This is a genomic window from Ruminococcus sp. AF31-8BH (genome assembly GCF_003460605.1).
GTDB classification, from domain to species: Bacteria; Bacillota; Clostridia; order Lachnospirales; family Lachnospiraceae; genus Blautia_A; species Blautia_A acetigignens.
Map to the genome: position 1 here is coordinate 173015 of NZ_QTVN01000002.1, position 53371 is coordinate 226385.

75 protein-coding genes and 3 tRNA genes (2 of these 78 cut by a window edge) are annotated in these 53371 nt (G+C 39.8%); 70 read left to right on the forward strand and 8 right to left on the reverse strand.

Going from position 1 to position 53371, the window contains the following annotated elements; genetic code table 11:
• From DWZ38_RS21960 to DWZ38_RS03160, 5 genes are all read left to right on the forward strand, one after another.
• A protein-coding gene (locus DWZ38_RS21960; RefSeq protein WP_147342965.1) for a hypothetical protein crosses the window boundary here: on the forward strand, positions 1-48 show its end. The gene continues 165 nt to the left of window position 1, outside the view; only the last 48 of its 213 coding nucleotides appear in the window; its start codon lies beyond the left edge, outside the window; its stop codon occupies positions 46-48.
• A 1-nt stretch (position 49) separates the two neighbouring features.
• On the forward strand, positions 50-2980 hold the full coding sequence (locus tag DWZ38_RS03145) for a TIR domain-containing protein (RefSeq protein ID WP_178105258.1): 2931 nt from the start codon (positions 50-52) through the stop codon (positions 2978-2980).
• A 138-nt stretch (positions 2981-3118) separates the two neighbouring features.
• On the forward strand, positions 3119-4375 hold the full coding sequence (locus DWZ38_RS03150) for a DNA polymerase IV (RefSeq protein WP_347518670.1): 1257 nt from the start codon (positions 3119-3121) through the stop codon (positions 4373-4375).
• A gap of 6 nt (positions 4376-4381) precedes the next feature.
• Entirely contained in the window at positions 4382-5236 is an 855-nt protein-coding gene (locus DWZ38_RS03155; protein WP_021926972.1) for a YitT family protein, read from the forward strand.
• 19 nt (positions 5237-5255) lie between these two features.
• Positions 5256-6740 carry a L,D-transpeptidase family protein gene (locus DWZ38_RS03160; RefSeq protein WP_117849914.1) on the forward strand — a complete coding sequence of 495 codons (1485 nt, stop codon included), beginning with the start codon at positions 5256-5258 and terminating at the stop codon, positions 6738-6740.
• A 69-nt stretch (positions 6741-6809) separates the two neighbouring features.
• Here the strand turns inward: DWZ38_RS03160 and DWZ38_RS03165 are convergent, their stop codons facing one another.
• Complete coding sequence (locus DWZ38_RS03165; RefSeq protein ID WP_173767483.1) at positions 6810-7247, reverse strand: AraC family transcriptional regulator; 438 nt, start codon at positions 7245-7247, stop codon at positions 6810-6812.
• On the opposite strand from DWZ38_RS03165, the gene DWZ38_RS22070 reads away from it, so the two are divergent.
• From DWZ38_RS22070 to DWZ38_RS03200, 8 genes are all read left to right on the forward strand, one after another.
• Positions 7203-7631 (forward strand): hypothetical protein, encoded by a 429-nt coding sequence (locus tag DWZ38_RS22070; RefSeq protein ID WP_178105259.1) that lies wholly within the window; start codon positions 7203-7205, stop codon positions 7629-7631. The genes DWZ38_RS03165 and DWZ38_RS22070 overlap by 45 nt on opposite strands.
• Before the next feature lie 172 nt (positions 7632-7803).
• Entirely contained in the window at positions 7804-8085 is a 282-nt protein-coding gene (locus tag DWZ38_RS03170; protein ID WP_021926969.1) for a nucleotidyltransferase domain-containing protein, read from the forward strand.
• A complete protein-coding gene (locus DWZ38_RS03175; RefSeq protein WP_021926968.1) occupies positions 8057-8455 on the forward strand; it encodes an HI0074 family nucleotidyltransferase substrate-binding subunit in 399 nt (132 codons plus the stop codon). Before DWZ38_RS03170 ends, DWZ38_RS03175 begins: the two co-directional genes overlap by 29 nt.
• 61 nt (positions 8456-8516) lie before the next feature.
• On the forward strand, positions 8517-8789 hold the full coding sequence (locus DWZ38_RS03180) for an MATE family efflux transporter (RefSeq protein WP_021926967.1): 273 nt from the start codon (positions 8517-8519) through the stop codon (positions 8787-8789).
• A 180-nt stretch (positions 8790-8969) separates the two neighbouring features.
• Positions 8970-9320 (forward strand): GntR family transcriptional regulator, encoded by a 351-nt coding sequence (locus DWZ38_RS03185; RefSeq protein WP_021926966.1) that lies wholly within the window; start codon positions 8970-8972, stop codon positions 9318-9320.
• 78 nt (positions 9321-9398) lie between these two features.
• Positions 9399-10109 carry an ABC transporter ATP-binding protein gene (locus DWZ38_RS03190; protein ID WP_117849920.1) on the forward strand — a complete coding sequence of 237 codons (711 nt, stop codon included), beginning with the start codon at positions 9399-9401 and terminating at the stop codon, positions 10107-10109.
• Complete coding sequence (locus tag DWZ38_RS03195) at positions 10103-10843, forward strand: hypothetical protein (protein WP_117849922.1); 741 nt, start codon at positions 10103-10105, stop codon at positions 10841-10843. The genes DWZ38_RS03190 and DWZ38_RS03195 overlap by 7 nt, the downstream gene beginning before the upstream one ends.
• A 308-nt stretch (positions 10844-11151) precedes the next feature.
• Positions 11152-11817, forward strand: coding sequence for a DUF4417 domain-containing protein (locus DWZ38_RS03200; RefSeq protein ID WP_178105260.1), 666 nt, complete (start codon positions 11152-11154; stop codon positions 11815-11817).
• 275 nt (positions 11818-12092) lie between these two features.
• On the opposite strand, the gene DWZ38_RS22440 is transcribed toward DWZ38_RS03200, so the two are convergent.
• From DWZ38_RS22440 to DWZ38_RS03210, 3 genes are all read right to left on the reverse strand, one after another.
• Entirely contained in the window at positions 12093-12311 is a 219-nt protein-coding gene (locus tag DWZ38_RS22440; RefSeq protein ID WP_207661311.1) for a hypothetical protein, read from the reverse strand.
• Positions 12312-12865: 554 nt separating this feature from the next.
• Entirely contained in the window at positions 12866-13246 is a 381-nt protein-coding gene (locus DWZ38_RS03205) for a hypothetical protein (RefSeq protein ID WP_117849927.1), read from the reverse strand.
• An 11-nt stretch (positions 13247-13257) separates the two neighbouring features.
• Positions 13258-13536 carry a hypothetical protein gene (locus tag DWZ38_RS03210; RefSeq protein ID WP_117849930.1) on the reverse strand — a complete coding sequence of 93 codons (279 nt, stop codon included), beginning with the start codon at positions 13534-13536 and terminating at the stop codon, positions 13258-13260.
• Positions 13537-13905: 369 nt separating this feature from the next.
• On the opposite strand from DWZ38_RS03210, the gene DWZ38_RS03215 reads away from it, so the two are divergent.
• The 5 genes from DWZ38_RS03215 to DWZ38_RS03235 all read left to right on the forward strand — a co-directional run bounded on the left by DWZ38_RS03215 (position 13906) and on the right by DWZ38_RS03235 (position 17227).
• Positions 13906-14157: a helix-turn-helix transcriptional regulator gene (locus DWZ38_RS03215; RefSeq protein WP_117849932.1), complete on the forward strand. Its 252-nt coding sequence runs from the start codon at positions 13906-13908 to the stop codon at positions 14155-14157.
• Positions 14158-14225: 68 nt separating this feature from the next.
• Complete coding sequence (locus tag DWZ38_RS03220; protein ID WP_117849935.1) at positions 14226-14441, forward strand: hypothetical protein; 216 nt, start codon at positions 14226-14228, stop codon at positions 14439-14441.
• A gap of 15 nt (positions 14442-14456) precedes the next feature.
• A complete protein-coding gene (locus DWZ38_RS03225) occupies positions 14457-14744 on the forward strand; it encodes a hypothetical protein (RefSeq protein ID WP_117849937.1) in 288 nt (95 codons plus the stop codon).
• A gap of 723 nt (positions 14745-15467) precedes the next feature.
• Positions 15468-16058, forward strand: a complete 591-nt coding sequence (locus DWZ38_RS03230) for a hypothetical protein (protein WP_117849939.1) — start codon at positions 15468-15470, stop codon at positions 16056-16058.
• A gap of 425 nt (positions 16059-16483) precedes the next feature.
• Positions 16484-17227 (forward strand): phage antirepressor KilAC domain-containing protein, encoded by a 744-nt coding sequence (locus DWZ38_RS03235; RefSeq protein ID WP_117849941.1) that lies wholly within the window; start codon positions 16484-16486, stop codon positions 17225-17227.
• A gap of 13 nt (positions 17228-17240) precedes the next feature.
• On the opposite strand, the gene DWZ38_RS03240 is transcribed toward DWZ38_RS03235, so the two are convergent.
• Complete coding sequence (locus DWZ38_RS03240) at positions 17241-17474, reverse strand: helix-turn-helix domain-containing protein (protein WP_117849944.1); 234 nt, start codon at positions 17472-17474, stop codon at positions 17241-17243.
• 137 nt (positions 17475-17611) lie between these two features.
• On the opposite strand from DWZ38_RS03240, the gene DWZ38_RS03245 reads away from it, so the two are divergent.
• The 49 genes from DWZ38_RS03245 to DWZ38_RS22655 all read left to right on the forward strand — a co-directional run bounded on the left by DWZ38_RS03245 (position 17612) and on the right by DWZ38_RS22655 (position 49674).
• Positions 17612-18202 carry a recombinase family protein gene (locus tag DWZ38_RS03245; RefSeq protein ID WP_117849946.1) on the forward strand — a complete coding sequence of 197 codons (591 nt, stop codon included), beginning with the start codon at positions 17612-17614 and terminating at the stop codon, positions 18200-18202.
• The gene (locus DWZ38_RS03250) at positions 18195-18662 is read left to right on the forward strand and encodes a hypothetical protein (RefSeq protein ID WP_117849948.1); all 468 of its coding nucleotides are present in this window, start codon (positions 18195-18197) and stop codon (positions 18660-18662) included. The genes DWZ38_RS03245 and DWZ38_RS03250 overlap by 8 nt, the downstream gene beginning before the upstream one ends.
• A gap of 11 nt (positions 18663-18673) precedes the next feature.
• Positions 18674-18799 carry a hypothetical protein gene (locus tag DWZ38_RS23070; RefSeq protein WP_278308847.1) on the forward strand — a complete coding sequence of 42 codons (126 nt, stop codon included), beginning with the start codon at positions 18674-18676 and terminating at the stop codon, positions 18797-18799.
• 23 nt (positions 18800-18822) lie between these two features.
• Positions 18823-19224, forward strand: a complete 402-nt coding sequence (locus DWZ38_RS03255; protein WP_147342966.1) for a hypothetical protein — start codon at positions 18823-18825, stop codon at positions 19222-19224.
• On the forward strand, positions 19221-19586 hold the full coding sequence (locus DWZ38_RS03260) for a hypothetical protein (RefSeq protein ID WP_117849953.1): 366 nt from the start codon (positions 19221-19223) through the stop codon (positions 19584-19586). Before DWZ38_RS03255 ends, DWZ38_RS03260 begins: the two co-directional genes overlap by 4 nt.
• Positions 19549-19947: a hypothetical protein gene (locus DWZ38_RS03265; protein WP_117849955.1), complete on the forward strand. Its 399-nt coding sequence runs from the start codon at positions 19549-19551 to the stop codon at positions 19945-19947. Before DWZ38_RS03260 ends, DWZ38_RS03265 begins: the two co-directional genes overlap by 38 nt.
• Positions 19934-20104, forward strand: coding sequence for a hypothetical protein (locus DWZ38_RS22075; RefSeq protein WP_178105262.1), 171 nt, complete (start codon positions 19934-19936; stop codon positions 20102-20104). The genes DWZ38_RS03265 and DWZ38_RS22075 overlap by 14 nt, the downstream gene beginning before the upstream one ends.
• A 220-nt stretch (positions 20105-20324) precedes the next feature.
• Positions 20325-20396, forward strand: a tRNA-Gln gene (locus DWZ38_RS03270).
• 213 nt (positions 20397-20609) lie between these two features.
• A tRNA-Ile gene (locus DWZ38_RS03275) sits at positions 20610-20682 on the forward strand.
• Between the two features lie 290 nt (positions 20683-20972).
• Positions 20973-21056, forward strand: a tRNA-Tyr gene (locus DWZ38_RS03280).
• Between the two features lie 349 nt (positions 21057-21405).
• Positions 21406-21645: a hypothetical protein gene (locus DWZ38_RS03285; RefSeq protein WP_117849958.1), complete on the forward strand. Its 240-nt coding sequence runs from the start codon at positions 21406-21408 to the stop codon at positions 21643-21645.
• Positions 21646-21655: 10 nt separating this feature from the next.
• A complete protein-coding gene (locus DWZ38_RS03290; RefSeq protein WP_117849960.1) occupies positions 21656-21967 on the forward strand; it encodes a hypothetical protein in 312 nt (103 codons plus the stop codon).
• 275 nt (positions 21968-22242) lie between these two features.
• On the forward strand, positions 22243-22440 hold the full coding sequence (locus tag DWZ38_RS03295) for a hypothetical protein (protein WP_117849963.1): 198 nt from the start codon (positions 22243-22245) through the stop codon (positions 22438-22440).
• A complete protein-coding gene (locus DWZ38_RS03300; RefSeq protein WP_117849966.1) occupies positions 22430-22663 on the forward strand; it encodes a hypothetical protein in 234 nt (77 codons plus the stop codon). Before DWZ38_RS03295 ends, DWZ38_RS03300 begins: the two co-directional genes overlap by 11 nt.
• A complete protein-coding gene (locus DWZ38_RS03305) occupies positions 22660-23214 on the forward strand; it encodes a hypothetical protein (RefSeq protein WP_117849968.1) in 555 nt (184 codons plus the stop codon). Before DWZ38_RS03300 ends, DWZ38_RS03305 begins: the two co-directional genes overlap by 4 nt.
• A 320-nt stretch (positions 23215-23534) precedes the next feature.
• Complete coding sequence (locus DWZ38_RS22445; protein WP_117849971.1) at positions 23535-23801, forward strand: DUF5565 family protein; 267 nt, start codon at positions 23535-23537, stop codon at positions 23799-23801.
• Entirely contained in the window at positions 23798-23962 is a 165-nt protein-coding gene (locus tag DWZ38_RS22080; protein ID WP_178105263.1) for a hypothetical protein, read from the forward strand. Before DWZ38_RS22445 ends, DWZ38_RS22080 begins: the two co-directional genes overlap by 4 nt.
• Positions 23959-24912, forward strand: a complete 954-nt coding sequence (locus DWZ38_RS03315; protein ID WP_117849974.1) for a prohibitin family protein — start codon at positions 23959-23961, stop codon at positions 24910-24912. The genes DWZ38_RS22080 and DWZ38_RS03315 overlap by 4 nt, the downstream gene beginning before the upstream one ends.
• A gap of 75 nt (positions 24913-24987) precedes the next feature.
• Entirely contained in the window at positions 24988-26682 is a 1695-nt protein-coding gene (locus DWZ38_RS03320; RefSeq protein ID WP_243000133.1) for a hypothetical protein, read from the forward strand.
• 3 nt (positions 26683-26685) lie between these two features.
• Positions 26686-27108 carry a DUF1492 domain-containing protein gene (locus DWZ38_RS03325; RefSeq protein ID WP_117849977.1) on the forward strand — a complete coding sequence of 141 codons (423 nt, stop codon included), beginning with the start codon at positions 26686-26688 and terminating at the stop codon, positions 27106-27108.
• 118 nt (positions 27109-27226) lie between these two features.
• On the forward strand, positions 27227-28699 hold the full coding sequence (locus DWZ38_RS03330; protein WP_243000134.1) for a phage portal protein: 1473 nt from the start codon (positions 27227-27229) through the stop codon (positions 28697-28699).
• A gap of 165 nt (positions 28700-28864) precedes the next feature.
• Complete coding sequence (locus tag DWZ38_RS03335; RefSeq protein ID WP_117849982.1) at positions 28865-29512, forward strand: hypothetical protein; 648 nt, start codon at positions 28865-28867, stop codon at positions 29510-29512.
• An 18-nt stretch (positions 29513-29530) separates the two neighbouring features.
• Positions 29531-29875, forward strand: a complete 345-nt coding sequence (locus DWZ38_RS03340) for a hypothetical protein (RefSeq protein WP_117849984.1) — start codon at positions 29531-29533, stop codon at positions 29873-29875.
• A gap of 15 nt (positions 29876-29890) precedes the next feature.
• Positions 29891-30928: a major capsid protein gene (locus DWZ38_RS03345; RefSeq protein WP_117849987.1), complete on the forward strand. Its 1038-nt coding sequence runs from the start codon at positions 29891-29893 to the stop codon at positions 30926-30928.
• A gap of 208 nt (positions 30929-31136) precedes the next feature.
• Positions 31137-31457 carry a hypothetical protein gene (locus DWZ38_RS03350; RefSeq protein ID WP_117849989.1) on the forward strand — a complete coding sequence of 107 codons (321 nt, stop codon included), beginning with the start codon at positions 31137-31139 and terminating at the stop codon, positions 31455-31457.
• A gap of 107 nt (positions 31458-31564) precedes the next feature.
• A complete protein-coding gene (locus DWZ38_RS03355) occupies positions 31565-31876 on the forward strand; it encodes a hypothetical protein (RefSeq protein WP_117849991.1) in 312 nt (103 codons plus the stop codon).
• 32 nt (positions 31877-31908) lie between these two features.
• Positions 31909-32145, forward strand: a complete 237-nt coding sequence (locus tag DWZ38_RS03360) for a sigma factor-like helix-turn-helix DNA-binding protein (RefSeq protein WP_117849993.1) — start codon at positions 31909-31911, stop codon at positions 32143-32145.
• A gap of 93 nt (positions 32146-32238) precedes the next feature.
• Complete coding sequence (locus tag DWZ38_RS03365) at positions 32239-32727, forward strand: hypothetical protein (protein ID WP_117849996.1); 489 nt, start codon at positions 32239-32241, stop codon at positions 32725-32727.
• Positions 32724-32969: a hypothetical protein gene (locus DWZ38_RS03370; RefSeq protein ID WP_117849998.1), complete on the forward strand. Its 246-nt coding sequence runs from the start codon at positions 32724-32726 to the stop codon at positions 32967-32969. Before DWZ38_RS03365 ends, DWZ38_RS03370 begins: the two co-directional genes overlap by 4 nt.
• A gap of 96 nt (positions 32970-33065) precedes the next feature.
• On the forward strand, positions 33066-33875 hold the full coding sequence (locus tag DWZ38_RS03375; protein WP_243000135.1) for a hypothetical protein: 810 nt from the start codon (positions 33066-33068) through the stop codon (positions 33873-33875).
• A 78-nt stretch (positions 33876-33953) separates the two neighbouring features.
• Positions 33954-34379: a hypothetical protein gene (locus tag DWZ38_RS03380; protein ID WP_117850000.1), complete on the forward strand. Its 426-nt coding sequence runs from the start codon at positions 33954-33956 to the stop codon at positions 34377-34379.
• Positions 34379-35005, forward strand: a complete 627-nt coding sequence (locus DWZ38_RS03385) for a hypothetical protein (RefSeq protein ID WP_117850003.1) — start codon at positions 34379-34381, stop codon at positions 35003-35005. The genes DWZ38_RS03380 and DWZ38_RS03385 overlap by 1 nt, the downstream gene beginning before the upstream one ends.
• Before the next feature lie 77 nt (positions 35006-35082).
• On the forward strand, positions 35083-35469 hold the full coding sequence (locus DWZ38_RS03390) for a hypothetical protein (RefSeq protein WP_117850005.1): 387 nt from the start codon (positions 35083-35085) through the stop codon (positions 35467-35469).
• A complete protein-coding gene (locus DWZ38_RS03395; RefSeq protein WP_117850008.1) occupies positions 35466-35858 on the forward strand; it encodes a hypothetical protein in 393 nt (130 codons plus the stop codon). The genes DWZ38_RS03390 and DWZ38_RS03395 overlap by 4 nt, the downstream gene beginning before the upstream one ends.
• Entirely contained in the window at positions 35851-36366 is a 516-nt protein-coding gene (locus DWZ38_RS03400; protein WP_117850010.1) for a hypothetical protein, read from the forward strand. The genes DWZ38_RS03395 and DWZ38_RS03400 overlap by 8 nt, the downstream gene beginning before the upstream one ends.
• A 126-nt stretch (positions 36367-36492) precedes the next feature.
• The gene (locus DWZ38_RS03405) at positions 36493-36897 is read left to right on the forward strand and encodes a hypothetical protein (RefSeq protein ID WP_117850012.1); all 405 of its coding nucleotides are present in this window, start codon (positions 36493-36495) and stop codon (positions 36895-36897) included.
• Between the two features lie 52 nt (positions 36898-36949).
• On the forward strand, positions 36950-37162 hold the full coding sequence (locus DWZ38_RS03410; protein ID WP_117850015.1) for a holin: 213 nt from the start codon (positions 36950-36952) through the stop codon (positions 37160-37162).
• 75 nt (positions 37163-37237) lie between these two features.
• Positions 37238-37768: a hypothetical protein gene (locus tag DWZ38_RS03415; RefSeq protein ID WP_117850017.1), complete on the forward strand. Its 531-nt coding sequence runs from the start codon at positions 37238-37240 to the stop codon at positions 37766-37768.
• Positions 37769-37793: 25 nt separating this feature from the next.
• On the forward strand, positions 37794-38222 hold the full coding sequence (locus DWZ38_RS03420; protein WP_117850020.1) for a hypothetical protein: 429 nt from the start codon (positions 37794-37796) through the stop codon (positions 38220-38222).
• Between the two features lie 71 nt (positions 38223-38293).
• Positions 38294-38620 carry a hypothetical protein gene (locus DWZ38_RS03425; protein ID WP_117850022.1) on the forward strand — a complete coding sequence of 109 codons (327 nt, stop codon included), beginning with the start codon at positions 38294-38296 and terminating at the stop codon, positions 38618-38620.
• A 43-nt stretch (positions 38621-38663) separates the two neighbouring features.
• Positions 38664-43604, forward strand: coding sequence for a hypothetical protein (locus DWZ38_RS03430; RefSeq protein ID WP_117850025.1), 4941 nt, complete (start codon positions 38664-38666; stop codon positions 43602-43604).
• A gap of 164 nt (positions 43605-43768) precedes the next feature.
• On the forward strand, positions 43769-44458 hold the full coding sequence (locus tag DWZ38_RS22450) for an antA/AntB antirepressor family protein (protein ID WP_207661312.1): 690 nt from the start codon (positions 43769-43771) through the stop codon (positions 44456-44458).
• An 87-nt stretch (positions 44459-44545) separates the two neighbouring features.
• Positions 44546-44842 carry a hypothetical protein gene (locus DWZ38_RS03440; RefSeq protein WP_117850027.1) on the forward strand — a complete coding sequence of 99 codons (297 nt, stop codon included), beginning with the start codon at positions 44546-44548 and terminating at the stop codon, positions 44840-44842.
• Positions 44843-44973: 131 nt separating this feature from the next.
• Positions 44974-45762, forward strand: coding sequence for an HNH endonuclease (locus DWZ38_RS03445; protein WP_117850030.1), 789 nt, complete (start codon positions 44974-44976; stop codon positions 45760-45762).
• Position 45763: 1 nt separating this feature from the next.
• Positions 45764-46819, forward strand: a complete 1056-nt coding sequence (locus DWZ38_RS03450) for a hypothetical protein (RefSeq protein WP_117850032.1) — start codon at positions 45764-45766, stop codon at positions 46817-46819.
• Positions 46816-47448, forward strand: coding sequence for a DUF5052 family protein (locus DWZ38_RS03455; protein WP_117850035.1), 633 nt, complete (start codon positions 46816-46818; stop codon positions 47446-47448). Before DWZ38_RS03450 ends, DWZ38_RS03455 begins: the two co-directional genes overlap by 4 nt.
• Positions 47449-47555: 107 nt before the next feature.
• Entirely contained in the window at positions 47556-47888 is a 333-nt protein-coding gene (locus DWZ38_RS03460) for a hypothetical protein (RefSeq protein ID WP_117850037.1), read from the forward strand.
• A complete protein-coding gene (locus tag DWZ38_RS03465) occupies positions 47888-48103 on the forward strand; it encodes a hypothetical protein (RefSeq protein ID WP_117850039.1) in 216 nt (71 codons plus the stop codon). Before DWZ38_RS03460 ends, DWZ38_RS03465 begins: the two co-directional genes overlap by 1 nt.
• A 62-nt stretch (positions 48104-48165) precedes the next feature.
• Positions 48166-49674 (forward strand): zinc ribbon domain-containing protein, encoded by a 1509-nt coding sequence (locus tag DWZ38_RS22655; RefSeq protein ID WP_243000136.1) that lies wholly within the window; start codon positions 48166-48168, stop codon positions 49672-49674.
• Between the two features lie 78 nt (positions 49675-49752).
• Here the strand turns inward: DWZ38_RS22655 and DWZ38_RS03475 are convergent, their stop codons facing one another.
• Positions 49753-50574: an antA/AntB antirepressor family protein gene (locus DWZ38_RS03475; RefSeq protein WP_117850041.1), complete on the reverse strand. Its 822-nt coding sequence runs from the start codon at positions 50572-50574 to the stop codon at positions 49753-49755.
• A gap of 140 nt (positions 50575-50714) precedes the next feature.
• Positions 50715-51191 carry a hypothetical protein gene (locus DWZ38_RS03480; RefSeq protein WP_117850043.1) on the reverse strand — a complete coding sequence of 159 codons (477 nt, stop codon included), beginning with the start codon at positions 51189-51191 and terminating at the stop codon, positions 50715-50717.
• A 202-nt stretch (positions 51192-51393) separates the two neighbouring features.
• Here DWZ38_RS03480 and DWZ38_RS03485 point away from each other — a divergent pair, with 202 nt between their 5' ends.
• Positions 51394-51588 carry a hypothetical protein gene (locus tag DWZ38_RS03485; protein ID WP_117850046.1) on the forward strand — a complete coding sequence of 65 codons (195 nt, stop codon included), beginning with the start codon at positions 51394-51396 and terminating at the stop codon, positions 51586-51588.
• Between the two features lie 165 nt (positions 51589-51753).
• Here DWZ38_RS03485 and lepB read toward each other — a convergent pair whose 3' ends face one another.
• Positions 51754-52317 (reverse strand): signal peptidase I, encoded by a 564-nt coding sequence (gene lepB / locus DWZ38_RS03490; protein ID WP_117850049.1) that lies wholly within the window; start codon positions 52315-52317, stop codon positions 51754-51756.
• A 155-nt stretch (positions 52318-52472) separates the two neighbouring features.
• Here lepB and DWZ38_RS03495 point away from each other — a divergent pair, with 155 nt between their 5' ends.
• Both DWZ38_RS03495 and DWZ38_RS03500 read left to right on the forward strand, forming a co-directional pair.
• Complete coding sequence (locus DWZ38_RS03495) at positions 52473-52664, forward strand: hypothetical protein (RefSeq protein ID WP_117850051.1); 192 nt, start codon at positions 52473-52475, stop codon at positions 52662-52664.
• A 134-nt stretch (positions 52665-52798) separates the two neighbouring features.
• Positions 52799-53371 carry the 5' portion of an ORF6C domain-containing protein gene (locus DWZ38_RS03500; RefSeq protein ID WP_117850053.1) on the forward strand. Its footprint extends 189 nt past the window's final position, so 573 of the gene's 762 nt are visible here — the first part of the coding sequence; the start codon lies at positions 52799-52801; the stop codon falls past the right edge of the window.

Sequence of the window (53371 nt, forward strand, 5' to 3'; positions counted from 1 at the left end):
ACCATCGAGAAATCTGTATTTTTACGAAGCTATGAGAGGTGCGAATAAAATGGGAAACTGGAAATATACGGCCTTTATCAGCTACAGGCACGGCGGAAATGACGAGTTTGCGGCAAAGACCCTTCATAATATGCTGGAAAATTACCGTGTTCCGGCGAAGCTGGCAGCCAAGCTTGGACGAAAAAAGGTAGGCAGGATCTTCCGTGATGTGGACGAGCAGCCAAGCTCCAGCAGTCTGTACAACAATATTGAGGAGGCCCTTGGACAGTCTGAGTTTCTCATTGTGATCTGTACCCCAAGGCTTCAGGAATCCAAGTGGTGCATGCGTGAGATCGAGCTGTTCCAGAAGCTTCGGGGCAGTGATCATATTATTGCAGTGCTTGCAGAAGGGGAACCTGTGGACAGCTTTCCCTATGCCATCATCCATCCGGTGATCAACGGGCAGGAAGTTGAGGTAGAGCCTCTGGCTGCAGATGTGCGCGGCGAGACGCCGGCAAAGCAAAAGCACAAGATGAGAGTGGAGCAGCTGCGTATTGTGGCAGCCATGCTGCACTGCGAGTTCGACCAGCTCCGTCAAAGAGAACAGCAGCGCCAGCTCCAGCGAGGCATTGCAGCCGGCGGCGTCAGCTTTGCTGTTGTCTGTGCTTTCCTTGCCATGTCTGTAAGGGAGAACCAGAAGCTGCAGAAACAGGTGCAGAAGACCCAGTCTGCCCAGTCCTATCTGCTGGCAGAGTATTCGGATACCGCTTATTCTGCGGATAGCCTGAAGCTGGCAGCCATGCTTGCCATGGAAGGACTTCCGGAGGATTTAGGAGATGATCGTCCTTTTGAGGGCGCGGCTATGGCTTCCCTTACCAATGCTTTGCAGACCTACGATTACCAGAAGGGATACGCGGCGAGAAGCAATGTGAAGACCCAGACCATGGATGCGGTGCTGGTCAGCCCGTATGATGATTACATTGCCTATATTGACCTTGTAAGTTCCTCAGATTATACCCTTCATTTCTATGATATTGCCGCTGGAAAGGTTGTGGCAGATTTTCCGGTAAACCCGGATTACAACGGATACCGCAGCTGTAACTCCAAGGCTGCCTTTTTCGGGGATCACCGCTGCGCCATTGCCGGCAAAGAGGGACTCCAGGTCATTGACATGAACACGATGGAGGTGCTCTGGGAGGGCGCCTATGGCATGACTGTCAGCGCAAGTGCCGATGGTTCCAGAGTCAGTGTGTTTAATATAGAGGAAAACAGCCTGACCGTCTATACCGCAGATGGAACGCTGCTTTCTGAGTGCAGCTGGGAGAATGGGGAAGCCGTATTTTTCGGAATGAGTGATGACGGCAGGTATGCAGCCGTCGCAGAAGTTGTGGATGAGGATAACAACGAACAGAACAATCTTTATATTATTAATACCAATACTGGAAATACAGTGAAATATCTGGACGATGTGAAATATGAAAACTGTGTATTCAATGACAGCTCATGGTGCGGAAACAAGCTGTTTTTCACCTATGGAGGAGACGAGCTTTATGGATATGTGGATATGGATCAGAACCAGGTTCACAAAACCACAAGTAAGATCGAGACCGACATCTGTTATGCAGATTCCCGCCGGGGACTGATCTATTTCCGTGATGGAAACCAGCTGAACTGTGCTTCCATGGAAACCGGAGAGGTTGAGAAAACTTACAGTGCCGCCAGAAATATTGCAGATGTTGTCTATACAGGAGACGGCAAAAAAAATACGACCTTTGCTGTCAGCGACTCTGACGGAACCCTGGAATATGTGGATTTTACAAAGGATCCATACCGGATCGGAAGCCTTGCTGGAGACGGTAAGGAGTGTTCGGAAATCTGCATAGGAGATACCTATGCGGTAACCTATACCTACAACGATTATGAATTCCGTATTTATCAGAAAAATAACCGCAGTACCTCCCAAACCGCTTCCATGAAGAAGCGTTCCAACGAAAAGGTGGCACATCTGATCCGCCGTGAGAGGATGCTGGCCGTGAACTGTACAGACAACTCCTACATGGTAAATCTGTCCACCATGAACGGAGCTGAGTTTGACAACGAAGTTTCCTATATGAATGTTATCAATGATAATCTGGTCAGCTGTGACAATCTGGACGGAACCATCAGCGTCTATGATGGGGAAACCGGAGAACTGCTTACAGATCTTCCGGACGGAGTAGGCGGCAACCTTGAGACAGATGCTGCCTATATGGTAGAAGACGGTGTTATGAAAAAATACAGCTATGATAAGACAGATAAGTCCGCAGATGAGGTGGAGCCGGTTTATACAGAAGAAGTACCGGAAGACTGTATCATGGCATTTATTTCCAAGGACGGTTATCTGGTAGAAGAAAGAAACGACGGCGGTGATACCAGTACGCTGGTGGTTCTGGATCCGGATCGAAAGGAAGTTCTGTCTGTGGAAGAAACGGGCGCAAGCAGCAGTGGGGAAGCAGATTACGTGCTGTACCAGCCTGCCGGAGAGACCGATTATGTTCTCTACAATTTCGCGGAGAAAAAAGAGATTGCCCGAATGGATCTTGGGGAATTTTCCTGGATGGAGTGTGTAAACGGCGGATATGCCTTCCTTTGCAGCAGTGATAAGGGGGCTTATGTGGTAGATACCTCCACAGGAGAAGTGATCCTGACCATTTCTGAGGCCAATACCTTGTATACCTTTGATGCACCGGAAGGGCAGCCTTATTTCACAGCTCTTTACCTTTCTGACAACGGAGAGACCAGACTGGACGTATACAGCAGGGAAGAGCCGTCCTCCCCGATCGCCAGAATCAAAGGCGGTCTTGGAATGAACGAAAAGGGCGAGGTGCTGATCTTCGACGGTGTGGATACTATTTACGGAGTACCGTTCCTTTCCATGGATGAAACTTATGCAAATGGTAAGGAATTCCTGAACGGCGAGGGCCTGACGGATGAGCAGAAGGCGGCTTATCATTGTGATTAAGCGATAAGGCTGATGATTTCTGACGTCTGTATTGCTTTCATTTGTGTGAATGATATTGCAAAGTGAGGCGGGCAGATTGCAGAAATGTTTGTAGCAGGATTTAAGCCGCGCAGCAGGAGGTGATTCCCTATAGAACGGTTGATTTTCCATGTAGATGTAAACAGTGCCTTCCTCTCCTGGGAGGCGGCGAAACGAGTGAAGGAAGGGCTTCCGGATCTGCGGGAAATCCCTTCAGTGGTGGGCGGAGATCCAAAGCAGCGCACGGGAATCGTGGTTGCCAAATCCATTCCCGCCAAGAAGTACGGCATTCAGACCGGGGAGCCTATGGCCATGGCTCTTCGGAAATGCCCCAATCTTGTGGTGGTTCCCAGTGATTTTCGCCTTTATACAGAGAATTCCCTGGCATTTAAGGCGATTTGCAGGGACTATGCCCCTGTGGTGGAATCCTTTTCCATTGACGAAGTGTTCCTGGATATGACAGGCACCTCCCTGATCTACCCGGATCCCATTGCAACCGCCCATGAGATCAAGGACAAGATCCACGCAGAGCTTGGCTTCACTGTGAATGTGGGGATTTCCACCAATAAGCTGCTTGCCAAAATGGCTTCGGATTTCGAGAAGCCGGACAAGGTGCACACCCTGTTTCCAGAAGAAATTCCGGTCAAAATGTGGCCCCTTCCCATCCGGGATCTTCTGTTTCTGGGCAAAGCCTCCGAGAAAAGGCTGCAGGATTTCGGAATCCATACCATCGGCGAGCTTGCCAGGGAAAAGGAATCCGCCATCCAATCTCTGCTTGGGGAAAAGACAGGACATCAGCTTTACCAGTATGCCAGAGGAATCGACAATTCCCCGGTGCTTGCCCAGGCAGAAGAGAGCAAGGGCTTCAGCGTGGAGAAAACCTTCAATGACGACATTGTTTCCGTGGAACAGGTGCTTCCCATTCTTCTGGAGCAGTGCGACATTGTTGCTACCCGCATGCGGCGGAAAGGGAAGAAATGCAGCTGTATTTCCGTCACCTTCCGTACCCTGGACTTCAAGAACCGTTCCCATCAGACCAGCCTTTCCAGTGCCACGGACGTGACCGATGAGATCTACGAAAATGCCAGAAGACTGTTTCTGGAATTCTGGAAGGGGCAGCCCCTTCGACTGATCGGTGTTGCTCTCACCGGACTGACAGATGAGAGCTTTGAGCAGATGTCGTTGTTTGAGGATACGAAAAAAAAAGAGCAGCGCCAGAAGCTGGATGCTGCTTTGGATGCCATCCGCATGAAGTTTGGCAACGACAAGATCACCCGCGCCAGCATTATGAACAGCAACACCGGCATGGGACGGAAAGCAAAAGCGCAGATGGAGAATGAGACCCAAAAGCGAAATAAAACTGATAAGAAAGACTAAAAAGCTATGAAAAAACAACTGGATTACAAAAATATCATAAAAGAAACTGTGATTCTTACCTGGGCAGTGGCTATTATTGCGGCGGCAGTTTATTTTTTCCTGGTGCCAAGCCATACCTCGGTTAGCAGCATTTCCGGTCTTGGAATTGTGCTGTCCAACTTTGTTCCCCTGCCCTTGTCTGCCATCACCATGATCCTGAACGTGGTGCTCCTGATCATCGGATTTTTTACCTGCGGAAGGGAATTTGGAGTAAAGACCGTTTATACAAGCATTGTTTTGCCGCTGTTTATCGGTCTTTTTGAAAGGATTTTCCCGGATTTTGAATCCATGACCGGAAGCCAGGAACTGGATGTGCTCTGCTACATCCTGGTGGTCAGCGTAGGACTTAGCATTTTGTTTAACCGGAATGCGTCCTCCGGCGGTCTGGACATTGTGGCAAAGATCATGAACAAATACCTGCACATGGAGCTTGGCAAAGCCATGTCCCTTTCCGGCATGTGCGTGGCACTTTCCGCGGCACTTGTGTACGATAAGAAAACGGTGGTGCTCAGTATTCTGGGAACCTATTTCAACGGCATGGTGCTGGATCACTTTATTTTCGACCACAATATCAAACGGCGCGTCTGCATTATCACAAAGAAAGAGGAGGAGCTTCGAAGGTTTATCATCGAGGATCTTCACAGCGGCGCGACGATTTACGAGTCTATTGGAGCGTACAACTTGCAGAAGCGCAATGAGATCATCACCATTGTAGACAAAAACGAATATCAGAAGCTGATGAACTTCATCAACCACGAAGACCCGAAAGCTTTTGTGACGGTTTACAATGTTTCAGACATGCGCTATCAGCCGAAGATGTGAGAGACAGGTGAGAGCAGATATGAGCAAAGAGAAAAAAAGAAAGAATGGGATTAAAGAATCCGGGAAGAGATCCCGGAATCAGAAGAAAAAACTGAAGGGAGTTCTTACTGCCTGTATTGTAATCCTTGTTCTTCTGGTGATTGGTCTGATCGCATATGAGATCGTAGTAAATACAAAGACAATGGGCGGAAACATTACCGTCAACGGAGCAAATGTTTCCCGTCTTACTCCCGAAAAAGCCAGCGAGACCTTAAGCTCTGCTTTCGAATCGAAGCAGTTGACCTACGTGGAAAATGGAAATACGGTATATACCGTCACCCTTGGAAACCTGGGTTATTCCCTGGACCAGGCGGATCTGCTTTCCCAACTGGAACAGATTATGGAGGAACACCAACAGAACTGGAAGCTTTTTCGTGGAAGAGAGAATGATGTGGTGACCTTAAATGTGCAGAGGGATGACCAGAAGTTTTCAGATGCGTTAACGGAAGGGAATTTTTCCGGAAGCGGTGAGAGAGTTGCCTCCCAGAGTGCGAGCATTCAGTATGACAGCCAGCAGGACACTTACGTGGTAATTCAGGATCAGCTTGGAAACCAGATCGATGAGGGAAAATTAAGACAGTACACAGAAGCCTACGTCGGCCAGAGCCTGGACGATTCTTTTTTCAAAAATAATCTGCAGATAGAGGTGAACGAAAACCTTTACAAGGCAGCAGAGGTAACCGCAGATTCCACAGAACTGAATGAAAAAGCAGCAGAGCTGAACACCCTTCTTTCCAATTACAGAAATGCCTCCATTACCTACACCTTTGGAAGTGTGACGGAGGTACTGAACGGGGAGACCACAGGAGCCTGGCTGCAGATTTCAGACGACGGGATTACCGTGGATGAGGCACAGGTTCAGTCCTACGTGGAGAACCTGGCTGGAAAATATAATACCATTTATGTACCAAGATCTTTCCAGACCACAGGCGGTGGCGTCATAGAAGTGAGCAACAATGAATATGGCTATCGGATCGACCAGAGTGGGGAAGTCCAGCAGATCCTTACAGATTTAAAGAGCGGAGAAGCCGTTACCCGTGAGCCTGTTTATGAGAAGGCTGGTTTGTCACGAAATGGAACCGATGATCTGAACGGAAGCTATATTGAGGTCAGTCTGTCTCAGCAGCATTTGTGGCTGTACAAGGATGGCGCGCTGGTTACGGAAACGGACATCATCAGCGGCCTTCCTACACCGGAGCGTGCCACCTACACAGGCGCTTACCCCATCGCCTACAAGGCAAGCCCCTTCACCCTTTCCAGTGAGGAGTATGGATACGAGACAACCGTGCAGTACTGGATGCCCTTCGTCTACGGCCAGGGTCTCCATGATGCAAGCTGGCAGTCCTCCTTCGGCGGTGACGCATATAAAACCCGAGGCAGCCACGGCTGCGTAAACCTTCCGCCAGATGAGGCTTCGATTATTTATAACACCATAGAGGGCGGGTATCCCATTATTTTGTATTAAATTGCATCAATTTACTTAAATTTAACAACGAAATGAACAAATATAAATTGACAACTTATTTTAACTATGTTACACCTTGGCATATTTTTTAAATACCCGCGCGAAATGACTCTGGGAAGAAAATCCCAGATAGTTTCCGATTGCAGTAAGAGATTTACCCGAATAACGGAGGAGGCGCTTTGCTTCTTCCGTTTTTTCTTTTAAAATAAAATCTGTCAGGCTTTCCCCGGTCTCTTCCTTAAACCGCCTGGAAAGATAAGGGCGGCTCAAAAACAGCTCTTTTGCCAGCTTTTCCACAGTGATGTTCTCAGACATATGATGCTGGATGTAATTGGCAACATCCAGAGTAAGCCGGGTGGGCTGCTTTCCAAGGCGCAGGCGCTCTACTTTGTTCGTATAATCCAGCAGCATCCGGTACTGGAGATTTACCAGCTTTTCTGGGGAAGCGAGAAGCTCGCACTGTTGGATATAGGAATCACTGAGGGAAAAGGCATCGTTTACATCCATCCCGCCAGAATCAGCCAGCCGCTGAACTTTCTGCCAGGTTCCGTTTATGCTTCTGGCTGCGATGAAAAGGGAAATACCACGGACGCGTTGCTGAAAGAGGTTCCCGCATGGCAGCCGGGCAGCTGGTACGAAACCTGCAAGGGAAAGCCAAACCAGAAAGAATTGGAAGCCATGCTTGGCAGACCCTATCATTTTGTGAAGCCGCGAAAAGGTCAGTTTACCATGGATAATTCTGTGGAGGAAATGAAAGATGCATCCTCTGCTGGAGCCCCCTTACGCAGCATGCAGATTTCCGGCGGCATGAAAGGCGGCCTCGTCCCCGCCCTCCTGGAATTCGCCAACGGTCATTTTCTCCGCGGAATTTGGAAAATGATCACCGGCTGATGCTGAATCCTCACAGTGTTATTAAATACCGAACCTACACTGCTGTGAGTCAGCAGAAAAAGATTCATATTGATTTATTCCCCGCCATCACGTATTATAAATACAGATCTCCCCATCTCTTAGGAAATGCTGAGAGAGGTGGGGAATATTTTTTATAGAGGGATGTTGAAGTATGCAGATAGAAGACGTGATGCAGGAAATCATTGGAATATGCAAAAGAAATGGAGCCACCACAGTAATCCTTTTCGGCTCTCGCGCCAAGGGAACTGCACTGGAAAGAAGCGACATTGATATTGCAGTAAAAGGCGTGGACGACATAGAAAACCTAAGAGAAGAGCTGGAAGAAATCCCCACACTATATACCATTGATCTTGTTGGCCTGGAAGAGTGCCAAAATAATCTTTTATTGGAGGACATAGAAAAGTATGGACGAAAAATTTACGAAAAGATATGAATCTTTTAAAAATTCTCTATCTTCTCTTTCTGAAGCCAGAGAACGTGATATGACGGATTCTTTTGTATTAAGCGGAACCAGTGCCAAATTCAGTATTACCTTTGATCTTGCATGGAAAGTAATGAAAGATATCCTGGTTCAGTATTATGCAATCACAGGCTTTGTTGCTGGTTCGCCTCGTGAAGTCTTAAGAGAATCTTTCCAGGCAAACCTGATTGAGGGAGACGAATGGATGGAGATGCTGAAGGTCAGAAACCTGCTGGCACACGACTATGATGGCATCATCGTAAAAAACAGCTGCCAGACAATCGTCGACGTCTATATAACCAAATTCGAAGAATTTCAGGAGAAAGTAGAGAACTTGTTTTAAGAAAATAAGTGTCCCCAGATATGGCGTAATAGTATAAAAACAGAAAGTGATTTCGTAAGAGATGGAAGAAGTAAAAAAATCAAAAGAAATGGATATGCTAAACGGCGGTCTTGCCGGCAAGCTGATCATCTTTGCCATACCGCTGGCATTCAGCAGTATTTTGCAGCAGCTGTTTAACTCTGCGGATGTTGCCGTAGTCGGCAGATTTGCAGGGGACAGGGCGCTGGCGGCAGTGGGAAGCTGCGTGGCTCTGGTTGGTATTTTTGTAAACCTTCTGGATTTTCACCGGCGGCGCGATTCTGGTAGTGTATCTTTTGCATATGCGAAAGCTTGAGGCAAAGGCGAATTTATAAAACTAAAGCTTTTTACACAATTCTTTTCAAAAACAGCAATCGCGGCGGTTGCTGTTTTTTTTATTCAAGGAAATTTTTAATAATTCTAAAAATCTTTCTTGACAATCCTATAATTCTAGTGTACTATTCATCTATGACAGTGACACAAAAAGGAGGGCATCATGGAATATAATCCGGCGCTGCCGATTTATCTCCAGGCAGCCAATTCAATCAAGCGAGATATTGTAACAGGCAAGCTGCCCCCGGGAGCCAAGCTTCCCTCTGTGCGAGACCTGGCGGTGGAATACACCATCAATCCAAATACTGTCAGCCGCGTATATAAGGAGCTTGAGAGCGAAGGCGTCTGCTTCACCAGACGCGGAATGGGAACTTTTGTCACAGAAGATCCCGGGAAAGTGGACCAGATGAAAGAAGAAATGGCCGGCACACTGATCCGGGATTTTCTGGAAGGCATGGAGCAGCTTGGTTTTTCCAGAAGCGAGGCAATCGCTCTTTTGGAAAAGCAAAAATAAAAATACTGTCCGACAACCTGCATTTTTGGTCAGGTAAGACAGCTGCAAAATCAGAATCATAACAAGGAGTGTATGAAAATGATCTTAGAAAGCAAAGAAGCAACGAAAAAATACGGCAGCAAAACCGCTGTCGATCACGTATCCCTGAAGTTAGAATCAGGACTTGTATACGCTATGCTCGGTCCCAACGGAAGCGGCAAGACCACCTGGATGAAGATGACTGCCGGACTTGTGAAGCCAACCAGCGGCGAGATCCTTTACCAGAACCAGCCAATCGGCAAAGAGAGCAAGAAAGAAATCGCCTATATGTCCACAGAACCATACTTCTATAACTGGATGACAGTAGCAGATGTGGGAAACTATTACGCCGATTTCTTCGAGGATTTTTCCATGGAAAAGTATCAGCAGATGATCACCCGTATGGAGCTGACCGAGGACATGAAAGCCAAGAAGCTTTCCTCCGGTATGATGGCGAAGCTGAAGATCGCCGTGACCATGGCTCGAAAGGCAAAGATCTATCTTCTGGATGAGCCATTAAACGGTATCGACCTTCTTGCAAGAGATGAAATCATGAAAAGCATTCTGGAAGCGGTTGATCCGGATGTGACTTTGGTGGTTTCCAGCCATCTGGTAGACGAGCTGGAGCGCGTGGCAGACGCAGCCCTTTTCATGAAGGATGGCCATCTGGTAGAACAGTGCATGGTAGAGGAGCTCCGTATCAGCCGGCACAAATCTGTCGTAGATCTTTATCGTGAAATTTATGGACATGGGGGAGAAGCAGTATGTTAAAGTTAATGAAATATGAATTTCGCAAAACCGCATTTTCAAAACTGATCTTATTAAGCATTACTCTTTTATCTGAAATCGTTTATTTACTGGGAATATTTTTGAAAAAGGATGTGTTCCTTTCCTCTGGGATTATGTTTCTGGTTCTGTGTGCAACTATGGGTATCCTGTACATTGGCCTGGAAAGCGTAACCGTTTTGCACCGGGATCTGAACACCAAACAGAGCTACATGCTGTTCCTCACTCCCAAAAGCAGCTACCAGATCCTTGGAGCCAAAATTCTGGAAAACGGAATCTCCATACTGATCACAGGCGCGTTTTTTGCAGCCCTGGCAGCAATCGATGCAGCTGCCGCGTATTTTTACGTCGGCGGACTAAAGGAAGTCTGGAATATGGTAAACGATGTTTTGTATGTGAGCATGCATATATCTGTTGATCCTGTCAGCATTGCCTTTGCCTTTTTTACACTTCTGGCAAGCTGGATCTCCTACATTGTCAGTGCAGATTTTGCCGTAATTTTATCCGCCAGTGTTCTTGCCGGCAAAAAGGCCAGCGGTGTGGTCTCCTTTGTTATTTTTATCATCCTTTCCACCCTTCTTGGCATGGGGCTCGACAAAGTTCCTGCTCTGGAAAGCAGGGAACTTACCTTTGCTTTGTACATCGCAGTATCACTGGCAGTATCTGTAATTCTTTACCTGATCAGCGGATGGATCATGGAAAAGAAACTGAGCGTATAAAATTTTTTCCGCTTACAGTCATTATATGAAAACAGGGCATTACCTGCTTCTTTCATAAGGAGTAAGGAATGCCCTGTAGTTTTTTGCTTTTTTAATCAGACTTTTTCAAAAGATTAGTACTGACCGCTCTGCTGGCTGCCCTGTCCTGCGGACATGGAACGCTCCTGCGCCTCGATCATTTTTTTTACTCTACATTCAGAACAACGCAAGATATTTAGTAGGAAAACTTGCATTAAGACACAAGATATGGTATTTTTCAAATATAAGTACCTTTTAGCACTATAAGAGAAAAAATGGGAGTGGAATCAATGATACATACAGCTTATGACGTAATGAAAGAGTTTTTAATCACGGATGCAGAGCTTGTTGGACAGTACGGAATCCCTAAAATTCCAAAGACTTTTATCCATCCAGGGAAAAATACTGTAGATTTTGCGGAGAGCTTTAGCCGAAAAATTAAGAACCACCGGGAACTAGACGTAAATTTCTATGCGGACGATGTACAGTTTCAAAGATTTTGGAATCAGCCAGACAAGTACATGGAGCATTTGAAATGTTTTCATGCAGTCATTATGCCAGATTTTAGCATATCGATCGGCAAGAACGGAATGCCGTTGGCTATGTGCTTGTGGAATAAATACCGCAATCATGCACTGGCTCACTACATGGTCCTGAATGATATTCCAGTAATTCCGAACGTAAGCATATTACCAGAATACTGTTGGGACTGGTGCTTTGATGGACTGCCGGAGGGAAGCACAGTTGCCTGTTGCACCAATGGAAGAGTAAAGAGCAAGGCAGCACGGTTGGAATTTTGCGTTGGTTTCAAGGAAATGGAACGCAGATTGAAGCCGCTGCGAGTTATCATTGTTGGAAGAATCCCGGAAGAATTAGAAACAGACACGGAAATTATAAACTTTGAAACCAGGAATCAGAAGATTAATAAGGAGGGCGTGAATGGGAACAACGACTGATAATTACCAGAGAAAGAAGAAACTTTCCAAGTCACAAATGAAGAGGACGGAACGTTTAGAGAAATCATCTCACAGAAGATATGGAACACGGAAGAAAGAAGGATTAAATAAATTGTGAATTTTGAATCATTCGGAACTTTACGCTATAGAAATATTTGTGCAAAATTAAAATTTAAGTGGTAACTAGAAAATGCGAGAATTTTTCTGGTTGCCACTTTTTTTCTGGATTTCCTTGATTTTTGGCTGCCAAAATGATGTTGGAATTTGGATATCATTTACAAGTTAGTTGTAATTATTGAAGTCTTGAACAGTTGCGACTTTTCCGCCGCCAAAAACCAACCATGGACAGCACCGGGAGCCGATACCACGCCGAACCGATGAAACATGGAATTTGCCGGGAACGATTGAACACCAGCAAAGCCGACCGTCAGCCGTAGCCCTGGCAGACCAGAACCAACCGACAACAGATAATAGGCAATAGCAACAAGCAACATATAACACAGCGTTAAAATGCAATAATACTCTTGCAAAATAAGCCTTAAATGGCTTGTAACGTATTTAGCCTATACTTTATTGACTACGATTATAAAACGCCTTAAAAATGAAAATACAGCGTTATGCAAGCATATCGCAATATAGTTGTACAGCCCTAATTGATATATAGCCCGGACAGCTGCGACAGATCACCGGGAAGCCTGGACAAGCTACGCACATAAGCGGACATAATACGCCCATTTACACGGTACGCAAATAAAGCATAGCTGCATATAGCTATACAAGACTATTATATACCCATAGCCACAGACAGTCAATAAACCATGCAAGACAATAAAAAGCGTTTTAAGGCTTATAAGTGGCTCAAAATGCAAATGCTGCATAAATCCCCATTAACAGCATAAAAAGCCATTTACTGATAAAAAAGCGCATTAATTGATTGACTTATTATATTAACTTTGCAAGGTGTATCTGGTAGAATGCCAAAAACCGCTTGCAAGCCGTGAACGTGCCGCCTATCTGGAAACCGGGAAGCAGAAAAAGAGCAGTGTTTTTACTGCTCTAAATAATTTACATTTATAACATGGGGCAAGTCCCGGAAAAACTCGGAAAAACCGCCGTCAGTAATATTATACTGGTGGTCAGACGTTGGAATCATGCGGCCATCTTTTATCTCCATGCAGGACAGTTGCAAATGATCCGCTTTTTTAGTTGATCTGTGCAATGCATACCGCATAAAAGAAACCGCCCCAGACTGACAGCGAACCGGCGGCAAGTCATACCAGATCAGCGGAACAGCACCGAAAGAAACAGCATCAAACACTTGTCTAGCGTCCTTTTTTGCGGTTTCTTCGATTTTGTCAACTTCGGAAAAATCACCGCTTTTTATAGCGGCGATTGTCTGTGCTTGTGTTGCTTTCTTGATTGTTACCATTTACGCACCTCCTACAGATCTTTCTTTCTCTTAACGTCAATGACTTCATAATCGTTTTCAGAAAGATCCTTTAACATTCTCAATGCTTCCATGGTATTCTCTGGAATATCATAACCATTTTCACGAAGGAGATCAGCGGCGGTAACAAGATACTGATTTCCATAGCCATACTGAATACTACTTTTTAAAATATGGCCATTTACGACAATCGTTACTGTGTGATAAGTATTTCCATATAATTTTTGAAACCATCTGCGGCCTCTAATTACTAATGTTTCGATTTTTTTCATTGTTTTTCACCTTTACCCCTGTTATAATAGGGTTGCCTTTCTTTTTAGTTTGGTGCTGGCTGTTTGTCTCGGTAGGATGCAGCCAGCTTTTTTTATTTAGTTTCCAGAAACTAGAATTTTTCAATTAATCAGTCCGTTTCCTTATGTCCTCATTGGCTTGAGTGGTTCGGGCGGTTCCGGTTGTTTGTTTCTTTTGTTCTCTGTTGATGGTTATATAATACACTAAATTATAATGTATGTCCATTGACATTATACACTAAATTAAAGAGCATGTTGAAAACGGTTTTTGTGCATGTTGTACATTGAAATATAGTGCATAAAAGTGCTATTATATTTCTATATATAATAAGAATGTAAGGAGATATGAAAATGATTAAATATAAACGAAATATAATTGATATGATGGCAGAAAAGGGGATTACAACCTATTTAATAAGAAAAAATAAGATATTTACAGAAAGCCAGCTGCAACAGCTCCGCAATGATCGACTTGTCACGCAAGATACACTAAATAAAATATGTACTATATTGGAGTGTCAGCCCGGTTATTTATTAGAATATCTTCCAGACGAAACAACAAAAGAATTTGAAGAAAAGATATTGACATACATTAATAAATAATGTATAATAAAGACAGTTAAAGAAAACAAGCACAGCCCCAGACAGGGAACAGATCAGGAGGGAAGAAAATGACTGGTGAAGAAAGAATCAAACAATTAGTCGAAAAAGGATGGAAAGTAGTAAAGGATGAAACCACATGGTGTCGTTACGTGGAGCTTGAAAATGAAGTTGCAAGAAAAAGCCGCGATCCGTTTGGAAATTCTACTGGCGAAGACTGGATGCAGACTATACACAGACAGGTTACAATTTACAATGGTGGCGATTGGGAAGAAACAAGAGGATAAAAGGAGGAAAAGAACATGGAAATTAAAATTTATTGCAATTACGGAGTTTTAGGAGCGGAGAAAAGGAAGAAATACACTTTCGGCGGTCCAGATAGCACGGCAAACTGCTTTGATGAACTGATGGTAGAAATACCAGAAGGATGGGAGCCGTTTAAAAATACCATGGGAAAATTAATGGTAAAGGCTCCATGGGGCTGGGACTACGAAATCAGCGAAGTACTCCAGGGTAACGAAAAGCCCTGTTTTTATGCACTTGATAAGAACATGAATGGACATAGATGTTATCTTAAAACTATAGATTGATTAAGGGAGGTAAATTTAAAAAAACAAATAAATAAAGCCCCAGGAAATTAATCCCGGGGCTTTTAAAATGCTTATTTATGGCGGCGTAACGACAATCGAGGGGTTAACAGCCCACCGCCGAAGCTGTTAAAATATTAATAGCACAGGTTTTTAATTTTTGTCAAGAAAAATATTTTTTATTTTTGGTCTTGACTTTCTGAAAAACTTACAGTAACGTTATTACCAACGATGGTCGCGGGAACTCATGGAGGGGTGGTTATTGTGAAATCGTTTGCACCTGAACAGAATAAAGTAGCAGTTAACAAGCCAGATCAGCCAGGTATTGAAGCTCGGTAAGGTCTGGCTTTTATTATGTTTAAATATATTATATATAATATATCTTTTACCCCTCCATAGATTCTTAAGACTAGAGTTTATTAAAAGATATGCTATACAGTACCGTATAATAATATATATAATATAAATATAAATGAAGATTATAATATAATATCACAAATATTATTTATTAATTACTGACAAAATAAAGGGTTTTATTTTATGCAAAATTAAATTTGACAAGATATTAAAAACTGTGTTAAGGTATCAGCAACAAAGAAAACAGAATATTTTATTTTAAGTTTTAGAGAATGTACCCGAACACCCGGAAGTTTTCCGGGGATAAGCTTTACCTGGTGACATTCTCTTTTTTATTTACAAATTAACGTGTTAAAGTGAGGTGATAACATGAAAGATAATACAGTAAATGTACAAGACGTAGATATCTATTTAGATAATATTAATATATATGCTGATGAATATATAAATACTGTATTATGTATATCACCAGATAACGAAAACTATAAGAAAGAAGTATCAGATAGCTTTGTAGATATGATTTTTTATATTGCAGATCATATACAAAAGCCAAGTAATGACAATATAGAGCTATTAGATAAAATGTTTAATACTTATGTGAGATTATGCAGTAAATATCATGTATTACCAACCCTAGAAGTATTTAGCTTTTTAGTTGGGATTAATCGTACAACGTTTACTGACTGGATGAATGGAGTGTATAGAACAAACTCGTCACATGGTGACACGGCTAAAAAATGGTTTGATATTTGCAAAAACTGCGCAATCAATAGATTGCATAATCAGACCGGAACAAATGCGAACTTGATATTTGTTGCAAAAGCCGCCTATGGCATGGCAGAAACTGCACCGGTACAAGCTACACAACAGTATGGCGTACCACAGCAGACTGCGCAGCAGATCGCGGAGAAGCACAAAGCGGCGCTGGAGCTTCCAGAGATGGAAAAACCGGAGCTATAACAGTAAAAACACTATATGTTGTGATTGCGAAGAAACGGATTCTATATCTAGTAATACGCAATGTGCAAATAGGGCACACCCTAAAAAGACATTCTATAAAACACTGTTTTTTGTGCAATATGACAATAGATTTTGCATAGCATTTCCTTGACCACCGCCGAAGACTTACGATAAACAGCGACCGGGCAAGGGCAGCGGTTCCCATTGGGCGGTGGGCTGACTTGCCAGCGTCCGTACTGGATGACCGGGAGGGGGTATATATAAACCTCCGGTCAGCGGTAGTTACCACCGAAACCGCCCGAAAAAACAAAAAAGCTCTCCTTAACATGGCAGGGATAGTGATTCGAACACGACAAGCAGTAAGCCTTAACTGTTTCTCTGCCATACTAAAAACAAGGCAATACTCAGAAAGGCAGGTATAACGGATGAACGATATGATGATTTTTAGCAATCCAGAATTTGGAAGCGTAAGAACAGTAACGATAAATGGTGTTCCGTGGTTTGTTGGAATTGATGTTGCAACAGCCCTCGGGTACCAAAATGGTAGTCGAGATATACAAAGGCATGTAGAGTTGGAAGATAAGGCAGAAGTACCATTTTATGACGGGACACAGACAAGGAATATCATAGCTATTAATGAATCCGGTCTTTTCTCGTTAATTTTTAGTAGTAAGCTTGAAAAAGCCAAAGAATTTAAACATTGGGTCACATCAGAAGTACTTCCGTCCATTCGTAAGACTGGGAAGTATGAAGTCGGTCAGAAACAAGATTCTTACCAGATAGCTGATCCGATAGAACGAGCTAAAAGATGGATTGAAGAACAACAGGAAAAGCAGTTACTTGAACAGAAAGTACAGGAACAGAAGCCTAAAGCTGATTATTTCGACAGTCTGATAGATAATAGACTTCTTACAACTTTTCGAGATGCAGCAAAGGAATTTCACATTCCACCTAAAGCGTTTACTAAGTGGCTTACGGAAAACGGTTATATTTACCGTGATAGGCACAATATTATTAAACCCTATGAACCGTATAGGAAAGCTGGGCTTTTCCAGATGAAAGATTTCTCAACACCGTTTGGATATTCGAATGTTCAGACATATATCACTGTGAAAGGTAAAGAAACATTTAGACTTTTACTGCAAGGACAAGGATTGATTAGAAAGTAAAAAAAGAGAACCATTAAGGCTCTCTTTTCAGATCATTGCTATTAAATTTTACTATGATATCTGGAAATGCTTCAACAGAAATTTGACAACCAAGAAAGTCAAGGATGGCTATAAGATCATATGCAGAAAGCGTTTCTCTGGAAAACTTGTTAGCTAGTGCTTGTGGTGAAGTTCCTAGATGTTCAGCAACTTGAATATTTGTAATTTTTTTCATTTTCATTATTTGTTTAATTTTTTGAGATACCATATAAACACCTCCTACTTACATAATAAACGCAAATGTTATAAAAATCAATTAAAATTCACTTAAACGTGTAATTTGCTATTGAAAACACACACATTATAGTGTATAATTGTTTTATAAAGAAACAGGAGCGTGTATATATGAAAGTAGGATATGTAAGAGTTTCAACAGCAGATCAGAACGAAGCGAGACAAATTGAAGCAATGAAAACAGATGGTGTTGAAAAAATTTATATGGATAAAAAATCTGGGAAAGACTTTAATCGTCCAGAGTATCAGAAAATGATTGCTTCTCTTCATAAAGGTGACATTCTGATAATCCATTCGATTGATAGACTTGGAAGAAACTACGAAGAGATTATTGCTGAATGGCGAAAAATTACAAAAGAGATTGAAGCGGATATCATTGTACAGGATATGCCGTTGCTTAATACTACGCAAAACAAAGATTTGACAGGAACACTGATTGCAGACATAGTTTTGCAGCTTCTCTCATATGTAGCACAAAGAGAAAGAGAAAATATTCGGCAGCGTCAAAAAGAAGGTATTGCAATTGCAAAATCCCAGGGCAAATATAAAGGTCGTTCCAAAAAAGAGATAAACAAAGACCTTTTTGAAGAAACCAAACGAAGTTGGCAAATGGGAGAAATAACAAAAGCACAATTTGCTGAGACTATAGGAGTTTCAAGAAGCACGCTATATAAACTTTTAGAGGGGGATAAAGATGATTGATTTTACAAACAAGTGTATTGTTACAGAAAATAACGTTGAATCAGAACAGCTGCTTAAAAAAGCAATAGCTCAAGGGTTCAACTTGCCAAAAGGCCAAAAAGCAATGGAATCGAATAGATATTTTCATTTTATTGGAAGTCCATATAAACATGTTGTGGCTTCTTGCGGAGTAAGTTTGAACGACCCCAACAAGGCGGTTAGATATTCGGAGTTGTTTGGTGATGAGCAAGAAGAGCTAAGAAAAATTGTTGATTCAGCTGCAAGATGGTGCCGGGCATATGGATATGAACATTTGAATGTATATGCAAACGAAGAGCTTGAAAGTTATACCGGAAAGGCAATCGCAAAGACAACAGACAATATCATACAGCGTGTTGATGTTGAAATAAAGAAACCACGCAAACTGACTGTTTCGGAGCTGGAAGCATACTTAGGATATCCAATTGAAATTGTAAGTTGAGGTAAATGCTTATGAAACCAAACCCACAATCCGAATCCATCCGCATCCGATTTTCCGAAAAAACAGAAAAAAAGGCTCCTGGAAGAGAAGAACCGGACGGACAGGAGCGTATCGGATATCGTAATACAGGCAGTTGATGAATATTTTGGGAGGAAAAGACATGCTTAAATTTTTCTCAAAAAATAAAAAAGGTGTTTCTGAAATCAGACATGATTATGAAAATGTCGGACAGGAATCCCCGGCAATTCGGAAACTGGTGAAGCCAATTCACGCAAAAGCAATATTAGCTGATGGAAGATTGTATGATACTCAAACTGCCACATATGTTTGCGAATACGGTAATCTTTCTTTGTTTGTTACAAAGAATGGCAGATGGTTTGGCGCAAAATCAAAATCTGAATTAGCTGGTTATAGTGTTGATGAAAACGGAGACAGAACCGCCGAGTACAGAGTGATGTATTATGGTCTGGAATGTATTGATAAAATTTTTGTGATGCAATATCTGTGGTATTGCAGCCATAAGCTTTACAAGAAATATTTCGGGGAGGTAGAAGAGGGATGAAAGATTACAATACTCGCAACAACGAAGAAAATTTCCCAGATGGGACAGTTAAGGCGCAAGACGGGAAGTTCTTTTTAATGGTGAATGGAAAATGGGAACAGGTGATTGGTTCAGAAGGCAAAAATCTTTTGCAATCTCCTACAGATGTAGCTCCCATGATTATTAACGCGACTATAACATATGAGCCGCCAAAGCCATTTTCACCATTATCCCCATTATTGAAACGTGAGCCACGTGTAGTTCCAAGATACAGCATATATGAGCTTGAAGAAATCGCAAAACACATTCTTTTGTATTGTAAATTTCGAAGGAGGGGATGCGAAGATGCCGATAGTGAAAATCACAAACCCCACCCCCTATGATTGGCTCGGCACAAAATATTTCATTGATGGAAATGAAGTTCCGAGAGTAAGATCAGTAAATTTCCACACCGCAGTAGATGAAATACCAGTGGTTGAATTTGGAATGATGGCTGTTCCAGACATTGAAATGGAGTGCTTGGCACAAATTAGTGTCACTTCTCAATCAATTACTGATGCAATTTCAGTTTTAAGGCACGAATTGCTACAACATGGAGAAATTTACAATGGCTTCAAATCAAGCCTAAAATCGGCTTTAGAATCCTACAATTACTGCGGAATGCCATTTGAGCCAGAAGAAGAAATTGCAGAAAAAATTCTGGACTTTTTAATTGGGGAGGAAAAAGAAAATGAATTCACTTAATGTTGTTGGAGCTGCATTAAACCTCATGCTTTTTGTAATCGTTGCCGCAGGTGTACTGGTGATGCTTGATGAAAGAAAAATTAATTGCTTGCAAGCTCTGTTTTATTTTCTAATGGAAGCCCTGTTTGTACTGAATATTTTTTTGATTACGAGGTGACAAATGTATTTACCAATTCCAATTGGAATTATCCCGATTGAGTTAATCGAAAGGGTTAAATTCATAAAAGCGCCGCTTCGACTTAATTCATGTAGGCTCGGGAAAGCCTACGAAAGCGATAAGTCGAGGCACCCAGAGTAGCGAATAACAATCTTTATAGGTTGAAAGTGCTGGACTTTATATATCACACCCCTGGATTAATGGTGCGCCAGGGGGTAATGGGCTATCGCCAAATGGTTAAGGCATAGGATTTTGGTTCCTATATTTGTCGGTTCGAATCCGACTAGCCCCGTTCGCAGTAGTTAATATGCTGCAAAAATGTTCTTTTTTTCATAAGAAACACCTCTAGCCTTCTAGTCTAACTGAGACTGATTAAAGGGACTTCAAATATCCCGGAAGGCGTATCTGAAGTATCAGGAGTATTTCAGAAAACCTTTGTTATAGTTGGTGGTTAAGAACTGTAACAGTGCCAGTTTGGTTACCAGTATTGCCAACTGGTATCTCAGGAAGCTTAGTTCAGCGGTAAGAGCAACGGCCTCATAAGCCGTAAGTCCTGGGTTCGAATCCCAGAGCTTCCATTTCTTCTAAATGCCATTCATCCGTAATATGGGTGGAAAAAACTTCCAGTTGAGTGTGCGGATTGGGTAGATTTAGGTGCGATACGGCGTAGCCTAAATGGATCTGATTTCCCGGCTGGTATATCTCGGAGTTAAAAATATTAACGCAGCGCACGTTAATAAAAGGAGTTTTCAAGAGATGCTGCCCAAAGACGCATAAAAATATCCAGTGAATCTACAGCACTAAAACTTGTAGATAGTGGAAAGCATAACACGATAAACCTATTGCTAACCCGGTTCTTCCGGGTTCTGGGAGAATATACCGTAGGGGTAGCGGGGCTGGCTGTAAACCAGTTGCTATTGTAGCTCGGGTGGTTCGACTCCATCTTCTCCCACTGACCGATTAGTGGCTGAAAGTTAGGTGCAAGAAAACACAAATCCTTATCACAGGAATGTATACCGAGTTCCGAATGTGCGTAGGATTATCGGTTGTAAAAACAAAGTGTCTTCTTTTGGTAGCCAATAAGTGAATGAGCCACATTCTAACATGAATGATATATGATTCTTCTAGTTGGTCACATTGACGCAGGATAGAGTATAGGTAACTCGCGGGATTCCTTGGCCCGAAATGGTGGTTCAATTCCGCCTCCTGCTATTCCGGCAGGGACATGGAATAAAACAGGAACGTGAAAACATAGCAAAGATGATTGAATGCCAGATGAAGCATAGGGAGGAAAGAGAGAAATGATTAAAAAAATTTCTAATTTCTGGTTTAAAAGAAAAACAGATAATCTTACGAAAATTCCCCTATTCATAATGATGTTCAATTGGAGAAAATTTCAGAAAGATGGGAAAAATGGAAGTTGCTTGCTATATGCACTTTACCCAGATATTGCAAAGGATGCATTTTTGAGAGAAAAATTGCAAGAGTGCGTAGATTATATCCGTGATAACTACGATATGGAAACATTTACTAAGATTTGAGGAGAATGCCATGAGAATTGAAGATTTAAAGAATTGGACTGTAGATCAGCTAAAAAATGAGGTTGTTCGGTTTTCTGAAGAATGCGAGAAGAAACAGCATGAAATTCTTGATTTAAAAGAGAAATTAGATATAGCAACAAAAAAGATGTGGTGCGATGAGCTAATTAGCAGAATGCCTATTGAAGAAAAATCCAAACCCACTACTAAATGGTATGATGAACGACACCAGTCCGACTGCATCACAATCAATCAACTTTATACAACAATAGATGTTATAGTTGACCGATACGCTAATTTAAGGAAAAACAAAGGAATGTGCTGATATGGGCGAGAAAGACGAATTAAAGCATTTCTTTACATGTAATGGTGAAGTGATTGAAGAAATAGCAGGGATTTCAATTTCGGATGGGACTGTTATCGAAGGCGGTATTCTTCACAGAAATGAGGACGGCACACTTTGTAGCATAGGCAAGCCAGTAAGTATTGAACTTGAATGTAAATTAAGTAATGAACTATTTTGGACACTAGTTGCCCCAAATCGAATAAACCAGAATAATTTCCGAAAAAAGCATGGCATTCCGAAACGGAGGAAAATTAATGGATCAAGAAAAAACAAAAGGTTGTCCAGAATGGAAGACACAAGTACAACAGGCACCTGCCAAAGAAATTGTTGACTTTGCAAAAGCACATCCATGCGATTATATGAGAAAATGCTTAGAGCAATATCCGTATTGGGGAAACCAAGACAATGGTTTTAATAGGAAGAAATTTAAGGAGATTTTTAATGAGCATTAAATCAGCATTGGAATCCGAAGGAATAGATTTTTCTGAATATATGAACCCACCAGAGCAGTGGAATGGACAGGCATTAATACGGAATATCAATGGAACGAAATACGCCTGTTGTCCTTTTTGCCAAAAGAAAGCACTTCTGATTAGCCCGAACACAAAGATTCAGCATCTTAAATTAAAATGCAAGGGAAGCAACTGCAAGAAAGAGTTCGAGGTGAATGTATGAAAGAATTAATCAGCCCTGTTCCGATTGAAATTACTGATCTTGGAATGGAACTTTATGCTCAAATTGAGATTGAAGAAATTCTTCTCACATCATATCCACCAATCCAAAAAACTATTTTAAAATTCATCACTGATTTCACCGTGCCCAGATTTGGCAATTATTCGATAAAAATAAAAAATGATGATGCTGTGATAAAATGTTATGTTGGAAACACTTTAGGCACTTTCATTCAGAAAGACGCAGGTGAAAGAACTGTTGCTGAATGGTATAAAGTTATATCACGCTCGGAAAAGCATGGAAGAGACAATCCGCTGAATTGCCAAATACTTCCACTATCACCTTGCCAAAATGCAAATAAGACATCCGAATGCGACCATGATTTTGAAAAATGTGAGATATCTAATCCTTATAATTATGATTTTGATGAATTTAAGCCATGTGACTCTAATCAACGTTTTCATCCGTATTATTGTAAAAAGTGCGGAATACTTATTTTGAAAAAAGTAGTTGATAATGGACGAGGAGTAGACAAATTTTTATGGGAGGAATAAGAATGAAAAAGATACCAACATTATTTGAACGAGAATTCAAAGACCATAAGGTTGTAAAGGTTCTTCCAAAAGTGCATCCAGTTATGGAATGGGTACTTGAATGAGAAGGGATTGCAACGGTCAAATATGATGGTTCTTGCTGTGCAGTAATTGACGGAAAATTTTATAAACGATACGACTGCAAGAAGGGTAAAATACAACCAGAGGGATTTATCCCTTGCTGTGATCCAGATTCCATTACAGGTCACTGGCCTGGATGGGTAAAGATTGATGAGAATGATCCGTCTGATAAGTGGTTTGTAAAAGCGTATAATTTTTCAATGCAATGTAATCTTAGCCCATGGGTGGACGGCACGTATGAAGCTATTGGAAAACATTTTAATGGAAATCCATATAACTATAATTACGATGACCTTATCCCACATGGGAGAAATATCGTTGAAGTCGAGCGTACATTTGATGGAATCAAGAAATATCTTTCCGAACACGAGATAGAAGGATTAGTTTTCTGGAAGGACGGAAGCCCACAATGCAAAATCAAACGTTCAGATTTTGGCTTTGAATGGCCAGTAAAGGAGAATTTATGAATCCAGTATTTATATTTCTAGTGATATGTGGAGCGGCAGTAGTATGGTTCCTGCTTTACAAATTATTTCAACCACTAGGTAAATTATTGAACCACATTGGCAGAAATGCTATTGATGAGTTAAATAAAGACGAAAGTCAAAAAGAGGAGGATAATAAATGAAAAAAGGACTTTTAGGTGGAATTGGATTAGCTGTTGTAATCATTGCAGGACTTATATGTGTTGCAAAGTGCAGTGTGAGAGTTCCGGCTGGTTACATTGCGGTAGAGTACAAAATGAACGGAGGAATCTCTAAGAATGTACTTACTCAGGGATGGCATGTGATTTCACCAACAGTAAAAACTTCTCTGTATTCCGTAGGAATCGAGCAATCATATCTTACATCTGAAGATAAGGGCGATTCTCCAAAAGACGAAAGTTTCAAGACACCTACAGCAGATGGCAAATCACTTCAAGTTGACCTTGAATTTTCTTATAAATTCGATCAAAATAGAGTTACCGATGTGTTTACTCAGTTCAAAGGTCAATCAGGAGAATCCGTAAAAAACACCTTTATCAAGCCTAAGATGAAAGCATGGACGCAGGAAGTAACTGCGAAGTATCCAGTAACAGATGTTTTCGGTGATAAACGCCAGGAACTGAATGAAGCACTTGACGAATATCTTAAGCAGAAGTTTGAGCCATACGGAATTATTATTGATACAGTAAACTTTACTTCTATTTCCACTGATGATGAAACACAGGCTGCAATTCAGAAGAAAGTGAACGCTCAACAGGAGCTTGAACTTGCTAACATTGAAGCTAAAACAGCAAAAGTACAAGCTGATAAAGATAAAGAAGTTGCACTGATTGCTGCCGAACAGGAAAAGGAGAAAGCATCTATCCAAGCGGAACAGGCAAAGATTGATGCAGAAGGAAAAGCAGAAGCAATTAAGATTAAAGCAGAAGCTGAAGCAGAAGCAAATAGAAAAATCGCAGAATCTCTTACTCCCGAACTGATTGAAAAACAGAAAATTGATAAATGGAATGGTGAAGTACCAAAAATTCAAGGAAGTAATACTTCTACCATCGTAGATACAAGAGATATGACAGCTGATGAGAATGCTAAATAATAAATAAAACAGTCAAGAGAGCCACATGAGAGCCAGACTAAATCCTAAAAAGAAAGGAGGTCTGGCTCTATTTTTATGGGAAAAATTACAGAAGGTTCGCTTGAATGGTATCGGACAGTCCTAAATCAGATTATCAGTAGCGACATGACAATCTATCAAAATCAAAAAGATTGCCTTGATTTGCTCTTAAATATGAATATTGACCTTCCTTTCGACAAGAACCAAGAAGCACGGAAAATGGCTATGAAAGTAAGTCAATACTCACATAACATAGCAGAGAAGTGTGCTGCATTAACTGGAAGTGGTAATTTTGACGATATCTACTGGCAGTATTTATTGCTGGAAGCACCACATTTATTTGAAAGTTACTTGCTTTATATGGAAAAAAATAGACCAGACAGCAAGAAATTTTATATTCCACGAAGAAAAACACTACATGTGGTAGCCCAAGACTTACAGGATTTGGAAGAAAGAAAAATAGAGTTTTATGGTCTATCGCTTCCAAGCCGTGTTGGAAAATCTACTATGTGTATTTTCTTTATGTCTTGGATAATGGGTAAAAGACCGAATAGTCATAGTGCAATGGGCGGTCATTCTGGAAAACTGGCAAAAGGATTTTACGGAGAACTTCTTAATCTCATTAATACACAGGAATACAACTACAGTGAAATTTTCCCGCAATCGAAACTTCAAAAACAGAGTGCTGATGATTTTGAAATAAACCTGGACAAGCCAGACCGATTTGCAACAATGACTTGCCGTGGTATTGAAGGTACTTGGACAGGTGCCGTTGACATTTCTTCCGATGGGTATTTGTACGTGGATGACCTTGTAAGAGATAGGCAACATTCATTAAGCCCTACCCGATTGGAAAATACATATCAAGAATATCTGAACAAGATGGTTGACCGTAAGATTGATGGTGCAAGAGAACTTATGGTTGGAACCAGATGGAATTTATATGACCCTCTTGGAAAAATTGAGAAGCTAAATCGGGATAATCCAATGTATCGGTTTAGAAAAATTTCAGCTTTGAACGATGATGGTGAATCCAATTTCGATTATGAGTATGGCGTTGGATTTTCAACAAAATATTATGTTGATATGAAAGCTAGGCTAGACTCTAACGAATGGGAAGCTAAATATCAGCAAAAGCCCTTCTTGCGTGAAGGAATTGTGTTTGCAGCTGATGAATTGAGATATTATAACGGCGTTCTACCAGAAGGTGGATTTGTTAAAAATGTTTCTGCTTGCGATGTTGCGTGGGGTGGTGGCGATAGCTTATCAATGCCAGTGGGTGCAGAATACGAAAATGGAGATGTGTATATATATGACTGGATTTTTAGTACAGCGCCCAAAGAAGGAACATTGCCATTAGTTGTTGGAAGAATCATGGGAAATAATATTCAATCTATCAATTTTGAAGCAAATAATGGTGGAGATATGTATGCCTATTATGTAAATGAACGCTTGAAAGAACATAAATACGCTTGCAGCACGACAAGTACAAAAGCACCTTCAAAACAAGCAAAAAAAGAAAAAATAAATCAATATTCCGGGGATGTTAAGCAAAATTTTATATTTTTGGCTCCGAAATATCAAGATAAACAGTATCAAAAGGCTATGGATGAATTAACTACATTCGTCTATATTGGTGATAATGAACATGATGACGCTGCCGATGGAGTTACGCAGCTTGCAATAACGCTTGCCGGCAAAAGATTTGCAGAAGTAAAAGCAACCAAAAATTTTATGTGGGGAAGGAGATAGAGTATGATGACTACAGCTCAATATTTACGCCAGATTGAAAATTATGATAACAGAATCAAAAACAAGCTTATCGAAGAAGAACAGCTCAGTTCTCTTTCCACAAGTGTATCTGCAATTCCTGTTGGAGAAAAGGTACAAACTTCTGTAAAACGTGATCCGATGGGAGATATGGTTGCAAAGATATTTGATCTGCGAGAAGAGATTTCAAAAATGATATCCGAATTTTTACAAAAAAAACAAGAAATAGTTCGAACCATAGAACAGGTTGAAGATCCATTACTATATGACATATTATTTAAGCACTATGTTGAGTACAAATCTTTGGTTCGCATTGCAGATGAGATGGGTTATTCAGAGATTCACATTAAAAAAAAGCATTTAAAAGCCATAGCAGAAATAAAAAAGATAAAAGGTTTTGAAAGATGATACCGAAGTATACTGAATGATACCGCCAATATGTGTAAAATATAAAGTAGAGCATTGGATTAAAATATCCAGTGCTTTTTATTTTGCAGAAAGGATGGTTCGGCTCGTGAGAAATACAATGAATTTTGTAGATTTATGCCGAGGTGAGTTCGGGCGAAAAGTAGCCTACACAGGCGTTGACCGAATCACTCCACAAAATGTAGTAAAAGTAGTGTCAGACACAATTGGCATACATAATAGAAATCGAACATTGATTGATTACTTGTATCGGTACATGAAAGGCGATCAGCCGATATTATACCGAAACAAAATAGTCCGCCCAGAAGTTAATAACAGAGTGGTTGAAAATCACGCATTTGAAACTGTAAAATTTAAAGCTGGACAGATTTGTGGAGAGCCAATCCAATATGTATGCAAAAAGAAAAATGCGGATAAAAAAATAAATGAGCAAGTTGACCTTCTGAATGACTATTTGGATGAAGCCAATGCAGATGCAAGAAACATCCAAAGGGCAATATACCAGAGTGCAACAGGAACTTCCTATAAGGCTATTCTGAAAGAAGAGGATTGGACAAAAAACGGAGATTTACCACCGTTTAGAATCTTCATTCCATATCCCGGCGATTGTTACATTGTATACTCACAGAGAAATGGGAAACCAATGCTTTCCGTGCAGATTTTAAAAGATGAAGATGAACAGCAATATTATTTATGTTATTCAAAGAACCAGTTTTTTGAAATCAAGAATGGAAAAGTAACTAACTACGGCATCAATGGTTTTGGCGGGATTCCTATCGTTGAATGTCCAAATAATCACGATAGACTTTCAGATGTTGAAATTGCAATCACCTTATTTGATGCAATCAACAAATATCAGTCTGATAGATTAAATGGCGTGGAACAGTTTGTGCAAGCCTTTATGAAGTTTAAAAACTGCGAGATAGATGAAAACGAGTTTTTGAAAATGGTAAAACTTGGTGCTATCTCTGTTAAAGATACTGGAAATGGCTGTCAGTCAGATGTTGAACTGATGACCGCTGAACTGAATCAATCAGAGAGCCAGGTTGCAAAGGACGATATCTACAATAATATGCTGATTGTGGAAGCAATGCCAAACCGCCAAAGCAATAGCGGAGGAGATACAGGAAATGCCGTATACCTTCGTAATGGATGGGACTTCGCAGAGAGAGATGCAAAATTGGTAGAAGCATTCACGAAGGAAGCTGAAAAGGAATCTGCCAGAATCATTCTGAATATTATTCGTGGTACATCAAATGATGTTAATATCTCAACCCGAGATTTTGATGTAAAGATAACCAGAAACCCAACAGACAATATGCTTGTAAAAGCACAGGCACTTGATTATCTGTTTAAAAATAAAATTCATCCGCTTATTGCACTGATTACTTGCGGTTTATTTAGTGATCCGCAGAAAGTCTACGAAATGAGTTTACCGTATCTGGGAACTATTTACCCGGAACTGGCAGACCCGGAAGCGGAAATGCAGAAAGCACAGCAATTACTTGACGGAAAGTTTCAAAATCCGTCCAAAACAGAACCAATGGCAAATTCTCCATCTAACGAAGAATGAACCAAATTTCGATTATTTAAGGAGTTTTAGAGAAATCTAAGGCTTCTTTTTTAATACCCAAAATCAAATAAATTGCAACAGCCCGTGAGCGTAAATCGGGTACAGACCATGTGCGGAGCGAACCGTGTTGAAAAAGCGTATTGGACTGGAAGAAAGGAGATTTCAATGACAAGAGAACAGGCAAAACAGGCACTTATCGGTATGGGAGTTGCAGAACCTTCCGAGGAACAGGTTTCTAAGCTTCTTGATTCTATTTCTGCTGAAACTAAGAAAGAGAAAGACAAAAATGTTTCTCTGAAGGAAAAAGCTGAAAAAGCAGATTCCCTGGAAAAAGAGTTGGAAGAGTTGAAAAAGCAGAACATGACCGAAGCAGAACGGCTAGAAGCTGAACGCAAGAAAGAAAAGGAAGCAGTGGATAAGGAGTTAGCTGATTTGAAAGCTGCACTTGCAGAATCCAACAAAAAAGCCCTTACCAGTGAAATTACTTCTATGTTCGCAAATGCAGGACTTTCAACCGAAACATACGCGAGTGCTATTAAAGCATACGCATCTGCACCGTATGAGAAACCAGAAGATGCAATGAAAGAAGTCGAAACTTTTGTTAAGGGAGTTTCCGAAGCAAATAAAACAGCACTTGATACCGCAAAAGCAGCTTGGGAGAAAGAAGCATTGGAAAATACTCCTAATCCAGGAGGCGGTAGCGGCGGCAAACCTACAGTGAAAAGTGATGCTGCTGAATTTGCAAAAGCTTACTCAGAAAAAATGAACCAGGAAACCAAATCAGCGGACGATAACGCCCCTGTAAATATTTAAGTAAAGGAGATATAAATAATGGCTTTTATGAAAACAGAGCAGTATGAGTCCACTCCAAATATTCTCGAATCTGAGGTTGGACTTGTACTCAAAACTTACACAGCAGATCAGACAAATGCAGTTGCAGTTAATGACAGAAAAATTATTAAGGCAGGTTCCGTATACCCAACAAACGCAACCGGCGCAAAAGGTCTTGTGTTTGAAGATGTGGATATGACAGACGATGAGAAGCGTCCAATTTCCGTTATTGTTGCCGGACGTGTCCTAGAAGACCGACTTCCCGCAACTGTTGACACAACTGCAAAAACTGAATTACAGGCACTTGGAATTGTGTTTGTAGAAGAAACCGAAGTTGTATTTTAAGGAGGATAATAAGCAATGGCATACAATGTATTAGAAGCAATCAGCGAGGAAGAAAGATTTAATTTCTCCCAGAGTTTTGATGTAAAAAGACCCGGCATCCTCGGTACCATTTTCCCGGATACAAAAACCCAGTATCTGAAAGCAGAGTATTACAGACTTATGGCTGGACAGCGACTGCCAGAGGTAGCTTTTGTTCACGCACTTGATACCGAAGCAGAAATCGGTTCCAGACCTGGCTTTGAAAAGGTATTGACCGAGAAGCTTTTCATCAAGAGAAAAATCAATCAGTCTGAGAGATTACAGCAAGCTATTGAAAATGGTGTTCCAGATGACAATAATCTCAAAAAATTTGTATTTGACGATGCAGCCAATCTTTTTGAGGGCGTAGTAGCAAGGGCGAATGTAATGAAAGGCCAGTTCCTTTCCACTGGTATTGTAAAAATTAAGGAAAATCATGTGGATATGAGCATTGATTACGGCGTTACATCTGATGCAAAAGTAACACTTACTGATTGGTCTAAGCCAGACGCAGATATCATGGGCGATATCTCAAAAATGGTAGCCATTGCAGAAGATAACGGATATGTGGTAAACAAAGCTCTTACTTCTCTTAAGATGATTAATTACATGCGGAACAATACTGCAATGCAGACCGCGGTTCTTGGAGCTGCAAACAAACGTCTTCTGACAAAACAGGAGCTTGCGAACCTTCTCATGCAGGAGTACGGAATTACAATTGATCGCTGTGATGAAAAATATCGTTACAGAAAAGCAGACGGAACTCTGAAAACAGGAAGATACTTCAAAGAAGATGTGTTTACTTTGTATGAAGCAAATGCGAATGGTTCCTTTGGTTCTGGTCTTTGGGGTGTAACGCCAGAAGAGCTTGAATACAGACAGTTTATCCAGGAAGAGAATCGTTCCTTTGTTACTCTTTCCATGTGGGCTACACCAGACCCAGTTGCAGTATGGACAAAAGCATCCGGCATGTTCGTTCCGGTCGCACCGAAAGCTAACGGCGGTATCGTAATCGGTACCAAGGCGGGGGAATAACCGGGCATAGTCTCGATGAAAACAGCCAGTCACCATCTGTAGTAAGTGCTTATGATACATCAACACACAAGTATACAGAAAACGAGTTGTCTAATATGACTGTATCTCAGTTAAGACAACTTGCAAGTGATAACGGCTATGCCCTAGCAGCAACTAATAAGGCTGGAATAATATCAGAGATTTTATCTCAGCAAAGGTAGGTGATTAAATGGACGAACAGCTTATAGAGGACTTGACAAATTATCTTGAAGATGATGCAGAAACTGCGAGGATGATTCCTCTTTCAGCAAAGAGGGCTATTCGTTCATTTAAGAAGAAAAGGAATTATCCTTCATCTTACAGTGATGAGAAAATAAATTCCGATATGGAAAACTGCTATGATTGCATTTTTGATTTGGCTCTTTTCTTTCTGGTGAAACAGGGAGCTGAATTTCAAGGATCACATTCCGAATCTTCTGTAAACAGAAATTGGACTTCTGAAACTGAAATATATGTAAATCATGGTGTTTTTCCATTTATCGGATTCTAAGATGGTGTGTGCGTGATACGTCAATCCTCCCACGTATCGCAGGGGTGCTTCAAATTAGGTGGGTAGAAGCAATATCTAAAAAATGGGAGTGATGGAAAGGAATAGCGATGGGATGTGAACACGAGTGTATCAATGAACACCGCTTAAAAGAATTGGAAAGTGCCGTCCATGAGATGAAAGAAAAGCATTCCAAAAGGGATGGAGTTTTTTTTGAACGTATCAATGCTTTGGAACAGAAAATTGCTTTATACAACAATGACCTGGGACACATTAAGGATACAGTTGACGAAATGAACGACAATTTAAAATCACTCATGGAAAAGCCAGGAAAGTTACAGGACAAAATAATTGCTTATGTCATAACTGGCATAATTGGTATTGTTTTAGGCTTTGCCCTAAAAGGCATTTTCCCGGTGTAAATATTGATTCCACTAACAGGGAGGACAGTGGAATGGATGATTATAAAGACTTTTCAGAAGATGAAAGAATCTTCTATTTGCGTGAAGCTGGATTTGATTCCAGAGAAAAGGAGTTATTCCGATTGCGTGTCTATGAAGAAAAAACGCTTGCAGAAGCTTCAGAAATCATGGGGTACAGCACAAGAACCGTAGACCGCATAAACAGAAAATTAAAGAAGAAAATTATGAAAGTTGCCCCGATGTATTGTCGGGGCTTTTCTTTGTATTAATAGAAAATGGCGTATTTATGGCGTTATCATGGCGTGTTAATCAACCTCTTATTATTGTAAAATATAGTTATAAAAACAAGGGAGGTTTGAGATATGCAGTATGGTAATCCGTATTTTGCACAACCATTTCAACAAATACAACCGTATCAAGATAGATTAGCACAATTGCAGAATAGTTATCAGCAGGCAATGCCATACGGACAGGCACAAATTCAACAACCAATGCCACAAGCGCCACAAATCCCCATGTTGCAAGGACAGATGGTTGATGGCATTGATACTGTAAAGGCAAAAGATGTAGATATGTCCGGTAATCCTGTTTATTATCCAAAAACAGATGGAACAGAAATATATAGAAAACAATTACAGGCAGATGGAAGAAGTAGAATTTTTGTTTATCGACTTATAAATCCGGAAGAACAACAGCAACCAAAGGCAGAAGAAAAAACAATTGACATAGAAGCTATGTTTAATCAGCTTCGGAACGATGTTTGTTCTGAGATTTCCGAAATAAAGAGTATGTTTCCGACACAAATGTCGGGAACACCGGAACTCAAGCAGAATGGAGGTAAACAGAGATGAATTTTAGTCAAAACGCCATGATGAAAAAGCAATTTGAGAAAATGATTACTCAGAGGTTCGGAAGTGTTGATAACATGATAAACGATATGAGTAAATTTGCAGGGAATAATCCAACATTAAAAAATGCGTTGGATTTATACAAAAAAGGTGATACAGACCAGTTGCATCAAATACAGCAAAATGTATTTAATGAAAAACACTTATCACCAGATGGAATTATACAGAAATTCCTTGGATTATAACACTTCCCCATAATTGGGTGATTAAGAATCGCTACAATTTGGGACGACAGCCGCGGATGTCTCCTATTGTAAATAAAATTTAAGGAGACTAAAAACATGATGAATGGTTCAAATTACAGCCTTAGCGACATTGCAGCTGCTACAGGCTCTAATAACCGTGCCAATGATATGTGGGGCGGTGATGGCTTTTCACTTATCTGGCTCGTCCTAATCTTCGCAATCTTCGGCTGGGGAGGTTTTGGCGGATGGGGCGGCGGCTTTGGTGGTAACGGTGGAAACGGTGCGAACGGTGCCGGTTTCCAAGGATGGGCTACCCGTTCAGATATTAATGAGGAATTCGCCCTTAATGATATTCAGAACGGTATCAGAGGTATTCAGCAGGGTATCTGTGACAGCACATATTCTCTTAACAATACCATGCAGAGTGGCTTTAATGGTATGAATGTCGGAATGCTTCAAGGCTTCAACAGCGTTCAGCAGGCAATCAATGCTGATACTGTAGCCGGTATGCAGAATACCAACGCATTACAGTCTCAGTTAGCAAATTGTTGCTGCGAAACAAGAGAAGCAATCCAGGGCATCAATTATAACCTTGCCACTAACACTTGTGCTCTCCAGAACACAATGAACAACAACACAAGAGATCTTCTGGAAAACCAGAACAGCAACACAAGAGCAATCCTTGACTTCCTGACTAACGATAAGATTGCAACATTACAGGCAGAGAACTCTGATCTGAAACGTGCTGCATCCCAGGATCGCCAGTCTGCATTGCTTACAACAGAGATGTACGCACAGGCTCAGAGATTAATCAATGCAATCAACCCGGCTCCGATTCCTGCATTCCAGGTTCCAGCTCCATATGCATACGCAGGATGTAATACATATGGTAACGGTTGTTGCTAAGTAACTCGCCCTTAGAGGTTGACTAATTCTAAGAGGTGGGTTACGGCTCACCTCTTATTTTGATTGAGAGGTAGAAATATGAGTTGTAAAAATGTTTGTAAGCTCTGCAACCGTCTTGTAATAAGCCAAGCTGTTGCGTTTACAGGAGGTAATCTTGTAATCACACTCCCAGCAGGCAGTTACAACAATGGAGAGAAATATTGTATTGTTGTTGCACAAAGTATACCAGAAGCCACTACAATTACTGCTCCGGTAATGATTCAGATAGGAACAGGAACAACTTTGTATCCGCTAGAAAATCGTTGCTGTGCACAGATTACGGCTTGTGGAATAAGAACCAGAACGAAGTACGCAACCAGAGTAGCTACAAGTGCAACTGGCGGAGTATTCAAGATGTTAGGAAATCCGGCTTGTAGTCCGAGTAACAATTTGACGGCAATCAATGGTACAGCCCCAACAGCAGATACACCTGTTACGCAGGCTGTTAGAAAGGGGGCACTGTAATGCATAAAGTTGCAATGGAAATGGGAAAATGGGCTATGGAAAAAGCCAAGACACATGGCTTTGATAATCTCAGTGCTCAAGATTGGGACGATTTGAAAGACTGCATGGAAGCAGTAAAATGTGCAATTTGCGCTGATAAGGATTACAGAATCGTAGAAGCTATGGATGAATGCGAACAGGAAGAAAAGTATCTTGGACGCATGGGATATGACCGTTACCGCTATTCAAATGGGCGTTTCGCTCCAAAAGGTAGGGGAACCAGAAAAGGCTATAGACCGTATCTGTATATGCAGGATGATGACTGGATGGACGAGTATTTAAATAATCCAGAGTTTGAACGTAATATGTACCGCATGGGATATCATCCAGACCGTAGTGATATGGAAATGGATGACATGAATCGGAAGAAATCCAGATATGGCGAATCCTATGATAGATACGATGAGAATCGTAGGCATTATCATGATTCCAAAGACACGGAATCCAAAAGAAAAATGGATGATTCCATGAAGGAGTACACATCTGACATTATCCGTAATCTTACTGAGATGTGGTCTGATGCAGATGCAACGCTCAGACAGTCAATGAAAGCTGATCTGACACGTTTCGTACAGCAGATGAACTAGAGCAATAAATGAATTAAGTCCTTGTCGCAAATTAATGCGGCAGGGGCTTTTTTTCGTAGAAAGGATGGTGAGAAACCATGCTGAAACAATTCTATATGAATGGGGACTTATGGAGAGTGCACTTTGTTTCTCCAAATGATAATGTTTTGATTGACCGTACAGGGCAGAGGACACTTGCTGTATCTGATTACTCCACAATGACAATTTCTATTGCAAACAACCTACAAGGAGAACTTTTGAACCGTGTATTCATCCATGAGTTAGGACATTGTGTAATGTTCAGCTATGGTTTACTACCAGAGCTTCATCGTATGGTTAAGAAACGATACTGGGTGGATGCAGAGGAATGGTGTTGCAATATTCTAGCAGACTACGGACAGTTTGTTATTAGAACAACAAGAGATATTTTAGGAAACCAATTTACATACGTTTCCCCTGTTGGAATGGAAAGGATGACTGCATGAGAGGATTAGTCCGTCAAAAGCAAAAAGTATATTGGTCACGAATATCCGAGAAAACACAAGGATTAGACCGTATTAAAGTTTATGAGAAACCAGTTCTATACTCTTTTTCTGTATCATCTACAGCCGGAACACCAGAAGAAATTGCAGCCGGAATAGTGCCAGATTATGACAGATACATTACAAGCTTTAATCGAAATTTCCATCCACAGGAAGCAGATATATTTTGGATAGACAGAATCCCACAAATAAGCGAGGATGGAAACCTTATTTTGGATGAAAATGGAGAGCCCACAGTATTGCCAGACTACACACTAAAGAAGATTTTAGACACACAAAAAGGCAATATTGCCAGATACGGAATTTCTAAGAAGGGAAACGAAGATGGGTAAGACAATAAAGTGTACCTTATCACAGAAATCAATCCAAAAAGCTATTGATGAAATAAAAAATTATCAAAAATCTTTAAAGAGCAAAAATGAAATCTTCATAAAAAGATTATGTGAATTAGGGATTCCAGTTATTGACCAAAATATTTTGGCAGCACGAGGCGATTCTGATAAAAACCACAATACTTACATCAAAATTAACAGTTTTGGTAATTATGCAGAAGCCCACTTAATATGCGAAGGCAAAAGCATTTTGTTCATTGAATTCGGTGCAGGTATTCACTACAATGGTGCAGCCGGTTCTAGTCCGCATACAAAAGGAGAAGAATTTGGTTATACAATCGGTTCTTACGGACAAGGAAAAGGAAAAAACGATTCCTGGGTATATATTTCTGATTCCGGTGAATGGGTTCGCTCTTACGGTACAGAAGCCACAATGCCAATGTATAAGGCAAGCGTAGAAATCATTCAGAATATCCGCAAAATTGCTAAAGAGGTGTTTTCTTCTTAAATATGATACCAAAATATACTGAATGATACCAACCAATTATGTTATGATTACAGTGTTAAATTGTAGCAAGATATGCAATGCGTTCACTATGAAGGTGGGCGCATTTTTTATTGTGAGGTGACAGATATGCCGGACACAATAGAATCCCCTGTACTGGAAGTTTTTTCAAAATGGGGAGCGGCTGTTTCTAAGATTACTGGCGCAGACAATTATTCCATGGATGGGAGTGAAACAAATGCTTCTGACAAAAAAGCATATGCACAGCTTTATATGCTTGGTAATCCAATTACAAGAGGTGACCTTGAAGGGGATGAATGTGCAACAATGCCATCATTTCAAGTAAATTGCTTCACATCTGGTAGCAAAGCATTAACCAGAGTGTATGAATTGGACAAAATAAGTCACAAAGCTATGGTGAGCATGGGATTCCGTCGTACATATGGACCGGAGCCTATGTTTTTTGGTGACAGTGGAATCAAAAAGCTTGTAAGCCGATACAGCCGAATATATACAGGAACCTTATTAGATTAGGAGCAGAAATGCTTCTATTTTTTTACCCAAAAATATGAAAGGAGAACGCCAAATGAAAGCAGACAAATTACTTTGGCTGAAAGCAGCAGGAATTAGAGCTGTAAAAACAGTCGCACAAACAGCAATAGCAACCATCGGAACCGCAACTGTAATTGGCAGTGTTGACTGGAAAATGGTTTTATCCGCGTCTTTACTTTCCGGCTTTTTATCACTGCTTACATCTGTAGCAGGATTACCAGAACTGAAAACAGACAAAGAAGAGTAGGAAGGCGGTGATCCGCTATCTCCCGGCACAGGGTTACGTGCATAAAGCTTAAATTAAAGAAAGGAGCCTATTATAATGGCAGATTTAACAACACTTGGCGTAACTTTTCATTACGGTGTTGAAACCGTCAAAGGAACGAAGCCAACTGCATTCACCTGGTTAAAAAGATGTAGTTCTATTGGTGGAATTTCTCTTGATACAGAACAGATTGACGTATCCGCACTCGAAGACTTCATTACACAGTACGCATCTGGTAGACAGGATACTGGTGGTACTTGGGATGTAACCTTCAATCTTAACGCTGATGTTATCACAGCATTAAAGAAGCTTATGACTGATACGGCAACAGGAAAGACAAAAGGATTTAGAGTTTGGTTTGAAGTTGTATTTCCAGACCTCGAAGATGCATTCTTTGTTATCGCAGACCCTGGAAAAAATATTCCACTGTCTGACATTGGGCAGAATGAAGCAGCAACAATTCCGCTGTCCCTCATTATTCAAGAGTATAAAGGCCTTGATACAAAAGTTGTTTCCGAAGAGCTTGCACAGGCTTTAGACACCGCAAAAGCAGTAGCAGATTCCACAGGCGCAATGGCACTTAACTAATAAAATATATCGGGAGGATTATAAAATGGTAACTTTCAATGTACATGGAAAAGAATATAAGGTTGTATTTGGATACGGACTTCTTACAAAAACAGATGTGCTAGACAAGGTACAGGGGATTACAGATGGAAAAGAGAGAAGTCTTCAGAAGATGATTTCTCTTCTCCCGGAACTGCTTCTTGCCGGACTTCAAAAGAAGCACAAGGAAGAGTTTGGGTATGAAAGTGATTCTGAAAAAGAAGCTGCTCTTGATAAAGTCTGTGACCTTTTGGATGATTACGAAGATGAAGGAACTGAGGAAAATCCAAAAAGCGGATTTGATTTATACCAACTTCTCGACAAAGAATTGGAGAAAAATGGTTTTTTATCCGGTCTGCTGAATGCAGTAGCAGAAGCACAGTCAGTGGAGAAGAATGCAACGAAGCTTCCGCAGGATCACAAAAAGAAAAATTAACTTTTCGAGAAACTGTTTACCAAGAGATTCTTCCTTTATACCTCTCTATTGGTGTATCTAAAGAAGAATTTATGGATTCTACTCCAACAGAGTTAAAGCCTTATCTCGAAGCTGAAAAGATACGCCAAAAGAGGAAAGATGCCGAACTCTGGCAAGCGGGCATTTATGAAACATCAGCCACATTCACAGCTGTTGCAAATGCTTTAATGGGGAAAAAATCCAAAGCAGAGTATTTGAAGAAACCTTTACTGGAATCAGCAGAGGAAGAAAAGCGTAAACAGGAAGGCATACTTTCCGAAGAAGAAAAGAAAAAACAGAGAAACGCACTTTTGGCAAGCTTGCAACTCATGCAGGCGAACTTTGAGCTTAACCATGAAAAGGGCAGGCAGGATGAATAAGTCTTGTCTGCCCTTTATTTTTTTGTAAAAAGGAGGTGTTTTTATGGCTGATAATACCATAGATACCCTTGATATACAAATTAGCAGTAGTACAGAAAAAGCAGTACGTGCGCTGACTAATCTTTCAAATAAACTCACAGAAGTTAATTCCGCATTAAGCGGAGTTAATACAAACGGATTACGTAGTTGTGTAAGGGAACTTGGAAAGCTAAAAGAACTTGATATAGGGAAAATGACAAGCATTGCTGATGGAATTGGAAAATTCTCAAATTCCATAAAGACAATGGGTGGAGTAGATTATAAAGGTTCTGGTCTGAATGCAGTTATCAACTCAATCAACAGGCTTAGCCAGGTTGATGTTAGTGGATTTGATTCTGGAAAACTTGGAGAAATAATCCATAAATTAAGCAATTTGGCAGAGATTCCAGATGTATCTTCCGGTGTTAATCGTTTTGTTAATTCAATGGCTAGATTAGCCAATTCCGGTGAATATATTGCGAATGTATCAGCTGAATTACCTGCATTGGGAAGTAACTTGAAATTTATCACAGAAAGCTTTATTGGTGTTGATGGAATTTCAGATTCCGTAAATAGGTTTGTTCAGTCAATTGCACAATTGGCAAGCGCTGGGAATAAAATCGGGCAAACATCAAGCCAACTTGGAACACTAGCGAATGAAGTATTGTCGTTCTTCAATGTAATGAAAACTGCGCCAAGAATCAGCGAAAATACAATAAGAATGACAGAAGCTTTGGCACAGTTAGCTACTGCAAGTGGAAAAATAAATAAAGCCACAAATTCTCTTTCGAATTCATTTTCGAGATTATCAAATTCCACAAACGGACTTGGAAATGCTGGGAAAAAGTTATCATCCATGATTGGAGCTGCTAGTTCTGCTTTAACTGGATTTGGAAATAATGCAAACGTAACTTCAAAAAAAGTTGGTTCATTAACTTCACAACTTGCCGGATTATATGCGAAATTCTTCACGGTGACAAGAGGAATTAAAGCACTTTGGAATTCTGTAAATTCTGCATCAGATTATGTTGAAACACTTAATTATTTTAATTCTGCGTTCGATCAAGTTACTGATGGATTAGATATCAGCAAATGGCAGAATGCAGGAGTAAAATCCGCAGAGGAATATGTCGGTTCCTTTGAAAAGCGTGCAAAAGAGCTGACAAAAAAAATGACCGGATTTGAAGTATCAGATGCAGGTGATCTGACTAGAACAAAAGGCGTGAGCCTTGGACTTGATCCAAAACAAACGATGAACTATCAAGCTACTTATGCACAGATGGCGTCATCAATGGGGGCAACAGCAGATGCATCAACTAAGGTTTCACAAGCTTTAACAGAAATCGGAGCAGACCTTGCTTCTGTAAAAAATCTTGAATTCAACGATGTTTGGAATGATATGGCTTCTGGCATAACCGGAATGAGCAGGGCACTTGATAAATATGGTATTAATATCCGTGTAGCAAATTTACAACAGGAACTTTATAATCTTGGAATTGACGCTACTGTATCAAGTCTAAGCCAGTCAGATAAAGCTATATTAAGAACAATTACAATATTGAATAGTTCTAAATATGCATGGGCTGATTTGGCTTCAACAATTAATCAACCAGCCAACCAGGTTCGTATGTTGAAATCTAATTTCGAAGCACTTGGTAGAAGTATCGGAACATTGTTCCTCCCTATTGTTGCAAAAGTACTTCCATATATTAACGGTCTTGTTATGGCATTGGAAAGAGCTTTTTCTTGGCTCGCAAAACTACTTGGCATTAAGCTATCGGATTATGTATCTTCAACTGGAAAAGCTTCAGTCGATATGGGAGATATTGCAGACAGCACAGATAATGCTGCATCCGGGCTCGACAATGCAAACGACAATGCGAAGAAATTACAAAAAACTCTTTCTGTTCTTTCCTTCGATGAATTGAACCAGTTGAATGATAACAAGACATCAAGTTCAAGTGGAAGCTCGGGAAGCGGGGCTCTGGGAAGTGCCCATATACCAGAACTGGACGCTGCTTTCGATAAAGCACTTTCTGATTATCAAAAAGCATGGGATCAAGCATTTGCAAATGTTGAGAATAAAGCGCAAACTGTATCTGATAAGATTATCAAGGCATTTAAACAAATCAGAAAGAATGCAAAGCCAACCACTGCCGCAATAAAGAAGCTTTATAATGAAGGTCTAAGCAGACTAGGAAATTTTTCGATTAATGCTTTGAAAAATTTGTGGAAGAATTACCTACAGCCAATCGGTAAATGGTCATTATCAAACAACTCAGGACTTCCAAGATTCTTTAACATTACAAATGATTTGCTGACAAAAATCAACTGGTTAAAGCTCCAAACTTCTTTAGAAGGATTGTTTACTATGCTCCAAAAGCCAACACAATTTGTTTGGACGGGACTTATGGATTTTTACGAGCATTTTCTCGTTCCAGTCGGAACTTGGACGATGAACGGCGCAATTCCACAATTAGTTGATGCGTTGACCAGTTTCGGAAACAACATTCATTGGGAAGAACTTAATAAATCACTGAAAAATTTCTGGGATGCATTGGTTCCATTTGCAAAGAATGTAGGACAAGGCATTGTGGATTTTTATAAAGATTTACTTAATGTCGGAGAGAATTTCATCAATTCAACTGTTCCTGGAGGTCTAAATTCTATCGCAGAAGCAATAAAAAATATAAGTCCCGAAACAGCACAAGCTATAGGAAAGAGTCTCGGCCAAATTTCTTTGGCGATTCTAGGATTCAAAGGATTAACCTTTATTGGTGGAATCATTGGAAAAGACAGCCCATTAGGAAAAGGACTTTCTTTACTGGCAAAACATCCTTATGCGTCAATGGCACTTGGCATCGGTGGAATCGTACTTGCACTTGATAATTTCGGAGTTATTGATGTTGACTGGGAGTGGATTTGGAGCAGTATTGACCGTGTAAAAACCTCAATACAGAATTTTATTGATAAGGTTGATTGGAATGCTGTTGGAACTGCTCTTGGGAATCTCTGGGATGCGTTTCAGCCTTTCGCAGAGGGATTCGCAGATGCGCTAATCACTGGGCTTGAAGGAGTAATTAATATCGGAGCGGACTTAATCAACGGTATCGCAAATGCTATTAATTGGCTTTCCGAGAAGTTAAGCGGAGTTGATCCAGAATTTATAAAACAAGTCGGTGCTGCATTCGGAACATTGTTTGCGATAAAAATAGCCAAGGATATTGCTACCAAAATCTTTTCCTTTGCAAGTGGAATCGGTTCATTAGCTTCAAAACTTTTAAATTTCCCACTTGATACCGCATCTTCTCTTCCTGCTATCATCGGTGATATTGGTGGAGCAGCGGAAACGGCTGGAAATGGCGGGTTTACTACACTTGCAGAAAAGATAAAAAATCTCGGTGATGTCGCACAAACAGCTGGTGGACAATTCCAAGGATTTTGGGGATACGCAACTAATATGGGTGCGACTGCATTTGTCATGGAAGGACTTGGACAGGTAAAAAAAGCTATGGACTTTAAAGACTCCACAGCTGACGCATTTAACGATTTTGAAGTTGTTAGAAAAGCATTAAAAATCCTTGAAGACCAAACTGGAATTTCCGGGGATAAATTTATCGGTCTTGGCGGTGATTTAAAAAATGTGAAAGACAATGCATTTGATTTTGATGGACAGCTCCAAACCGTAGAAACATCACTTGAAAATCTTGGAATTTCTTCCGATACATTTAAGCAAGCATTAAAACAGGCAATGGAAGAATCCGATACTTCTACAAATTCTCATGTAAGTAATATTAATGAATATATCGGTACGATGGGGACAGAATTTGATAATGCGAAATCTGCATTAGAAAGACTTTCAAATCAAGCAGTAATCACTCCAACGCAGTTTGATGAATTAAGTGCTGTCCTTCAGCAACAAGAATCATCTGGTGCAACAGCCAGAGCCGCATTCCAAGCCTTGATGGATAAAATGGCAGAGATGGGAATTGACACAGGAAAAGTTATTAAAGCTTTTTCAGAAGATGTTCCAAAATCTTCATCAACAATGAGCAAATCAGTGGAAACAGCTACGAAATCCATTTCTTCAAACTCTAAGACTGGTTTTGGAATAGCCAGTGCAGCTGTAAGCACGGCAATGGCTGGAATGAAAAAAAGCACAGAAAGCACAATGCCTTCCATTTGGTCAAAGATAAAGAACACGAATGATGATGTTGAAACCAACTCCAAAACAAACTGGGAAAATTCCGCAAGTGCTGTATCGACAGCTCTCGGAACCATGGACACTGATACAAGAAATGTAATGGGTAAGGTTATGACCACCATTCAAAGTTATTGGTCTTCCGTTTTGATCAATACAAACCAGATTTGGGAAAAGGCTTCTGGCAAGGTTGATACAGAAACCGAAAACATGAAGACTTATACAGAATCTAACTTATCTGGTATTTCAGATTATATCACAAGTCTGTTCAAAAATGATTTAACATCAATGGGTCGGGAAACTGCACAATCTTTCGCCAATGGTATGAAACAAGTTCATCTACCAACATTAACATATCGAATCTCTGAATGGAGAAAGCATAACCTCGGAAACGGAAAAACCAGTTCTACACCAGTTTATAAGCCTAATTGGTACGCCAAAGGTGGTCTTTTCAACGGCGCACAGGTAATCGGTATCGGTGAAGCCGGTTCTGAAGCCGTCCTTCCGCTGGAAAATCCACGAACCATGAAGAAGATTGCAGACAGCATTGTTTCCAGTTCGGACGGAAGCATGGGACTTACAAAAGAAGAAATGGCAAAAGCAGTAGCCCAGGGAGTTGCAATGGCAATGAGTATGAACAGCGGAAACAAGAATCCGCAGTACATTATGAACAGCATTATTCTGGACGGAAGCGAGATTGCGAAAGCAGTAACAAAAGCCCAGAACGATACGGATAGCCGTTTCAAACCGTCCCCGGCATATTGATTTTTGACTGATTGTGTGGTATAATTTTTTCAATGAAGAAGTACACACGGTCTTGATTTTTTGAGCCGCTAAGAAGAAATTAATATTTCTCGATTTTGAGGAATTTTTATCTTACTTGGCGGCTCTTTTTTATTTTATCCATCAATATAAGGAGGAATGGAAGAATGGGAAATGAAGTTTTAGTAACAAGCGAACAGACACCTATTGAGATTGCACTTGGGATTGACGAAGAAGGCATGACTACTGCAAGAAAACTATATTCATTTTTAGAACTTGCACAGGGACAATTTTCAAGATGGGCGAAAACAAATATTATCGACAATTCATTTGCGGTAGAAAATGAAGACTATTGGGGGTTCGACATTGATGTCGAGGGTAATAAAACTGTTGATTATAAGATAACTGCCCATTTTGCCAAAAAACTTTCAATGCTATCAAAATCTGAAAGAGGAGAACAAGCAAGAAATTATTTTATTGGTTGCGAACAATCCTTAAAAATTGCTTTTAAAAAGCAGCGTGCAGCAGAACTTGAACGAGCCAAAGGAATAGCAGTAAGACAGGCGTTGACAAAAGCAATTCAACAATCTTCTGAAAATGAAAGAATGCACGGACATGCCTATTCTACATATACGGACGTTATTTACAAGTCCATATTTGGTAAAAACGCCAAGCAGCTGAGAGAAGATTTTGGAATCTCCAGAAAAGAAAATATGAGAGATTGTTTTTCGGAAGAAGATCTTGTGAAAATACAAAATGCTGAAATGCTTGTAAGTGCGTTGGTCGGATATGGCTGGGGGTATAACGAAATTAAAGAATTTATTCTGAATAAAGGAATTAATAAAATTGCGGCATAAATTTTGATCTTTTAGACAGCCCGCATTTAAAATGAGGTCTGGAAAGGTTCGATTTAAAATGGAACCTTTTTCAAAGGGAGGAATATCATGTCATATAAAAATTACATCTTAATCCAAAAGCATTTATTCCGCAGTGAATACATTTTTGCAGATACAGAAGAGTATCTGGCAGACCAACTTTTTAAGAATGAGAAAATTAGAGTGAATTTCGGAAAAGAATTTGGACATACAGAAGAGAAGTATCTTCTAATTTCCTGTAAAATCTGGAATAAAGACCAAGGCAAGTTTTTTAGAGCCATGGAAAAACTGAGGAATAAAATGCCACTGGTCGGGAAAACCGACTATGAGGAATTTTGCAAGGAAACATTCAAAATGTTTGATTAATTAATTCGGTAAAACCAGTGGGCTAGGTTGGCCGCCGAAAAGCGTAAACCGTAATACGCCTGTCCACTGTTTTATAATTACGGATTCTGGCGGTTCATGGTACGCCAACAACCAATACGGAGGTTATCTATATGAACAAAGAATTTATCAAAAATGTAGTCTTTTCTGATATCCGAAAAAATGACAATTTAATAAAACGTGGAGATCTTATCGACTTTGAACTTACAAAAATTCTGATGAATGCAAAAACAACAGAAATCACTAATGCATTTTATAGATATGATAACTTAACTCCCACAGATAAGGTTTTATATGAATATCAAATAAAATGTCCTATTTGCGGGAAAATATATACTCGGATGATTTCTAAAACTAGAATTTTAAATATGATTAAATGTATCAATAATAAAGACACTAATAACGAGTATTTCAGATGCGAAGAATGTGAGACAGAATATCAGAAGCAAATAAAGATCAAACAATCAATATCTCATGAAAAATGGGAAAAAGAAAGAAAAGAGGAACTTGCAAATCTTACTCTCAGATACAAGGAGTATTTAAATCCTAAAGCTTGCTTTAGAGATGGAGTATCTGCAAAAGACAAAATTAACTATATCATGTATCAAAAATATGGAACTAACCCAGATCAAGACGAAATATACAAAGAGATTAACAACATGGATTATAACGATTTTTTACATACACCGTATTGGGATGGAGTTAGAAATTATAAGTTAAAAAGTGCAAATTACCGTTGCCAGCTATGCGGAAATAGTGGAAAACTTAATGTCCACCATAAAACATATGAAAATCACGGACGAGAACATATGAGATCAGTTGCAGATAACGATCTCATAGTGTTATGCGAAAATTGCCATAGAAAATTTCACTATAAATTAGACAGAGCGGCAGGTGAATAAGATGGAGAAAATTAAAAAAGTAGTTTTGCGTGAAGATTTGCTTGCTATTACAGGAGATTTTCGTAAAGCAATCATATTAAAACAATTTATTTATTGGTCTGAAAGAGTTTCCGATGCAGATAAATTCATTGAAAAAGAAAATGAAATCGCACGAAAAAATGGAGAAGAAGAAAAGGAATTATTTTATGGCTGGATATACAAAACAGCAGAAGAACTATCCAATGAAATCATGCTTGGCTTATCTGTGAGCCAAGTAAGGCGGTATATCAATGAACTGGTTAATATGGGCTTTATTTCAAAAAGAAATAACCCAAAATACAAATGGGACAGAACTTTACAATATCGCGTTAGCCTTGTAAATATAGCAAAAGCACTTAAAGAAAAAGGTTATCCTTTAAGCGATTACAAAATTAATTTGCCAGATGATTTTTCCAATGCGCATGAGTGCGCAATGAATGAAGCACTCATGAACGATCAATACGATTCAAACCGTCAAGCAATACCAGAAACTACAAACAGAGATTATATTTCAGATATTAATGATAAACCAGATACTACATCTCCTACGGAGTTAAAAGAAAAAGAGAAAAATGCATACCACTCTAAAGAGTGGTTCAATTCTCAACATATCAAAAATATGTTGACCGAGGATAGCATCCAGTATACTCCAATAGACCGTAAATCTTTTAACTGGTCTGCATTCAAGAACCAGGTTGCAGTGCGTATTGAAGAATTGGGATATACGACAAGCCCATATACAACCAACCGCTTCCTGGTAGTATCGAAGTATTTCTTCAAGATGTACGAAAAGCGAACCAGAAAACCGCACATAAAAATCAATCAAGACGCTTTGGATAATATCCTGGACAAGTTTGGATTCGGGCCAAATCCAGATTACTTCCAGAATGTTGAGATTGAAACATACATGAAAGTGATTGATGAATACTTTGGCACTTCATTTAGTGAGTACACGGATCACCATTATTCGCATTTCATGTCTGGCTATATACGGAAAAATTTGTTAATGAAAGTTGAGGACAGGGAGGACACATTATGAAAAAAATAAAAGCACTACTGGCAACCATTATCTGTATTTGCATTATTGCTGGGCTAACAGGCTGTGCGGCTAATGACGATTACATGAATGACGTGAAAGGAAATCTTTCTGGTAATAGTTATACAATCTACACCTACGATAACTACGGTCAAAAGGTTATGACCACCACAGGGGACAAGATTAATATTGCCGGGAATAAAACTAAATCCAAGGGCTACGATAGCGAGGGTAACGAAACAACCAGCTATGACGTATCTTCCGTCATTACAATTCTGATTGACGGTAAAGAAATTGAAAGCTGTGGTGATACTTGTATTTTTGAGCAAAAAGGATTGAAGCCAGAGGTTGATTTTACCCAGGAGGATATAATTAGCCATTCAACTGGGAAGATTTCAGAGAACACATACATAGCCGGGATTGTGAATTATTATAAAAATTATTTCGGGAAATCTAGGGTTGTAGTAATAAAATCTCAACTCGGGCAACCGATAGCCGCATATTCTGGTGACGAGGTGTTCTGGAAAATCCCGGACGATCTGCCTAAAATGACAAAGCTAATGATTGACGGAAAAGCTCTTTATATCCACAGGGCAAATTTCCAGATTATTGATAAAGAATTACTGCAATAAAATAGCCAAATTCGTCTTAAAACCTCTTACCAGATAAAATATAGGCGAAATCAAATAAAATTGATTTTTCGCCAAAAAATACAAATAATTGTGGAGAATTAAAACATATGAGCCAAATAGGAACAGAACTTCCAACAGAATATTCAGACCGTTTCGATGAATTACGCCAGAATAGGGTTGAGGTAAGCTTTTACAAGTATGGTACGGCAAAAGATAACTTCGGGGAGAAGTTGGTAAACGCCTTGGAATCCCACGATATGTGCATCAAAAAGTATCGTGAGACCGGGAACACAGAATATCTTTGCGATGCAGCTAATTATCTAATGTTTGAGTTTATGTATCCGCAGATTCCGGGAGCATACTTCAAGGCAACAGACAGCGGAGAAAGTGCCGGAGTTGCCGGAACACCGATTAATCAGCTAAAGGAGAAGTGGTATTGATGAATTTCAAGCAGACTTACTTTTCCATCTGGCAAGATATATGGAACCTCCACAAGAAGTACGCCTTTATCTCAAAGGATGATATTCCACAGTGGGAAAATCTCACCATGGAAGCAAACCGGATTCACGATAAATACGCTGATTCTTTCGGTGCGAAATTTGCCGAAGCTCTTTTGTTTGCTGTGACTGCGGAAATTGATAGAAAAGCGAAATAGGGCTTCCAGAATGCGTCCCAAAGTGGTACAATATGGGTATCATACTAAGGAGGGGGATATTTATGGCACTGATTAAATGTCCAGAATGCGGCAAGGAAATAAGTGATAAAGCGGCAAGTTGCCCGAACTGTGGATTCCCGATAACACAGGGAAATGTAACACAGGAACCGCCACAGAAGCAAAAGGAATACGACATTGAGATGTTAGATTCCATGAGAATCAAGGCTTCAAAAGCGAATATCGAGGTTTACTACAAAGGAAATCTGTTACTTGAAGCGAATCCTATGGATTTTGTATTGAATTATGATAAGGAAGAACCAGATGATTTAGGGAGAGTACAGTTGAAAGTTGCTTTTTCAATTCCGAAATATGCAAAGCCTTTCAAAATTTGCTTATCAACAGGTTCTTCCGCATATGAACAGGCAAAGGAATTTACAACAGAGATTGCGGAGAGGTATTTCAAAAAACAATATGTTGTTGAATGGTATATGCTAGACAAGAGTGTAATGGATAATTGCGACAGGGGCGAAGCAAACAAGGCCAGAACAACTATTGAGAATATCGAAAAACCTAAAACATATTCTGCACCAAAACCACAGTACACAACACAGCCGACAGCTACCAAGAAAAAGAAAAAAGGGGGATGCGCAAACTATTTTGGTTTTATCTGCCTTGTGTTTATTCTAATTGGCTGGTATTCATCTAAAACAGAGAAAACAGCAGATACATCCAAAACACAGACGGAAAAATCCAGTAGTTACGAAAGAAAAGCAACTCCTACAGTAGAAGAGAAAAAACAGAATGTGGCTCCAATTACTTTTGATGATGAATTACAAACATTTAATTCTGGTGAATATTCTTATATCACTGACAGCGATTTATATAAATATGCAGTCAATATGAGCGGAGCTAAAATTTATACTGTAGCAACAATAAGTGAGATTAAAGACAATAAGGTGCAAGTTACTATTGGTGATAAATACATGATGAGTAATTTTAATGTATCTGATAGTAAATTGTATGCAAAATATGAAAGCGGTCTTAAAGATGATGATGTGGTTGCTATTCTTGGAACAGTATCAAATGTAGATTCATGGGGATTTATGGGAGATTCCATAAATTTAGAGAATTGTATGGTATTTGCAAAAGGTGATGAAGCTAAAAGCTATAAAAAGGATGCTTCAGATGATAGTTTATCACAGTATTTTGTAGTGACAGAAGAAGTTGCTAATTCAAAAGAAGTTTCAGAGGACGAATACAAGGCACTTTGCCAAACATTGGACTATAATGATATATTGAGAAACCCTGACAGTTACGATAAAAAACATTGTATTGTCTCTGGAACAATAGATCAGTCATTAGAAGGAATATTCGGTGGATATACGTTGTATATTGTTGACGGAAACGGTAATAAATGGGATTGTTCATATAGCTATGAGGATGGCGAAACACATTACCTAGAAGGAGATTGGATAACCGTATACGGAACTTGTAGCGGAACATTAAATTCTACAACACTTCTTGGGAAACAAGTAACATTGCCAAGCATAGATGTTGAATACATTAACTGATAAAATTAGGCTAGGGAGAAATCTCTAGCCTTTTTGCTGTTATAAAAATAGAGCCAAGACTTCTTGGCTCTACGGCAATCATGCAATTTCTACTCTATATGCAATCATCATTTCTTTAATCACACCAATGTAAATTTCTTTCAGTCGCTTATCTTGCATGATTACGGACAGTTTATTAATCTGATTAATCAGCTCTTTTGTGCAACCTCTTTCCTCAGCTCTGGAAATCGCATTTCTAAGTTTCTGATCTAATCGGCAACCAGCTCTGTCTGTCAGTCTGCGGTAGCTTTCATTTCTGGCGGCGGCATATTTGTTTCCGAATGAGTAAGAGAAATTGTCGCTCTCGGCAATCTTTGAAATACATCGGTTCACCCACTTCTCTGTGCCAACATCGGAATCCATCCCCTTGAAAGTATCAATGATGGTTTTCATGTTCTTCTCTTGTTGGTCGGCACGTTCCGCAAGTTTTTTCTGTTCCAGTTCGGTCTTAGCTACTTGTTGGAAAATCTGATTGAACATTTGCAGTTCGGGGGACAATTTAGAATAATCAATTACTTGTTGCTTTACCTTTTCTTCAAGTCTAGTAAAATATTCTCTAGCTTCTTCTGCTTTTTCGCTATTACCTTTTACCGATAACTTCTTTGCAAAATGAGCAGTAATTTTGTAGTCCTTAGTAGCCTGCCCTCCCCATTCGTCATTAATGACGAATGCCCAATAATCAACGTTTTCCTCTGCAAATTCATTTCCTGTAATGTTGCTCTTGCACCATCTTGAATAATTGCTAGAATCCAATTCTAAAAAGGCATATAACTTTCTGGCAGTAGTCATACCCTCTTCATCAATGCCAAGTGCAATCTCAATAGGTGTCTGGTTAGATGTGTTAATTGTGATTTCGTTCATATATAAAAATCCTCCTGTAAAATTTTAATTTTTTATTTGCAAACAGGAGGCATATAGTGTTATACTTTATATAGTCTCCTATTTGGTGGCAGAAGTATTTAAGAGATTCTTAACTTTGGTCGGTACGGAATCTCTTATTTTTATTTGTTTCTTACTTTTACATAATCTCTATAATCCGTTCTATCTTTCAAATACTGTACAGTATCTTCTGCCTTTACATCTATATACATACTTAAAGACATAAGATAATTTTCAAGTTCATTACCGTTGCATTCATCTATTCTCTTTGTATACTTATCCAGTTCTTTTTCTCCGTCCCTAACAATGCTTGTAATTTCAATTTCACTTGTTCCGTCAACAGGGGCAAACTGAACTTCTAGTCCTCCCAATATAAAAGGTGCTATTTCATCCGCATTTTCAACTTCACTTTCATAATGCTCCAATATTACAATATTTAGAAAATGAATACTGTTATCTTGCAGCAGTTCTTCAAGTGCAACATTCGCCAATTCATTTTGGCTTCTTCCTGTGATCTGTGACAGTAGACCTAAATCTCTTTCAACATCTTCGTCAATTCTAAAAGATTTTTGCACTTGTTTTTTATTTCGTACTAGCATACTTTATCTCCTTTCACAATGCTATTGTTTTTGATTGCATTATTATATTATAGAATTTTTAGTTAAATGTCAATAAATTTCTGCTATTATTTTTAATAGCAAAGATTTTAAAAAATAGAAAATGATATTGACTTCTAAATGACTTCATGGTATATTATAAGCGAGAAGTCAATATGACTTCAAGAAAGGAGAAATGCTATTAATGAGTATTAAAACATTTACGTTAAGACTGACAGAAGAACAGCTTGATTTTGTCGGTGAGAAAGCAAAAGAAATGGGGGTGAGTAAAAACGATTATATTCGCAGATTAATTGATGGAGATATTCGTGCAGACAAAGAGGATAAAATCTTACAGGAAATTATCGAAATCAAGAATATGTTAAAAGCAAACAAATAAAAAAGGATTCACGCACCCTGGAAAAGTCGGAACTCTTTAAGCACTCAACACACCGAAGTGGTTGATATTGTTATCATATCTCCCTTCGGTGTAATTGTAAACACCGAAAGGAGATTTTTCTGCCATACAATAGAAATGCCAGGTGAATTCACCTGGCATAGAAAATCATTCGTTTACTTTTCCAATAATCTGGTCTTTTCTGACGTAGGTATTTTTCCAATACCTAGAATCTTTTGAATTATTGATATCATCTCCCAAAACAAAATAACAATTTTCAGGAACTACATAAGGGCCAAAATCTCTTACAGGAACTGCATTTGCAAATGAAAGGTCAATTTTGGTATAGCCGTTTATAAAAATTTTTCCGTTTTGGATTTCAACCATCTCGCCAGGTAAGCCAATAATTCTTTTCACTAAAATTTGCTCTTCATCATCTGGGTAACGAAAAACTATAACATCGTATCGTTTTGGAGATGAAAAATAATAGTAAATAGAATTGTATGTATTATTTTCCCAGGGATAAACACCAAAGGCAGAATAATTCGTATCGGTTATATTTTTGTGCGTAATTAAGAAGCCAAAAACACCTATAGATACTAAAGCAATAATTGTTATGATTACAGAGATAACAAATGTTTTTTTCTTTTTCAAGCAAAAACCACAATTAGGACAATTTTTAGCGCTATTACTTACCTCTTTTCCACATTCTGGACATTTAATCAAAGACATAAATACCCCCTCCTTTTTGCGATGATATATATATTTTACCACTCCAAAACGGATAGCGGAATAGGAAATTTGAAAAAAGTTAAAATAATGCTTGACAGGATTGTTGCTACACACTATAATAGGATTGTAGCAACAAAGAAAGAGAGGTGATATAAATGGCTGCTATGAAAATCGGAACAAAATTAACTGACAATCCAAAAGACTATATGTTAAGGACAAGATTAGACAAGAAAACTCTTCAAAAACTGGATGCTGTTGCACTTGAAAAGGCTACTACAAGGTCTGAAATTGTGAGAATTGGGATTGAAATGCAGTATGATAAAATGTTCCAGAGTGATAAAAAATAAGAGATTCCCGACCGACCAAAGTTAAGAATCTCTTAAATGCTTCTGCCACCAAATAGGAGGCTATACAAATTATAACACTATATGCCTCCTGTTTGCAAATAAAAAATTAAAATTTTACAGGAGGATTTTTATATATGAACGAAATCACAATTAACACATCTAACCAGACACCTATTGAGATTGCACTTGGCATTGATGAAGAGGGTATGACTACTGCCAGAAAGTTATATGCTTTTCTTGAGTTAGCGCCACAAAATTTTGCTAGATGGTGTAAGAGAAACATTGCAGAAAATGATTTCGCAACCGAAAATGAGGATTATTTGCGACTCTTCCTTGAGGAGGAGACACCGACAGGTGGCGTTATTCAAAGAGAAGATTATAAACTCTCTGCCAGCTTTGCAAAGAAACTTTCTATGCAATCAAAGAGTGCCAAAGGTGAACAAGCCAGACAATATTTTCTCAAAGTAGAGGACAAATTAAAAGAAACGGTTCGCCACCCAGTACCAATGACCATCCCCGAACAGATTCAGCTTCTAGCACAGGGAAACGTAGAACTGAATAAGCGGATTGACGATATCCAGACAGAGTTTGAGACTTTAAAAATGGATTTGCCGATTCTCCCGATTGAAGCGGAGAAAATCACGGAAGCCGTAAAGAGAAAAGGAACACTGGTACTTGGTGGCAAGGAATCCAATGCTTACAATAGC

What these genes read in the sequence shown, in the direction of transcription:
- DWZ38_RS03145 (WP_178105258.1), top strand. Translation starts at nt 50, where the DNA reads ATGGGAAACTGGAAATATACGGCCTTTATCAGCTACAGGCACGGCGGA.
- DWZ38_RS03155 (WP_021926972.1), top strand. Translation starts at nt 4,382, where the DNA reads ATGAAAAAACAACTGGATTACAAAAATATCATAAAAGAAACTGTGATT.
- DWZ38_RS03160 (WP_117849914.1), top strand. Translation starts at nt 5,256, where the DNA reads ATGAGCAAAGAGAAAAAAAGAAAGAATGGGATTAAAGAATCCGGGAAG.
- DWZ38_RS03165 (WP_173767483.1), bottom strand. Translation starts at nt 7,247, where the DNA reads ATGGATGTAAACGATGCCTTTTCCCTCAGTGATTCCTATATCCAACAG.
- DWZ38_RS03170 (WP_021926969.1), top strand. Translation starts at nt 7,804, where the DNA reads ATGCAGATAGAAGACGTGATGCAGGAAATCATTGGAATATGCAAAAGA.
- DWZ38_RS03175 (WP_021926968.1), top strand. Translation starts at nt 8,057, where the DNA reads ATGGACGAAAAATTTACGAAAAGATATGAATCTTTTAAAAATTCTCTA.
- DWZ38_RS03180 (WP_021926967.1), top strand. Translation starts at nt 8,517, where the DNA reads ATGGAAGAAGTAAAAAAATCAAAAGAAATGGATATGCTAAACGGCGGT.
- DWZ38_RS03185 (WP_021926966.1), top strand. Translation starts at nt 8,970, where the DNA reads ATGGAATATAATCCGGCGCTGCCGATTTATCTCCAGGCAGCCAATTCA.
- DWZ38_RS03190 (WP_117849920.1), top strand. Translation starts at nt 9,399, where the DNA reads ATGATCTTAGAAAGCAAAGAAGCAACGAAAAAATACGGCAGCAAAACC.
- DWZ38_RS03195 (WP_117849922.1), top strand. Translation starts at nt 10,103, where the DNA reads ATGTTAAAGTTAATGAAATATGAATTTCGCAAAACCGCATTTTCAAAA.
- DWZ38_RS03200 (WP_178105260.1), top strand. Translation starts at nt 11,152, where the DNA reads ATGATACATACAGCTTATGACGTAATGAAAGAGTTTTTAATCACGGAT.
- DWZ38_RS22440 (WP_207661311.1), bottom strand. Translation starts at nt 12,311, where the DNA reads ATGTTGCTTGTTGCTATTGCCTATTATCTGTTGTCGGTTGGTTCTGGT.
- DWZ38_RS03205 (WP_117849927.1), bottom strand. Translation starts at nt 13,246, where the DNA reads ATGGTAACAATCAAGAAAGCAACACAAGCACAGACAATCGCCGCTATA.
- DWZ38_RS03210 (WP_117849930.1), bottom strand. Translation starts at nt 13,536, where the DNA reads ATGAAAAAAATCGAAACATTAGTAATTAGAGGCCGCAGATGGTTTCAA.
- DWZ38_RS03215 (WP_117849932.1), top strand. Translation starts at nt 13,906, where the DNA reads ATGATTAAATATAAACGAAATATAATTGATATGATGGCAGAAAAGGGG.
- DWZ38_RS03220 (WP_117849935.1), top strand. Translation starts at nt 14,226, where the DNA reads ATGACTGGTGAAGAAAGAATCAAACAATTAGTCGAAAAAGGATGGAAA.
- DWZ38_RS03225 (WP_117849937.1), top strand. Translation starts at nt 14,457, where the DNA reads ATGGAAATTAAAATTTATTGCAATTACGGAGTTTTAGGAGCGGAGAAA.
- DWZ38_RS03230 (WP_117849939.1), top strand. Translation starts at nt 15,468, where the DNA reads ATGAAAGATAATACAGTAAATGTACAAGACGTAGATATCTATTTAGAT.
- DWZ38_RS03235 (WP_117849941.1), top strand. Translation starts at nt 16,484, where the DNA reads ATGAACGATATGATGATTTTTAGCAATCCAGAATTTGGAAGCGTAAGA.
- DWZ38_RS03240 (WP_117849944.1), bottom strand. Translation starts at nt 17,474, where the DNA reads ATGGTATCTCAAAAAATTAAACAAATAATGAAAATGAAAAAAATTACA.
- DWZ38_RS03245 (WP_117849946.1), top strand. Translation starts at nt 17,612, where the DNA reads ATGAAAGTAGGATATGTAAGAGTTTCAACAGCAGATCAGAACGAAGCG.
- DWZ38_RS03250 (WP_117849948.1), top strand. Translation starts at nt 18,195, where the DNA reads ATGATTGATTTTACAAACAAGTGTATTGTTACAGAAAATAACGTTGAA.
- DWZ38_RS23070 (WP_278308847.1), top strand. Translation starts at nt 18,674, where the DNA reads ATGAAACCAAACCCACAATCCGAATCCATCCGCATCCGATTTTCCGAA.
- DWZ38_RS03255 (WP_147342966.1), top strand. Translation starts at nt 18,823, where the DNA reads ATGCTTAAATTTTTCTCAAAAAATAAAAAAGGTGTTTCTGAAATCAGA.
- DWZ38_RS03260 (WP_117849953.1), top strand. Translation starts at nt 19,221, where the DNA reads ATGAAAGATTACAATACTCGCAACAACGAAGAAAATTTCCCAGATGGG.
- DWZ38_RS03265 (WP_117849955.1), top strand. Translation starts at nt 19,549, where the DNA reads ATGCCGATAGTGAAAATCACAAACCCCACCCCCTATGATTGGCTCGGC.
- DWZ38_RS22075 (WP_178105262.1), top strand. Translation starts at nt 19,934, where the DNA reads ATGAATTCACTTAATGTTGTTGGAGCTGCATTAAACCTCATGCTTTTT.
- DWZ38_RS03285 (WP_117849958.1), top strand. Translation starts at nt 21,406, where the DNA reads ATGATTAAAAAAATTTCTAATTTCTGGTTTAAAAGAAAAACAGATAAT.
- DWZ38_RS03290 (WP_117849960.1), top strand. Translation starts at nt 21,656, where the DNA reads ATGAGAATTGAAGATTTAAAGAATTGGACTGTAGATCAGCTAAAAAAT.
- DWZ38_RS03295 (WP_117849963.1), top strand. Translation starts at nt 22,243, where the DNA reads ATGGATCAAGAAAAAACAAAAGGTTGTCCAGAATGGAAGACACAAGTA.
- DWZ38_RS03300 (WP_117849966.1), top strand. Translation starts at nt 22,430, where the DNA reads ATGAGCATTAAATCAGCATTGGAATCCGAAGGAATAGATTTTTCTGAA.
- DWZ38_RS03305 (WP_117849968.1), top strand. Translation starts at nt 22,660, where the DNA reads ATGAAAGAATTAATCAGCCCTGTTCCGATTGAAATTACTGATCTTGGA.
- DWZ38_RS22445 (WP_117849971.1), top strand. Translation starts at nt 23,535, where the DNA reads ATGCAATGTAATCTTAGCCCATGGGTGGACGGCACGTATGAAGCTATT.
- DWZ38_RS22080 (WP_178105263.1), top strand. Translation starts at nt 23,798, where the DNA reads ATGAATCCAGTATTTATATTTCTAGTGATATGTGGAGCGGCAGTAGTA.
- DWZ38_RS03315 (WP_117849974.1), top strand. Translation starts at nt 23,959, where the DNA reads ATGAAAAAAGGACTTTTAGGTGGAATTGGATTAGCTGTTGTAATCATT.
- DWZ38_RS03320 (WP_243000133.1), top strand. Translation starts at nt 24,988, where the DNA reads ATGGGAAAAATTACAGAAGGTTCGCTTGAATGGTATCGGACAGTCCTA.
- DWZ38_RS03325 (WP_117849977.1), top strand. Translation starts at nt 26,686, where the DNA reads ATGATGACTACAGCTCAATATTTACGCCAGATTGAAAATTATGATAAC.
- DWZ38_RS03330 (WP_243000134.1), top strand. Translation starts at nt 27,227, where the DNA reads ATGAATTTTGTAGATTTATGCCGAGGTGAGTTCGGGCGAAAAGTAGCC.
- DWZ38_RS03335 (WP_117849982.1), top strand. Translation starts at nt 28,865, where the DNA reads ATGACAAGAGAACAGGCAAAACAGGCACTTATCGGTATGGGAGTTGCA.
- DWZ38_RS03340 (WP_117849984.1), top strand. Translation starts at nt 29,531, where the DNA reads ATGGCTTTTATGAAAACAGAGCAGTATGAGTCCACTCCAAATATTCTC.
- DWZ38_RS03345 (WP_117849987.1), top strand. Translation starts at nt 29,891, where the DNA reads ATGGCATACAATGTATTAGAAGCAATCAGCGAGGAAGAAAGATTTAAT.
- DWZ38_RS03350 (WP_117849989.1), top strand. Translation starts at nt 31,137, where the DNA reads ATGGACGAACAGCTTATAGAGGACTTGACAAATTATCTTGAAGATGAT.
- DWZ38_RS03355 (WP_117849991.1), top strand. Translation starts at nt 31,565, where the DNA reads ATGGGATGTGAACACGAGTGTATCAATGAACACCGCTTAAAAGAATTG.
- DWZ38_RS03360 (WP_117849993.1), top strand. Translation starts at nt 31,909, where the DNA reads ATGGATGATTATAAAGACTTTTCAGAAGATGAAAGAATCTTCTATTTG.
- DWZ38_RS03365 (WP_117849996.1), top strand. Translation starts at nt 32,239, where the DNA reads ATGCAGTATGGTAATCCGTATTTTGCACAACCATTTCAACAAATACAA.
- DWZ38_RS03370 (WP_117849998.1), top strand. Translation starts at nt 32,724, where the DNA reads ATGAATTTTAGTCAAAACGCCATGATGAAAAAGCAATTTGAGAAAATG.
- DWZ38_RS03375 (WP_243000135.1), top strand. Translation starts at nt 33,066, where the DNA reads ATGATGAATGGTTCAAATTACAGCCTTAGCGACATTGCAGCTGCTACA.
- DWZ38_RS03380 (WP_117850000.1), top strand. Translation starts at nt 33,954, where the DNA reads ATGAGTTGTAAAAATGTTTGTAAGCTCTGCAACCGTCTTGTAATAAGC.
- DWZ38_RS03385 (WP_117850003.1), top strand. Translation starts at nt 34,379, where the DNA reads ATGCATAAAGTTGCAATGGAAATGGGAAAATGGGCTATGGAAAAAGCC.
- DWZ38_RS03390 (WP_117850005.1), top strand. Translation starts at nt 35,083, where the DNA reads ATGCTGAAACAATTCTATATGAATGGGGACTTATGGAGAGTGCACTTT.
- DWZ38_RS03395 (WP_117850008.1), top strand. Translation starts at nt 35,466, where the DNA reads ATGAGAGGATTAGTCCGTCAAAAGCAAAAAGTATATTGGTCACGAATA.
- DWZ38_RS03400 (WP_117850010.1), top strand. Translation starts at nt 35,851, where the DNA reads ATGGGTAAGACAATAAAGTGTACCTTATCACAGAAATCAATCCAAAAA.
- DWZ38_RS03405 (WP_117850012.1), top strand. Translation starts at nt 36,493, where the DNA reads ATGCCGGACACAATAGAATCCCCTGTACTGGAAGTTTTTTCAAAATGG.
- DWZ38_RS03410 (WP_117850015.1), top strand. Translation starts at nt 36,950, where the DNA reads ATGAAAGCAGACAAATTACTTTGGCTGAAAGCAGCAGGAATTAGAGCT.
- DWZ38_RS03415 (WP_117850017.1), top strand. Translation starts at nt 37,238, where the DNA reads ATGGCAGATTTAACAACACTTGGCGTAACTTTTCATTACGGTGTTGAA.
- DWZ38_RS03420 (WP_117850020.1), top strand. Translation starts at nt 37,794, where the DNA reads ATGGTAACTTTCAATGTACATGGAAAAGAATATAAGGTTGTATTTGGA.
- DWZ38_RS03425 (WP_117850022.1), top strand. Translation starts at nt 38,294, where the DNA reads ATGGATTCTACTCCAACAGAGTTAAAGCCTTATCTCGAAGCTGAAAAG.
- DWZ38_RS03430 (WP_117850025.1), top strand. Translation starts at nt 38,664, where the DNA reads ATGGCTGATAATACCATAGATACCCTTGATATACAAATTAGCAGTAGT.
- DWZ38_RS22450 (WP_207661312.1), top strand. Translation starts at nt 43,769, where the DNA reads ATGGGAAATGAAGTTTTAGTAACAAGCGAACAGACACCTATTGAGATT.
- DWZ38_RS03440 (WP_117850027.1), top strand. Translation starts at nt 44,546, where the DNA reads ATGTCATATAAAAATTACATCTTAATCCAAAAGCATTTATTCCGCAGT.
- DWZ38_RS03445 (WP_117850030.1), top strand. Translation starts at nt 44,974, where the DNA reads ATGAACAAAGAATTTATCAAAAATGTAGTCTTTTCTGATATCCGAAAA.
- DWZ38_RS03450 (WP_117850032.1), top strand. Translation starts at nt 45,764, where the DNA reads ATGGAGAAAATTAAAAAAGTAGTTTTGCGTGAAGATTTGCTTGCTATT.
- DWZ38_RS03455 (WP_117850035.1), top strand. Translation starts at nt 46,816, where the DNA reads ATGAAAAAAATAAAAGCACTACTGGCAACCATTATCTGTATTTGCATT.
- DWZ38_RS03460 (WP_117850037.1), top strand. Translation starts at nt 47,556, where the DNA reads ATGAGCCAAATAGGAACAGAACTTCCAACAGAATATTCAGACCGTTTC.
- DWZ38_RS03465 (WP_117850039.1), top strand. Translation starts at nt 47,888, where the DNA reads ATGAATTTCAAGCAGACTTACTTTTCCATCTGGCAAGATATATGGAAC.
- DWZ38_RS22655 (WP_243000136.1), top strand. Translation starts at nt 48,166, where the DNA reads ATGGCACTGATTAAATGTCCAGAATGCGGCAAGGAAATAAGTGATAAA.
- DWZ38_RS03475 (WP_117850041.1), bottom strand. Translation starts at nt 50,574, where the DNA reads ATGAACGAAATCACAATTAACACATCTAACCAGACACCTATTGAGATT.
- DWZ38_RS03480 (WP_117850043.1), bottom strand. Translation starts at nt 51,191, where the DNA reads ATGCTAGTACGAAATAAAAAACAAGTGCAAAAATCTTTTAGAATTGAC.
- DWZ38_RS03485 (WP_117850046.1), top strand. Translation starts at nt 51,394, where the DNA reads ATGAGTATTAAAACATTTACGTTAAGACTGACAGAAGAACAGCTTGAT.
- lepB (WP_117850049.1), bottom strand. Translation starts at nt 52,317, where the DNA reads ATGTCTTTGATTAAATGTCCAGAATGTGGAAAAGAGGTAAGTAATAGC.
- DWZ38_RS03495 (WP_117850051.1), top strand. Translation starts at nt 52,473, where the DNA reads ATGGCTGCTATGAAAATCGGAACAAAATTAACTGACAATCCAAAAGAC.